The sequence below is a fragment of the Bradyrhizobium sp. LMTR 3 genome (assembly GCF_001693485.1).
GTDB lineage: Bacteria > Pseudomonadota > Alphaproteobacteria > Rhizobiales > Xanthobacteraceae > Bradyrhizobium.
In genome coordinates, this window is the sequence record NZ_MAXC01000033.1 from 110,698 (window position 1) to 164,948 (window position 54,251).

Below are 54,251 nucleotides of genomic sequence, written 5' to 3' on the forward strand. Positions count from 1 at the left end.
GGGGTTTCTGTATCCCTGCATCGATCAACTGGTGAACCACGCCTCCCGAATCCGCAACCGCACCCAGGGACGGCTCACCTGTCCAATGGTTCTGCGGACGCCGCATGGCGCCGGCATTCGCGCGCCGGAGCATCATTCCGAAAGCACCGAGGCGATGCTCGCCCATATCCCCGGCCTGCGCGTTGTCATTCCTTCGTCGCCGGAGCGCGCCTACGGACTGCTGCTCGCCGCGATCCGCGATCCCGATCCGGTGGTGTTTCTGGAGCCGACCCGCATCTACCGCGCGGCGAAAGGCGAGGTGGAAGATAACGGTGAGGCTTTGCCGCTGGATGTCGCCTTTGTCCTGCGGGAGGGCCGCGACGTCACGCTGATTAGCTGGGGTGCGATGCTGAAGGAAACCATGGCGGCGGCCGACGCGCTGGCTGCCGACGGCGTCGCCGCCGAGGTCATCGATCTCGCCACGCTCAAGCCTTACGATGAAGCCACGGTGCTCGGTTCGGTCGCAAAAACCGGACGCTGTGTCATCGTGCACGAGGCGACACGCACCGGCGGATTCGGAGGCGAGATCGCGGCGCTGATCGCCGAGCGCGCTCTGACCTCTCTGCTCGCGCCTGTGGCCCGCGTCACCGGCTACGACACGATCATTCCGATGGCACGGCTCGAGCAACACATGATGCCATCGGTCGATCGTATCGTGACGGCCGCGCGCAAAGCGTGCCAGTTCAGTTGATTGCCAGCGGATTTATCCCATGCGCCAGTTCGTATTGCCGGATCTGGGAGAGGGTCTCGAAGAGGCCGAGATTGTGAACTGGTATGTCAACGAAGGCGATCACGTCGTTACCGATCAGCCACTGGTTTCAGTCGAGACCGACAAAGCCGTCGTCGAGGTGCCGTCGCCCTCGGGCGGACGCATCCTGCACCTGTTTGGCGCCAAGGGAGATGTGGTGAAGGTAGGCGCGCCGCTTGTCGAGTTTGCCGAAGGCCCCGAGCAAGACACCGGCACCATTGTCGGCGAACTTGGCGCTGGCGAGCCGCCGCCGGCAGCAGCGGCGCCCTCCGGGCCAGCGACTGGACAGAAGGCCCAGGTGTTTCCGGCGGTGCGCGCGCTCGCCCGCAAGCTCGATGTCGACCTCGACCTGATCGAAGCCACAGGACCCGGCGGCACCATCACGCGCGCGGATGTGGAACGGGCTGCCAGGGGCTTGTCCCATACCGGACCTCCCGAACCCTTGCGCGGTTTGCGGCGCGCGATGGCTCAGCGCATGACAGCGGCTCATGCCGAGATCGTTCCTGCCGGTGTCACCGACGAGGCCGATATCGACGATTGGCGAACCGGCGAGGATGTGACAATCCGACTGGTGCGCGCGATCGCTGCCGCCTGCAAGACGGAGCCTTCGCTCAATGCCTGGTACAATTCTGGCGTCGGCGAACGGCGTCTGATCGACCGTATCGATCTCGGCATTGCCGTCGATACCGGGGGTGGTCTTATCGTTCCCGTGTTGCGCAATGTCGCCGAGCGGGACGTATCGGACTTGCGAACCGGGCTTGACCGGATGCGGGCGGACGCCGTCGCGCGCTCGATACCTCCGGGAGAACTGCGCGGAGCGACGATTACGCTGTCGAATTTCGGAATGATCGGAGGCCGCTTCGCCAGTCTGATCGTCGTACCGCCACAAGTGGCGATCATAGGCGCCGGCCGGATTACCCAAGGGGTGGTCGCCTATCGAGGCCAGCCGGCGGTGAGGCGCGTGCTGCCATTGTCGCTTACCTTCGACCATCGCGTTGTAACAGGCGGTGAAGCCGCTCGCTTCCTGGTAGCGCTCAAAGCGGACCTTGAGCAGTTTTCGTGAGACAGCCGTGCGCAGGGGTATCCACGAGCGCTGATCGATGGATGGCCACGAGCGATCGGCCGGGAGGTTCGGTTAAACCCGACAATCAGGGAGAGCCACGATGGTAACGTATGTCGTGCTTGCCAACTTTACCGATCAAGGGATCCGAGGCGCGAAGGATTCACCGAAACGGGCAGAGGCTTTCAAGAAAATGGCCGAGACCTTCGGAATTACGGTAAAGGAGCTGTTCTGGACGCAGGGACGCTACGACATTGTGACGATCCTCGATGCGCCGGATGAATTCTCCGCCATGACGCTTAGCTTGAGCCTCGGCGCCTTGGGCAATGTTCGCACCGAGTCGTTGCGAGCCTTCTCGGCGGAGGACATGACCAAGGTCGTCGGCAAGATGCTCTGATCTGCGTCAGGGACTTGGCGACTTCTGCTCGACTTCCTGAGCAGGGGGCTGCTCCGAAAGTGCCGCTTGGCGGTCATGCTCCTCAGGTTCGAACTGTTCCTTGAAGATCGCTCGCAGCAACCGCCAGAGTTCACGGTGGCCCGCGGTTTGACCGCCTTGCGACAGATACTCCGCGATATCCATTACGTCCGTTCGATAGTCCGCCGCCCCGCGAATAAGCGGATCCATGTAGGTCCACTCATGTTCGACGTACAAGCGCTTGGTGTCAGTGTCGAAGACCAGGTTCCAAAGATCCAGCTCGGTGGTTTCCGGGCCTTTGACCTGCCGATGTAACTCCCGTTTTAAAATGGCCATGTTCCGTTCCTTCCGCGTAGGGGTTTCGTGGAACGCATCCGGGCCTGCGGGCTCCCTGCAAGTTGGAGACTTAATAGAAATCTGATCATTCCTTGCCGGTTCAAGGCCGCATAGTTGAGTATCTTCCTTTGAGGGTGGGCAAATTCGGCGTCAGGGATTGCAAGCCCTGCAATTAAGGGACCTCGTCTTCGGGGCAGGCCTTGGGACGCGTGCTGCGCATCCTGCGATAACGAGTCTGGTCGAGAGCGCCGGACCCGGATACGCTTCGGACGAACCATGCACGTCAGGGAGGCGTAAACATGAGCAAGCTCGAAAAACTTCGGCCAAGCGGCCTTCACCACAATCCGGCTTACTCCCACGTCGTCACAGCTTCAGGCGCGCGCACGATCTATATCGCGGGACAGGTATCCACCGATGAAGAGGGACGGGTGGTCGGCGAGGGTGATATAGCCGCGCAGACGACACAGGTGATGCAAAATATCGGCCTGGCGCTGAAAGCCGCCGGTGCGAGTTACGCTGACATCGTGAAGATCACCACTTTCGTCGTCGGCTATAGACCGGAGCTCCGTCCGATCATCGGCAAGGCGCGCTCGGTTTTCTTTGAAGGCATAGAGCCGCCGGCGAGCACGCTCGTCGGAGTCACGGCGCTCGCGGCCCCCGAATGGTTGATCGAGATTGAGGCAGTGGCGGTCGTCGATTGATGTCGTCATTGCTGACGTGGAGGGGCTGGTGTGCTACTCTTCCTCCTCGTCCTCCTCCTTCACCGGCCCCTTGTAGGCGATGCCCCGGATCACGGCGGCATTGCCGAACTTCTTCCGCAAGTCATCCATCGCGCGCTCGGCGTGGGCCGAGCGGCGGTCGAGCATGTCGATGTCGTCTCCTCGCGATCCCTCGCGCAGCGCGCTGACGCCCGTGCCCATCAGGCGGAAGGCGGTGCCGTCGATCTCCTTGGCCAGCATTTCGCGCGACACCGCAAAAATCTTCGCGGCGAGCTGGGTCGGCGCTTGAATCGATTGCGAGCGGGTGCGCTGCTTGAAGTCGGCGGCCTTCAGCTTCAGCGTGATGGTGAGGCCTGCAAGGTTGCCGTTCTTCAGCCGGGACGACACCTTTTCCGACAGCCGCCACAACAGCCGTTCCAGCGTGGCGAAATCGCGGATGTCGTTTTCGAACGTGGTTTCGCTCGATATCGTCTTGGCGCCGCGGTCGGGGACCACGCTGCGATCGTCGATGCCGCGCGCCAGCCGCCACAGCCGACGGCCTTCGCCGCCGAACTGCTTCATCAACTCGACCTCGTCGGCGCGCTGCAGGTCCGCAATGACACGAAACCCCCGCTGCTGCAGCTTTTCCTGGGTCGCGGGACCGACGCCGTAGATGAATCCGACCGGCTTGTCGGCGAGCATCTCGCGGGCCTCAATCTGGTCGAGGGCGGCAAAGCCGCGCGGCTTGTCGAGATCGGAGGCGATCTTGGCCAAAAACTTGTTGCAGGAGAGGCCGACGGAAACCGTAATGCCGATGTTGCGCTCGACCTCGCGGGCAAAGCGCGCCAGCACCTTGGCGGGAATCATGCCGTGAACGCGCTGCGTGCCGGAAAGATCGAGAAACGCCTCGTCGATCGAGAGCGGTTCCACCAACGGCGTCAGCGTCTGCATGGCCTGCCGCACCTCGCGGCCGACGCGGACATATTTGGCCATGTTTGGCGGGATCACGGCTGCCTGGGGGCAGAGCGCCAGCGCTTTAAACATCGGCATCGCCGAGCGCACGCCATAGGTCCGCGAGACATAACAGGCAGCCGACACCACGCCGCGCTTGCCGCCGCCGATGATCACGGGCTTGTCGGCAAGTTCCGGATTGTCGCGCTTCTCCACCGTGGCGTAGAACGCGTCGCAGTCGATGTGCGCCAGCGTCAGCGAGGGTAGGGCATGGTGGCGGACCAGGCGGGGGGAACCGCATTCATTGCATCGCCTTGCCTTGATATCGAGGTCGCCGAGGCAATCCCGGCAGAACGCGCGCGGACCATCTAAGAAGGTTGGCGCTTGCGCGTTCACGGCACGTCGCGCTCCCAATTCGGATCGCCGAGCACCTGGCGGGCGGCGGCAATGTTGGTCGGGTGCAGTTGCGAGGCGCTCGCAAATGCCTTCACCGTTGCGTCATCCCGCATCACAAAATCCAGCACCGAGGCCAGAAATTGCGGGTCGGCGGCGGCGGTGCGCAGCGTCTCCGGACCGATGCCGGTTTCAGCCAGGAACAGGCCGAGCCTCTCAGGATCGCCGGCAATGAAACTCAGCGCCTGAACCGCAACGATTTCAGCCACTTCGCGAGGGTTGTGAACAGGCTTTTTCAATAGATCGTTTGCCTTTCCGTTAACTTATGGTCTCTAATTTGGGAACCATCATGCCCGAGTCTGCGGAGTATGTTCAACAATCGGACCGCTTCGTAAAAGTTGGCGCATCGATTTAACGGCTTAGAGCGAATCTGGCGCTAGTTTGATTTCACTTTTCGACAGGGGGCGGCGTCGGAGCAAGACGTGCCGAAAGGCCGGACTTGTTTCCTGGGATGAGGGAGGGACGGGATGGCGAAAACCGTCCTGATCGTGGAGGACAACGAGCTCAATATGAAGCTCTTTCGCGATCTGTTGGAAGCGCATGGCTATCAAACCTCCGGCACCAGCAATGGTTTCGAGGCGCTCGATCTCGTCCGCAAGCTGCGCCCCGATCTGATCCTGATGGATATCCAGCTTCCGCAGGTGTCGGGCCTCGAAGTGACGCGCTGGATCAAGGACGATCCGGAGTTGCGCGCCATTCCGGTGGTTGCCGTCACCGCGTTTGCGATGAAGGGCGATGAAGAGCGCATCCGCGAAGGCGGCTGCGAGGCGTATCTGTCCAAGCCAATTTCCGTCGGCAAGTTTATTGAAACCGTACGGCGTTTTATCGGGTAGGGGTGAGTTTCGATGTCTGCGCGTATCCTCGTCGTCGATGACGTTCCTGCGAACGTCAAGCTGCTGGAAGCCCGGCTGTCGGCCGAATATTTCGACGTGCTGACTGCTTCCAACGGCGCCGAGGCGCTCGACCTCTGTTCGCGCTCCGAATGCGACATCATCCTGCTCGACGTCATGATGCCGGACATGGACGGTTTCGAGGTCTGTCGCCGGCTGAAATCCAACCCGGCGACCCATTTCATTCCCGTCGTGATCGTCACCGCGCTCGACAGCCCGTCCGATCGCGTCCGCGGGCTGGAAGCCGGGGCCGACGATTTTCTCACCAAGCCGGTATCCGACATTGTTCTGATCGCGCGCGTTCGGTCACTGACACGGCTGAAGATGATGACCGATGAGCTGCGCATGCGCGCCATCACCTCGCTCGAGATCGGCATGGAAGCGCCCGAGCGCAGCGCGATCGCCGACAAGGGCGTCGGCGGACGGATCCTTTTGGTCGATGACCGGCCGTCGTCCTACGAGCGGCTGGCGCCGATCCTTGCCTCCGAGCACACCGTCGACGTCGAAATCAATCCGGCGGAAGCGCTGTTTCACGCCGCTGACGGCAATTACGATTTGCTGATCGTCTCTCTCAGCCTGGAAAATTACGACGGTCTGCGGCTGTGCAGCCAGGCGCGCTCGCTGGAGCGCACCCGCCAGTTGCCCATTCTCGCCATCTCCGACGCCGACAACAATGCGCGTCTGCTGCGCGGGCTCGAAATCGGCGTCAACGATTATCTGCTCCGTCCCGTCGACAAGAACGAGCTGCTGGCGCGGGCGCGCACCCAGATCCGCAAGCGGCGCTATACCGACCATCTGCGCGACAACGTGCAGAACTCGATCGAAATGGCGATCACCGACGCGCTGACCGGCCTACACAATCGCCGCTACATGGAAAGCCATCTCTCGACGCTCGTCGAGCAGGCCTCGAGTCGCGGCAAGCCGCTCGCGCTGATGATCCTCGACATCGACTTCTTCAAATCCATCAACGACACCTACGGCCACGACGCCGGCGACGACGTGCTGCGCGAGTTCGCCGTGCGCATCCGCAAGTCGATCCGCGGCATCGATCTGGCCTGCCGCTATGGCGGCGAGGAATTCGTCATCGTGATGCCGGAAACCGACCTGAGCGTCGCCGGCATGGTTGCCGAGCGTCTGCGCCGCTCGATCGCCAGCGAAACCTTTGCGGTCAACAAGGGCACCAAGCGGATCGACGTCACGATCTCGATCGGCCTGGCGACGCTGGACCACAAGGGCGAGCCGGTCGCCGACGTGCTCAAGCGCGCCGACACTGCGCTCTATCGCGCCAAGCACGACGGACGAAACCGGGTGGTATCAGCGGCGGCCTAGCCGTCATTGCGCGGTTGCGCCGCCTTGCTAAGTCGTCATACCCCGCGAAAGCGGGGTATCCAGTACGCCGCGGCCTCTCAATTCGACGATTAACGTCTCTGGAATACTGGATCACCCGCTTTCGCGGGTGACGACAGCCGTTATGCGGATGCTTACGCGGACGCCCGCATCTCTTCGGCATCCTGCTTCACCGCCTCATACGCCAGTCGTTTGAACTCGAACGAGAACGGATGCACGAACGCCATCTGGCGCTGCGCCATCATCACGCCGGCCATGTTGCGCTTCGGCGAGATCCACCATTGGGTGCCGGCGACGCCGCCCCAATAGAGTTCGCCTGCGGCATCCGGGTGATCGAACGCCGAAGGCGTCAGGATCAATCCGCCGGCCAGGCTAAACGCTTTGCCGGGCTGCTCTCCCATCATGGCAAAGCGGATCCACTGGCCCTCGGGCAATTGGTTGGTCAGCATCAGCGCAATCGTCTCGGGCTTGAGCAGGGTCGACCCGCCGGGCAGCAGGCTTCGGATCAGCGCGACCATGTCGGGCAGGGTTGAAACCAGGCCGCCGCCGCCGCTCAGTCTTGCGATCGGGTGCAGATAAGCGCCGGGGAAGGGCGAGTTGTCGGTTCGGGTCAATCCCGGCTTCATCGGCTCCATCATATCAGCACCGGCGTAATAGGCGACGAGCCGGCCCCGATCCTTTTCCGGCACGACGAAGCCGGTATCGACCATGCCGAGCGGACCCAGAATGCGCGCCTGGATGAACTTGTCGAAACTCTGGCCGCTGATGACTTCGACCAGCCGCCCCAGCACGTCGGTGGCCAGCGAATATTCCCACGACGTGCCTGGCTGATAGATCAGCGGCAAGCCGGCCAGCACGTCCACCATGTCGGCCAGCGTCGTCATGGGATTGTGGACGCCGCGCTCGTTGAGCGCCTTGTAGATGGCGGTACCGGGATCGAAGAAGCCGTAGCTCAGGCCGGAGCTGTGGCTGAGCAACTGACGGATGGTGATCGAGCTCTTCGCAGGCTCGGTATCATCCAGCGAGCTGGCGCCGGGCCGCAGTACTTGGCGGTTTCCGAGCTGCGGAATGAATTTTTCGATTGCGTCGTCGAGCTTGAGTCTGCCTTCCTCGAACAGCAAGAGCACGGCGCAGGAGGTGATCAGCTTGGTGTTGGAGAAGACGCGGAAGATGTGATCGGTGCGGAGCGGCGTCTGCGCTTCCTTGTCGGCCCAGCCGACGCAATTCACGTCGACGAGGTCCCGCCCGACCATGACCGCCCAGGAAATGCCTGACAGCAGGTTGTTGTCGACATAGCGCTGCATGGCTGCGCGTGCCGGTTTGAAGTCATAACCGTTTGCGGTCACTTTCAGGTCTTCCATTTTCGCTCCCTTTACCTTCGTTAGTTTGGCGCGGCTCTATCTTGATGTCGTCCCTGCGAACGCAGGGACCCATAACCACCGGCGCTTTTTGCAGCAAGAAGGTAACCGCCACATCGCCTTATTGAAAGGCCGCAGCGTATGGGTCCCTGCGTTCGCAGGGACGACGGTTGGGAGCGCTTCAAGTTGCCGACCTTGACTGCCGCTTCTTTTCCGCATGCTTCGGCGCAGCCGCACCCACCTTCACCCCCGCATTCCTGAGCAGCACCGTCGCGGCTTCCTTTGCCGCGCGCGCCATCGCGGGGTCGTTGCGGATGAGATCCTGGGCGATCGAGCCGTCGACGAGCAGAGCGAGCTGCGTCGCCAGCGCGTCCGCTTCACGGGCGCCGAGTTGCACCAGCAGGTCGCGAAACCAGAGGCGGCGGCTTTCCTTGAACTCGACCGCAACCTTTCGGACCGACCGATCCTCGCCGAGTTCGGCCACCGCATTGACGAAGGGACAGCCGCGAAAATCTTTCGCCGAAAAGCGTCGCTCCAGCGAATCGAAAGTGCCGAGAATTTGCTCGACCGGCGACTTGTCTGATGGCCGCGGCGCCACGAAGCGCCGCGCCAGATAGGCCGAGATCAGCGCGTCCTTGGATGGAAAATGATTGTACAGCGTGCGCTTGCTGATGCCGATTTCGGCGGCGATGGTGTCGACGCCGACCGCGCGAATTCCCTGCAGATAGAACAGCCTATCCGCGGTTTCCAGAATCCGTTCCTTCATCGCCGGTTTGGCGGGCAGGGTAGCCATGCGAATGCGTGGGTCACCGTTTGCTTGACAGCAGCGCCCCTTATAGCCCAGGTACACAGGTCTGTGTACCTATTTCAGATGCCAATTGCAGGACGCGGCGTTCGAATCGCGCCCCTTAGGGAGAATAAAAACAATGGCCCTGCTGCAAATCCTGCGTCCGACGCTGCCCATTCTGATCGGCGCATCCATCATGCTGACGCTGAGCATGGGGCTGCGGCAGTCGCTCGGCATTTTCATGCAGCCGCTGACGCACGATATCAGAATATCGATTTCCGACTTCACGCTGGCGATCGCGGTGCAAAACCTCGCTTGGGGATTTTTGCAGCCGCTCGCCGGTGCGCTGACGGTGCGCTACGGCTTTCGCGCCATCATGGTGGTCGGCGCGCTGCTCTATGTCGCCGGCCTTGCCTTGATGGCCGGGGCGAACGGCGTTCTCGCCGTCATGATCGGCGGCGGCGTGTTGATCGGCACGTCGCTGGCATGCACCGCGGCGGCGATTGCGATGTCGGTTGCGGCGCGCGCGGTGCCAGCGACGGTGCGCTCCACCGTGCTCGGCCTGGTGTCGGGCGCCGGCTCCCTCGGCGCGCTGTTGTCGGCGCCGATCGGGCAGATGCTCAATGAAGGTTACGGCTGGCGAATCGGGCTCGTCGGCTTCGTGGTGCTGTCGCTCCTGATGATTCCCGCGGCCTGGTATGCGGGCAGGGTGGACAAGATTCCGTTGCCCAAGCCGACGGAAGACGAGATCGGCGATACTTCGGCCACCGCTGCAACGAAGATGGCGTTCGCCAACGCGTCTTTCGTGGTGATGACCGGCGCCTATTTCGTCTGCGGCATGCAGCTCGTCTTTCTCACCACGCACCTGCCGTCGTATCTTGCGATCTGCGGCATGGATCCGATGCTGAGCGCGCAGACGCTCGGCATGATCGGCGGCTTCAACGTGCTCGGCAGCATCTTCTTCGGCTGGGCCGGCCAGCGCTGGAACAAGCTGGCGCTGCTCGGCGGCATCTACATCTTCCGCTCGATCGCGCTCGCCTGGTATTTCACGCTGCCGCCGACGCCGGCGACCACGCTGCTGTTCGGCGCCATCATGGGTTTCCTCTGGATGGGCGTCGGCCCGTTGGTCGCGGGCGCGGTGGCGGAAATGTTCGGCCTGAAATGGCAGGCGATGATCCAGGGGCTCGCCTTCATGAGCCACCAGGTCGGCAGCTTCCTCGGCGCGTTCGGCGGCGGGGTGCTGTACGACGCGCTCGGCTCCTACACCATGGCGTGGCGGATCGGCGTCGCGCTTGGTCTGGCCGGCGGCATTGTCCAGGTCGCGTTCGCGCTGATCCGGCCGAGCGGACCGCCGCTGGTGGCGGCGCGATAGGCAGGCATCACCCAAGGTCAGGTCATTTGGCGGCCGGGATAAAGTGATCGCGGACCGAGGCGGCTTGGCCGGTTGTGACATCTATCGCCCTGAACTCGATATCGATCGCTTCCTTCGGCAAGCCGGCTGCCGCTACCTGCACCGATGCCCTGAGTTCCCGGGTCTGGTCGGGCCCGACCTCGACGATCAGTTTTCCGTCCGCCCCAGGTTCGATCCCCGACGTGCGAATCTCGGCGGCGGGAAGACCGTGCACTTCCAGCGCGAAGGAACGGGACACGCCGGCCTTGTTGAGGAAACGTACGGTATAGTCATTGCGGACGCTGCCATCGCTCAGGGCGACGAATAGCGGGCTGCGTTCGTGCAGCGCGCTGATGGCCATCGAGCTGCGGGTCGCCAGCGTGTACAGCATGATGCAGCCGACGACGACGATGATGGCGGCGTAGAGTACGGTACGCGCGCGGATCAGATGGTAGATCGGCGGCTTGCCGGCAAGCCGGCGCTCGACATTGATGTCGGTATCGTAGGCGATCAGCCCGGTCGGCCGGTTTATCTGCTGCATGATCGCGTCGCAGGCGTCGATGCACAGGCCGCATTGAATGCAGCCGAGTTGGATGCCGTTGCGGATGTCGACGCCGGTTGGACACACATTGATGCACTGATGGCAGTCGACGCAATCGCCGGCCGGTTCCCCGGCGAGGCGCAACTGCTCCGCCTTCTTGATGGAGGTGCGCGGTTCGCCGCGGTCGCGGCGATAGGTTACGTTGAGCGCCCATTCGTCCGTCAACGCCGCCTGGATGCGCGGCCAGGGACACATATAGATGCAGACCTGTTCGCGCGCATGGCCGGCGAACACATAGGTGGTCGCGGTCAGGATGCCGATCCAGAGATAGGCGATGAACGGCGCCTGGAAGGTGGCGAGATCCTTCACCAACGTCGGCGCATCGGCGAAATACAGCACCCAGGCGCCGCCGGTCCACCAGGCGATCATCAGCCACAGGAAGTGCTTGGTCGCGACCTCGCGCATATGGCTGAAGGTCCAGGCGTGCTTGTCCTTCAGGATGCGTTCGCGCCGGTCGCCCTCGACCCAGCGCTCGACGGCATAGAACAGGTCCGTCCAGATCGTTTGCGGGCAGAGGTAGCCGCACCAGATGCGGCCCGCCAGCGCGTTCATCAGGAATAGCGTCATCGCCGCGATGATCAGCAGGCCGGTGAAGTAGTAGACCTCCTGCGGCCATAGCTCGATGAAGAAGAAGTAGAAGCGGCGATGCGGCAGGTCGAGCAGTACCGCTTGGCTGGGTAGGCCGGGGCCGCGATCCCAGCGCACGAAAGGCAGCAGATAATAGACCGCCAGTCCCACCACCAGCAGCGTCCATTTGATCCGGCGAAACCGGCCATGGATGGCCTGCGGATAGACCTTCTTGCGGGGCGCATATAGCGGCCCTTCAATGATGGTTTCGCCCATGGCGGTTGTGCTTTCCTACTGTCGAGCCGGTGAGGTGCCGATCTTCCTGGCGATCAGATAGGAGAGCGGCATGGCGACAGAAAAACCGATCAGCACCGCGAACGGAATATTCTTCATGGCCTGAGCGGCAAGGGAGGGGACGGCGAGGACCGCAATCACGGCGGTGCCTGCAAGTGCCGTTCCCAAGATGATCCATACGAGAAGCGAGATCTTGAGCATGGCTTGTTCTCCGCGGTTGAAGCAGACCGCACTCTCGCAGCGCATTGAGCGCGCGCATTGATCAGCAACAAATTCCGCAGCGCTGAGGTTGTTTTTGCTCGGCGCGGCACCGGTTGATCCAGGTCAATGAGGGCTCGTTCGCGTACCATTATATTATGAAATGCTAATGTAATGATTTGGGGAGATTGCCGATGTCACCTTTCGACAGGGCCTGGTCGCCTTACGCTGCCGGCGTGCTGATCGGCCTGCTGCAGATCCCGGCATTCCTGATCATCGAGAGCGCGCTCGGAGCGTCGTCTTCGTACGTTACGGTCGGCGCGGCGATAGCCGGCTTGGCCGACCCCTCGCTACTGAACATCGACTACGTAGCCAAACATGTTGCGGCGAATGCCAAGAACCTCTGGCAAGTCGCGCTGGTCGCCGGCATTGGCTTCGGGGCATTCGCGTCGATGAAGATGTCGGGCGCGGTCCGTGCGCCGATATCGCCAATCTGGGCGAAGGCGCTGGGCTCGCCGTCGAGTGGCTTGCGATACGCAATTGCGTTTGTTGCCGGCTTCCTGATGCTGCTCGGCGCGCGGATTGCCGACGGCTGCACCAGCGGACACGGACTTTCTGGAATGGCGCAATTATCCGTCGGCTCGACGGTTGCGGTAGCAGCGATGTTCGGGGGTGGCATCGCTACCGCTTTGCTTCTGCTTCGCCGAATATAACCAGGAGGCCGTCATGTCGGTTGCAGTTGGAATCATCAGCGGCCTGCTGATGGGAGTTGTCTTCGGCTTCGCACTGGAGAAGTCGCGGGTATTCGAGCCGGGAATCATCGTCGGCCAGATGCAGTTGAGAAATTGGATCATGCTCAAGGTGTTCCTGAGCGCGGTTGCGACCGGGGCGGTGGTGCTGGCGTTTCTCAATGGATTTGGCTTCGTCAAGCTCCAGCCAAAGGCGGCGCTGTATGCCGCCGACATCGTCGGCGGGCTGATCCTCGGCGCCGGCATCGCGCTGGCGGGTGCCTGTCCCGGCACGACACTGGCACAGATTGGCGTCGGCTATCGCGACGCCATCTTCACGCTGCTCGGTGGATTGTCCGGTGCAGTCGTCTTCTCTTACGCGCAACCCTGGCTAGCCAAGTCGCTGATCGGCACGGGGACCAAACTGATCTTTACGGATCTGGCGGGCATTCCCTATTGGCAGGGCGCGCTCGCCCTGGCCGCGGCCATCGTTGTCATTCTGGTGCTGATCGAGAAGGCGCGGCCCTGGCGCAAGGACCTCGGTTCGGATGTGGACGGAAACGTAGCGCAGAGACTCCCGCGACCGCACCGCCGGCTGGCGCCGGTGGATTAAATGCCGCGCATAGACCAGTCGCAGGATCGAATGAAGGGTGCGTTGAGAATCGGAGCAATTCTCAACGCCGAGGATTGTTTCAGGTCCCGCGGGAGTTGATACCGCCCTTGCGAAACGGGGATTGCGGGACGGGTGGGGCTGCCCTGGGAAGGTCAGCTCTTGCGTCAAAGACGCTCCGCCTGCCGGCTGTGGTGGATTGCGTTGGGGCCGGCGCCGACGGTTCGATGTAGTACCCGAGCTTGGGGAAGCCGTTGTAGCGAACTTCGGCCGAGGCGGACGCTGCAAATGCAATGAGGCTGCCGATCGCGGCGAGACCGATCTTGATGAATGACATGGTAGCTCTCCCTGACATGCCCCGCGGCAAGTTCTGCGGAGCGATGACGGGAGTGTCGCGAATGGCGAGGGCGATCGGAAATATCAATTGGCTTTCGACACAATGCCGGAACGCTATGTAACGGCTGTCACGCCGATGCCGGAAAACGAAACGGGGCCCGAAGGGCCCCGTCGAATCCATCAGCAGTGAGCTGCCAACTATTTAATCTTCGCTTCGCGAAACTCGACGTGCTTGCGCGCGACCGGGTCGTACTTCTTCTTGACCAGCTTGTCGGTCATGGTGCGCGAATTCTTCTTGGCGACGTAATAGAAGCCGGTATCCGCCGAGGAAACGAGCTTGACCTTGATGGTGACCGCTTTGGCCATGTTCAGAACCTCAAAAATGGGGGTGTCAGGCGCCGGCCAAACCGGCCTGCATTTGCCGCGCAACCTAGCTTCTGATCGCCCAAAGTCAAGGTTTTCGGGGCAAAAACCGGCCTGATTGGCGGTAGAATCCATGTTTTGCGGGTACTCTGATCGCAAAACCGGTGCCCACTTTTGCGGAATGTGCGCGTTAACCTTCAAAGAACCGGTTTTTCGGCCTCGGCAGCCCCAAATTCTCCCGCAGCGTCTTGCCTTCATACTCTTTGCGGAAAATCCCGCGCCGCTGCAGTTCCGGCACCACCTTGTCGACGAAATCGTCCAATCCGGCCGGGAGGAACGGGAACATGATGTTAAAACCGTCGCTGCCGCGGCTCATCAGCCACTCCTCCATCTGGTCGGCGATCGTCTGCGGCGTGCCTACAAAGGACAGCCCGCCATAGCCGCCGACGCGCTGGGCGAGCTGGCGCACCGTCAGCTTGTCGCGCGCGGCGGCATCGACGAGGCGCTGGCGGCCGCTCTTGCTGGCGTTGGTCTCGGGGATCGGCGGCAATTGTCCGTCGGGATCGAAGCCGGAGGCGTCGGTGCCGAGCTGCACCGAGAGCGAGGCGATGGCGCTGTCGTAATGCACCATGCTGTCGAGCCTGGCCCTTTTCTCCTTGGCTTCCTCGACGCTGTCGCCGACCACGACGAAGGCGCCGGGCAGGATCTTCAGATGCTCGGGGTTGCGGCCGATCTTCTCCATGCGGCCCTTGATATCGGCATAAAGCTTCTGCCCGTCGGCGAGGCTGCCGCCGCCGGTGAAAACGGCTTCAGCAGTTTCCGCCGCGAGCTGCTTGCCGTCCTCGGACGCGCCGGCCTGCACGATCAGCGGCCAGCCCTGCACGGGGCGGGCGATGTTGAGCGGGCCGCGCACGGACAGATGTTTGCCCTTGTGATTGAGCACGTGCATTTTGGCGGGATCGAAATAGAGGCCTTGTTCGACGTCGCGCACGAAGGCGTCGTCGGCAAAGGAATCCCACAGACCCGTCACCACGTCATAAAACTCGCGCGCCCGCTTGTAGCGCTCGGCGTGCTCCATGTGGTCGTCGAGCCCGAAATTGAGCGCTGCGTCCGGATTGGAGGTGGTGACGATATTCCAGCCCGCGCGTCCACCTGAGATGTGATCGAGCGAGGCAAAGCGCCGGGCCACATGATAGGGCTCGTCGAACGTCGTCGATCCCGTCGCGATCAGGCCGATATGTTCCGTCACGGCTGATAGCGCCGACAACAGCGTGAACGGCTCGAACGAAGTGACCGTGTGGCTGCGCTTGAGCGCATTGATCGGCATGTTCAGCACGGCCAGATGATCGGCCATGAAGAACGCGTCGAACTTGCCGGCCTCCAGCTTCTGGATCAGTTGCTTGATGCGCGGGAAATTGAAATTGGCATCGGGCCAGGCGCCGGGATACCGCCACGCGCCGGTGTGGATGGAGACCGGCCGCATGAACGCGCCGAGCTTGAGTTGCCGCTGTGCCATTGCCCCGTTTCCGTAGCTGTTATTGTTGGGAAAGAGATAGGCACGGGCAAGGGCGACGCCATTAGGGGCGCGCAGAAGAATTTTTTGTTTTTGCGCGGAGTCTCAACACGACTGTCATTCCGGGATGCGCGTAGCGCAGACCCGGAATCTCGAGATTCCGGGTTCATCGCTCCGCGATGCCCCGGAATGACGCGGGGAGAGAGCAGAGCCTTACGTCCCCAGCACGTCCTTCTGCATCTTGCCGCCGTAGAAATGAAAGAACGGCACCGGCGCGTCGTGACGCAGCGGGCCGGTCGCAAGGCGGCGGTCGAGTTCGGCGAGCACGTTCTTGGTCATGGCGTGCGCGTCGGCGAGCGGCTGAGAGCCGATCTCGACCCACACCAGCTCCACCAGTTCGGCATCGGCGTGGATCACGCCTTCGACGCGATGGGCGATGGCCGACGCGTCGGCCGTGAAGAAGCGCGTATCAAAACGGCGGACGCGGCCGGGCGGGGTGATCGCGCGCGCGATCAGGAACAAGCCGGAAGGATCGGGCAAGAGGCCTGCCTCCGCAAACGGTTTCCACGCGCCGTCGAGCTTGACGGGCATGTCAACCTTGCATCCGAGGCAGAGGCCGGTTTCCTCGCAGGCCTCGCGGATCGCTGCAACCGCCAGCGCGCGCGCCCGCGATGGTGCGATCTTCGGACTGCCTTTGAGCAGGTTGGCCTCGAGCTCTGGGGTAATCGGCGCGGCGACCGGAATGCGGTTATCCGACTTGTCGACACGCCCGCCCGGGAAAACATATTTGCCCGGCATGAACACCACCTTGTCGTGGCGCTTGCCGACCAGAACTTTCGGTTTGTCGGCGGAGCGGTCGATCAGAATCAGCGTCGCTGCATCCTTGGGCCGGAAATAGGGATGATGATCGGCTTCTTTTTCTTCCTTTACGGCGGTCGCGACGTCGTTCATTCCATCCCCGTCTTTGGTGCTTCTTGTTACTACCGGTCTAGCTAGACCGGCGGAATGTCGCTATGGGCATTTTCGTCAAAACCGTGCATGCGCAGCGCCCATTGGATGCCGACCACCGCGCCCTTGATCGGCTGCAACAGAACCAGCGATAAGAGGAACGTCACCGGCAAATAGATCGCCAACTGCAGCCATACGGCCGGCGAGAAATTGGTCTCGATCCAGAGCGCCGCCGGTACCACGATGTGGCCGACCACGACGATCACGAGATAGGCCGGCAAATCGTCGGCGCGGTGCGGAGTAAAATCGAGTCCGCACTTCGAGCAATTATCGGCGGTCTTCAGGAAAGCGCGAAACATCTTGCCTTCGCCGCAACGCGGGCAACGGCAACGGAAGCCGCGCTTCATCGCGGTCCAGAGGTCGCGCTTCTCGGCCTGTGCGGTGTCCCGGGTCCATGTCGTCGCGGCGTTCACCGTTTCCATGACTTGCCTTTCTTCGATTTGCCGGGCTTGGCTTTTCCCGACTTGCCCTTGTGAGGCTTGCGAACCTTGTCGCGCGGGCTGCGGCCCGGATGCGATTTCGATGGCTTTGCCGATGCCTTCGAGCCGTCGCGTTTTCTGCCGCGCGGAATGACCTTGCCTTTCACTTGGCCTTCCGACAACAGCTCGAACCGCAACGCGCCGGCTACCGGTGCAGCTTCTACCAGACGCACGTCGACAACGTCACCCAACCGGTGCATGGCACCGCTGCGTGAGCCGACGAGCGCGTGACGCGTCTCGTCATAATTGTAGTACTCGGTGCCGAGCGTGCGGATCGGGATCAGCCCGTCGGCGCCGGTATCCGATAACTTCACGAACAGGCCGGCGCGGGTAACGCCCGAGATACGGCCTTGAAACGTCGCGCCGATACGGTCGGCGAGGAAATGCGCGATCAGCCGGTCGGCGGTTTCGCGCTCGGCCTTCATGGCGCGGCGCTCGGTGAGCGAGATCTGCGCCGCGATCTCGCTCAGTGTCTCCAGCGTCTCGCTCTCCGGCAACGCGCCTTCACCGAGACCGAGCGCGCGGATCAGCGCGCGATGCACGATCAGATCGGCGTATCGCCGGATCGGCGAGGTGAAATGCGCGTAGCGGCGCAGGTTGAGGCCGAAATGGCCGTAATTTTCCGCCGAGTATTCCGCCTGCGCCTGCGAGCGCAGCACCACCTCGTTCACCAGCGGCTCGTAATCCTCGCCGCGGACCTGGCCCAGCACCCGATTGAACAGCGAGGGGCGTAGCGCGCCGGTCTTCGCAAATGGCAGGTCGAGCGTTTTCAGGAATTCCTGGAGATTATGAACCTTCTCCAGGGTCGGTTCGTCATGCACCCGATAGATAAGCGGCAGCGCCTTCTTTTCAAGCATTTCGGCCGCGGCGACGTTGGCGAGGATCATGAATTCCTCGATCAAACGGTGCGCGTCGAGGCGCTCCGGCACGATGACGCGATCGACCGTGCCGTCGGGCTTGAGCAGGATTTTTCGCTCGGGCAGATCGAGATCGAGTGGATCGCGTTCGTCGCGCGCGAGCTTCACCAGCGCGTAGGCCGCGTAGAGCGGCATCAGGATCGGCTCCAGCAGCGGGCCAGTGATATCGTCGAGCCGCCCGTCGATCGCGGCCTGCGCCTGCGCGTAGTGCAGCTTCGCGGCCGAACGCATCAGCACGCGATGAAAGCTGTGCGAGCGCTTGCGGCCGTCGGGGCCGATGACGAGCCGAACCGCGAGGGCGCCACGCGCTTCGCCCGGCACCAGCGAGCAGAGATCGTTGGAGATGCGCTCGGGTAGCATCGGCACCACGCGGTCCGGAAAATACACCGAGTTGCCGCGCGTCACCGCTTCGCGGTCCAGCGCCGAGCCCGGCCGCACATAGAAGGCGACGTCGGCAATCGCGACATGGACCACATAGCCGCCCTTGTTGTTCGGATCGGAATCGGGCGCGGCGTGCACCGCGTCGTCATGGTCCTTCGCATCAGGCGGATCGATGGTGACCAGCGGCAAATCGCGCCAGTCCTCGCGGCCTTTCAAGTCGGCAGGCTGCGCCGCCTCGGCCTCGCGCAAGGCGGATGGTGAAAACGCCTGCGGGATTTCGTGGGCGTGGATCGCGATCAGGCTGATCGCCTTTTCGCTCGACAACGAGCCGAGCCGCTCCTTCACCTTGCCGGAGGCGAGGCCATAGCCGCGCGAGCGCACCAGATCGACGCTAATGAGGTCGCCGTCCTCGGCGTCCGCGGTGTCCGATGGCGCGATGTTCAATTCGCGCCCGGCCTGCTTCTTGTCGACGGGAACGAGCAGGCCGCCGCCGCCAGGCAGTTTGCGGAAGATACCGAGCACGCGCGCGCGGGCCTGATCGATGATCTTGATGATGCGCCCGCGATAGGGGGCGCCTTCGCTATCATCGGCCTTCTCGATCCGCAACAGGGCTCGGTCGCCGACGCCCGCCGCCGTGCCGGGTTGCAGACGGCGCGGGACGTGGATGCGGATCTTCGGCGCGGGGCCGCTCTGTTCAGTGTCCCATTCGGTGGGAGTGGCGAGCAGTTCGCCGTCGGTGTCGCGCCCGGTGATGTCGGCGATCACGGTCGGGGGCAGGAGGGCCGTCTCGTGAATCTTCCGGCCGCGTTTGGCGATAGCGCCTTCGTCGGCGAGCTCGCGCAGGATACGTTTCAGTTCGGCGCGGTCGGCATTCTTCAGGCCGAACTCGCGGGCTATCTCGCGGGTGCCGACCTTGCCCGGATGGGCGCGAATAAAGGCGACGATGGCGTCCCGGGCCGGAAAGCCATGGTCGTGTTTTCTCTTCACTTATCCTCGCGCCTTGCCCGCGCGCTTTTTCGCAGGCGTCTTGGGTGCAGTGGGCTTCGCCGCCGATGTCTTGGCGGCGGAGGCGACCGGCGCGCGCGCCTTGCTCACGGCCTCTGATTTCGGCTTCACAGCCGGCTTCTTCGCCGGCGCCTTCTTGGCGGGCTTCGGCGCATCGGGATCGGCAGCTTTGCTGGCAGTCTTGGTCGCGGTCTTGGCGGCGGCCTTCTTCGGCGCGGCCTTCTTGGCGCCGCGTTTCGGTTTGCCGCCGCCCTTTGCGGCGCGCTCGTCGATCAGCGCGATCGCCTCGGCCAGGGTGATCGTGTCCGGCGTCTTGTCGCTCGGGATCGTGGCATTGACACCGCCTGCGGTGACATAGGCGCCGTAGCGGCCGTTCTTGACAGCTACGCCGCCAAGGCTCGGATGCTCGCCGAGCGGCTTGCCAGGATCGGCGCCGAAGCGGCGGCCGCTCGGGCCTTTTGCGATCTTTTCCGCGATCAGCGTCACCGCGCGGTTGAGGCCGATGTCGAACACCTCGTCGCCGGCTTCAAGACTCGCATAGGTCTTCTCGTGACGCACGAAGGGCCCGAAGCGACCGATGCCGGCAGTGATCGGCTGGCCGGTTTCCGGATGCTTGCCGATCTCACGCGGCAGCGATAGCAGCTTCAGCGCCAGATCGAGCTCCATGTCGCCGGGCGACATGTTCTTCGGGATGCCGGCGCGTTTCGGCTTTTCGCCCTCGGGGTAGTCCTTCTGCTCGCCGAGCTGGATGTAGGGGCCGAAGCGGCCGGCCTTTACCGTCACGTCGAGGCCGGTTTCGGGATCCTTGCCGAGAACGCGGTCGGCGCTCGCCTCGGAGTCGGCGGCGAGCGGACGGGTGTAGCGGCATTCCGGATAGTTCGAGCAGCCGACGAAGGCGCCGAACTTGCCGGCTTTCAGATTGAGCCGGCCGGTACCGCAGGTCGGGCACTGCCTGATGTCGCCGCCATCGGCGCGCGGAGGATAGATGTGCGGCCCCAGCATGTCGTCGAGCGCATCCAGCACCTCGGCGACGCGCAGATCCTTGATGTCGTTGACCGCGCCGATGAAGCCGGTCCAGAAATCCTGCAGCACCTGCTGCCAGGAAATCTCGTTGTTGGAGATGCGGTCGAGCTGTTCTTCCAGCGCGGCGGTGAAGTCATACTCCACATAGCGCGAGAAGAAGTTTTCCAGGAAGGCGACCACGACGCGGCCCTTGTCCTCGCCATGCAGCCGCTTCTTCTCCAGCTTGACGTAACCGCGGTCCTTCAGGACCTGCAGGATCGAGGCGTAGGTCGAGGGACGGCCGATGCCGAGCTCTTCCATCCGCTTGACCAGCGAGGCCTCCGAGAAGCGTGGCGGCGGTTCGGTGAAATGCTGGGTGACGGCAAGCGCCTGCCGCTTCAGGGCTTCGCCTTCGCTCATGGCGGGGAGGCGGCGTGAATCTTCGTCTTCCTCGTCGTCGCGGCCTTCCTGGTAGAGCGCGAGGAAGCCGTCGAACTTGATGACCTGGCCCGAAGCGCGCAGCTCCAACACGCGGGAGCCGGCTTTCGCCGCAATGTCCACGGTGGTGCGTTCGAGTTCGGCCGATTCCATCTGGCTCGCAATGGTGCGGATCCAGATCAGTTCATAGAGTTTCGCCTGATCGGGGTCGAGGCGGCGGCGCATCTCGGCGGGCCGGCGCGACAGATCGGTCGGGCGGATCGCTTCGTGCGCTTCCTGCGCGTTCTTGGCCTTGGTCTGGTACTGGCGCGGCGCGTCGGGGACATAGGCGTTGCCGTAATCCTCACCGATCACCTTGCGGGCTTGGGTGATCGCCGAGCCGTCGATCTGCACGCCGTCGGTTCGCATATAGGTGATGAGACCGGTGGTCTCGCCGCCGATGTCGATACCTTCATAGAGGCGCTGCGCGATCCGCATGGTGTGCGCCGGCGCAAAGCCGAGCTTGCGGCTGGCTTCCTGCTGCAGCGTCGAGGTCGTGAACGGGGCCTGCGGATTGCGGCGCGCGGGTTTTGCTTCGACGGTCGAAACCGTGAAGTTCGCCGCTTCAATGGCCTTCTTGAGATCTTCGGCTTCGGCGCCGGAGCCGATGTCGAGCCGCTGGATCTTCTTGCCGTCGGCGCCGACGAGGCGCGCCTCAAAGCTGTCGCCGCGCGGCGTGGTCAGGGTCGCGACCAGCGACCAGTATTCGCGCGAGACGAATTTTTCGATTTCGAGTTCGCGGTCGCAGACCAGCCGCAGCGCGACCGACTGCACGCGGCCGGCCGAGCGCGCGCCCGGCAGCTTGCGCCAGAGCACCGGCGAGAGCGTGAAGCCGACCAGATAGTCCAGCGCGCGGCGCGCCATATAGGCGTCGACCAGCGCACCGTCGATCTGGCGCGGCGCCTTCATGGCATCGGTCACCGCTTGCTTGGTGATGGCGTTGAACACCACGCGCTCGATCTTCTGATCCTTCAGCGCGCGTTTCTCTTTCATCACCTCCAGCACATGCCAGGAGATCGCCTCGCCCTCGCGATCAGGGTCGGTTGCGAGAATCAGGCGGCTGGCGCCCTTCAAGGCCTTGGCGATGTCGTTGAGCCGGCCGGCCGCCTTGGGATCGACCTCCCAGATCATCTGAAAATTGGCGTCCGGATCGACGGAACCGTTCTTGGCGGGGAGGTCGCGGACATGGCCGAACGAGGCCAAAACCTCGTAGGAGGCGCCCAAATACTTATTGATCGTCTTGGCTTTCGCCGGCGACTCCACGATGACGATATTCATGTCATTCCAATGGCTTACGGGAAAAGATAAAGGCGGGTTCCGCGAGACTCGCGGCCCACCGATTGGACCCGAACATGGGTGGTGAGGCGGCCCCTGTCAAATCGGCAAATGCCGCCAGGGAACCTTTCGCTGTCCACTTATATCTGAGGAGTTGCGAAATGCGCCCTAGAGTTGCGCCTCCAAAGGGGTTATTTTTGGGCAATATTTTGTGCTGTTAGGATGCAAATTTTTTGAGCAAGGCTGCGGGCGGCCGGAAGCGGAAGGCTTCAGGCAAGAAACCGGAATCGCCAACCGAAGAACCAGAACGAGGTGAGGAAGGCGGCCCCGACGAGGCCGTGGCCTTCATTGCGGAGACCGTTGCCGAACTGGTCAAGCTCGCGGAGCGCCATCGGCTCGAGGTACTCAGCCATTTGCTCGGCATGGCGCAGCTTGAGGCGGAAGAGCGGCTGCGCACCCGCAGCAAGCGCAAGCTCTCGTGAGAGCTCGATCCGGACGGCAACCTCTCACGGAGCATTCTCCTTCTCCCCGCAAGAATGTTCAGACCGGGGGAGATGGAGAAGAATCTGCTTACGCCATGACCCGCCGGCTTTGCTTCCCTGTCGCCCGCGGCTTCAGCGCGGTATCGGCCGCACTCAATAACCGCCCATCCTGCGAGTGGAGTTCGAGTTTGCGAACCGGCTTACCCTTTTCCTTGTCGACCAGGATGGTGGCGATCTCTTGCGGGCGCTCGTCGAATTCCTCGCTCCATTGCCTCAGGGCGACCAGGATGGGGAAGACGCCACGGCCTTTCGGCGTCAGCAGATATTCCTGATAGGCGCTGCCGTCGGAAGCGGGCGCGGTTTTCAGAATGCCCTGATCGACCAGCGCGCGCAGCCGCACCGTGAGGATGTTCTTGGCGAGCCCCAGTCTCTTCTGGAATTCGCTGAAGCGGCTGATGCCAAACAGCGCCTCGCGAATGATCAGCATCGACCACCAGTCGCCGATCGCATCCAGCGCGCGCGCGACCGGGCAATCGTCGTGCTCAAAGCTGGTTCGTTTCACCATTTCAGTCTCCGATCGGGTTTGAGACCGATCACGGTCTTGTGTGGTTGCAATATTAAACCATATGCCCTAACTGATCAACACAGTTTAATAATGCAACCATCGGAGATGGCCATGAGGCTCGCGAACAAGACGGCGTTCATCACAGGGGGCAACAGCGGCATCGGGCTCGCGACCGCAAAGCTGTTCGTGGCCGAAGGTGCCCGGGTCGTCATAACCGGACGAAATCAGGCAACGCTCGATGCCGCAGCGAAGGAATTGGGCCCAAACGCGCTGGCGCTCGCGGCTGACGCCACCGACATCGCGGCGACCGAAGCTGCGATCGGGAAGGGGGCCGAAAAGTTCGGCAAATATGACATCCTGTTCGCCAATGCCGGGATCGCCGGTGGCACGCCGCTTGGTGACTCAACCCTCGAGACGTTCGAGAAAGTCATCAGCACCAACCTGACCGGTGTGTTCTTCACCGTGCAATCGGCGCTGCCGCATCTCAACGACAACGCCTCCATCATTCTCAACGGCTCGGTGATCTCGGTGCTCGGAATCCCCGGCTATTCGGCCTATGGCGCGGCCAAGGCCGGCGTGCGCGCGATGGCGCGGATCATGGCGTCGGAATTGTCGCCGCGTGGCATCCGCGTCAACGTGGTAGCGCCCGGCGCGATTCGCACCCCGATCTGGGGGGCGGCGATCGCCACGCCGGAAGCCGAAAAGGTGTTTGAACGGCGCATCGCGTTGTCGACGCCGCTCGGCCGGATCGGCGAACCCGACCATATTTCCAAGACGGTCCTGTTCCTCGCTTCCGACGATTCCGCCCATGTGCAGGGGCAGGAATTGTTCGTGGACGGCGGCGCCACGGCCTCTCCGAGTGGTGCGCCAATCTATCGGGGATAAGCAGGTCCCGGCACGATCCAAGCCGGTAAGCTGTCTAATCTCTGTCGTGCTGGCCGGCTCCGGCGCCCTGCGGCGGATTGGCGCGGAGCCAGAACGCGCATTGAACCCGGGGTGTAACTGCAGGACATTTTGAGGCAGGCGTTCTTGCCAATCAAAGAACCGGAGAGCCGTCATGCCGAAAACCGCTGGCATCTCCTCGTCGGCGTCGCAAAGTTCGGATACCGCTCAACTTGTTTCAGTTGCCCTGTTTTCCGGGGTCGGTCTGCTGATCTCGCTGGTCGTCGTTATCCTCCGCATCAACGGCGTGTTCTGATTGAGCGGCTGCCGTCGCGCCTGGCGGCGGCAACCGCTCTCGCTCCAACTACGCCGCGTGCAGGTCGCTCGCGGCCCTCAGCGCGCCGGCCACGGCTTTTTCGCGGTGCTCCGGGCCGACCTGGATGCCATCGGCGGAAATGAATTCGGGATTCCGGATGCCGATGAAGCCGAACACCCAGCGCAAATAGGTTTCGAGATGTTCGCCGAGCGCGGCCGGTGTGCCCGGGCCGTAATAGCCACCGCGCGAGATCGCGATGATGACGCGCTTGTTGCCGGCCAGCCCCTGGACACCTTGGGCATCGTATTTGAAGGTCTTCCCCGCGACCAGGATACGGTCGATCCAAGCCTTGAGCTGGCTCGGGATCGTGAAATTGTACATGGGCGCGCCGATCACGACGATGTCGGCGGCCAGAAACTCTTCCAGGACGGCCTGACCGGCGGCGATATCCTCCCGCAATGCAGCTTCCGGGGCCGCTCCCTGGCCGGCAGCGAGGTGTGAGCCGGTGAGATGCGCCAGCGGGGTCAGCGTGAGATCACGGTAGCCGACTTCGAGGCCGGGGGTGGATTGACGCAGGCGGTCGACGACGGCGGCGGAAACCTGGCGGCTGACGGAGTGGGGGCCGAGAACGCTGGAATCGAGATGCAGAAGCTTCATGAGGGTCACCCTTGGTATACGTTTGTAACTGGCGCTATATGAGTGACTGTCGTAAGGTCCCGCAAGAACGCACATTTTTTACACCCGAGCACATCCATGAGACCCGAGCACACCCATGTGCCTGCCCTGCCGCCCAGCCCGCATGCCGACGGCAATTGCCGCGCGGTGGCTTCCGTCCTGGCCCGCGTCGGCGACAAGTGGAGCGTGCTCGTGATCATGATGCTGATCGACGGGCCGGTGCGCTTCAACGAGCTCAAGCGCATGATCGGTGGCATTTCGCAGCGGATGTTGACGCTCACCCTGCGCGGGCTTGAGCGCGATGGGCTGGTGACACGCACAATCTTTCCGACCATTCCGCCGCGGGTCGATTACGAGTTGACCGATCTCGGGCGCGGGCTGGCGCAGCCGGTACAGGCGCTTGGCAAATGGGCGTTCGAGCACCTGCCGGAGATTGAGGGCGCGCGCACGAGCTTCGACGCGCGTAACGGTCAGGGCTAGATCAGCGACACCAGCCCGCCGCCGTGACGCTCCAGCCGTCCGGCGAGTTCGAGTTCGAGCAGCACCGTGCGAACGATGGTGGGCGAGAGGCCCGACATCCGGATCAGATCGTCGAGGCTGACCGGGCTCGGTCCCAGCAGCGCGACGATGCGCTCGCGTTCGCCTGGATCGGTATCGAAGTCGAGCGGCTCGTCGTCCTCGCGCGCCTCGAGCATGATCGGCCGTTCGAGGATCGGCTGAATGGCGTTGATGACGTCGTTCGCTTCGGTGACTAGCGCTGCGCCCTGCTTGATGAGATCGTTGGTGCCGGCGGCGCGTGGGTCGAGCGGCGAGCCGGGCACTGCGAACACTTCGCGGCCCTGTTCAGCAGCCATCCGCGCCGTGATCAGCGATCCCGACCGATGCGCGGCCTCGATCACGACGACGCCGAGCGAGGCACCCGAGATCAGGCGGTTGCGGCGTGGAAAGTCGCGGGCGCGCGGCACGTGGCCGAGCGGCATTTCGGAAATCGCGCCGCCGTGCTCGAGCAGGGCGGCGAGCAAATCCCCATGCTCCGGCGGATAGATCCGGTCGTGGCCGCCGGCCAGCGCCGCGACCGTGCCGCTTTCGATCGTCGCGCGATGCGCGGCCTGATCGATGCCGCGCGCCAGCCCGGAGATGACGACGAAGCCGGCGTCGCCAAGATCGCGCGCCAATTGGCCGGCGAATTTCAACCCGGCGCCGGAAGCGTTGCGCGAGCCGACTATCGCGATCATCGGCCGCATCAACGCGTCGGGCGCACCGCGCACGCCGAGTAGCGGCGGCGGATCGTCGAGCGTCGCCAGCCGCGGCGGGTAGGCGGCTTCGCCCGGCGCCACCAGCGAAACGCCGATCTTGCTCGCCGCCGCGATCTCGGCCCGCGCTTGCTCCTCGCTGCAGATGCGCCCCGAACGCGCAGCGCCGCCACGCTGCGCCAGATCGGGCAGCCGCTCCAGCGCCGCGCGCGCATTGCCAAAATGACTGATGAGCGAGTTGAAGGTCCGCGGGCCGACATTGTCGCTGCGGATCAGGCGCAGCCGGTCGATCCGCTCAGCGTCGGTGAGGTGAAGGGCTTGTGGCGTCCGGTCATGCATGCGGACACAGCTTTGACCAACCTGAGATTGCGATCAACCTGTTTGACGTAAAAACGTCCTGAGCTAGTTAGCGGCATGAGGCACCTTTGCCGCTTTCCTGAACGGGAGGACACGGCACGGAGCCGTACGAGCAGAACACGCAGCAGTCGCCCGCCAGCGGTTTCAGCGTCTCGCCGCAGCCTTTACAGACATACAAAAACTGGCAGGCGTCCGTTGGCATTTGCTCATCGGATTGATGGCTGCAGCGCGGACAGGTCAGGATGGATTCAAGCTGCATCAGGACTCACGGACAACTTTGACAGCGGCGGATCAATCATATTCCATCCAGTCGCCACGATCAAAAGCCGCAGGAACACGCCCATGATCTCGGTCGCCCACCTTCAGCGCGGCATCGATGCCGGCGAACTTTCACCCGATGCCGCCGTCGCGCAGTCACTGGAAGCGATCACCGCGCAGGACAAGACCATCGGCGCCTTCGTCTGCCGGACCGAAAATCTGCGCGCGGCAAGCGCCGGACCGCTACGCGGCATTGCGGTGGGCATCAAGGACATCATGGATACGGCGGAGTTTCCGACCGAGATGGGCTCGCCGATCTACCGGGGATATCGATCGCGCGGCGACGCTGCCGTCGTGATGATGCTGAAGCAGGCGGGCGCAAGCATCATCGGCAAGACCACGACGACGGCATTCGCCTCGATGGATCCGACGCCGACGCTCAATCCGCACAACAAGGGTCATACACCCGGCGGATCGTCATCGGGCTCGGCCGCAGCGGTTGCGGCCGGCATGATCCCGCTGGCACTGGGGACGCAGACCGGCGGTTCGGTGATCCGGCCGGCCTCGTTCTGTGGCGTCGCCGCTATCAAGCCGTCCTACCGCTTGCTGCCGACGGTCGGCGTCAAATGCTACTCGTGGACGCTTGATACGGTGGGGCTGTTCGCGGCCGGCATCGATGACGTCGCGCGCGGGTTGTCCGCGATGACCGGCCGGCCCGAATTGCTTCTGCCGCCCACGATTTCAACACCACGAATCGGCCTCGTGACCCAGAACTTCGCCGGTCCGCCGGAAGCGTCGGGCGAGGCGGCGTTGCGGATTGCGAGGCGGGCGGTGGAGAAGGCCGGCGCGTCCGTGCGTGCGCTGAACCTGCCCCAGATTTTTGCCGACGCATGGGCTGCGCAGCCGGTCGTGCAGGAATTCGAGGCACATCGGGCGCTCGCCTGGGAATACCGTGAACATTACGACGCGATGGCGCCGCTCTTGCGGGCCAAGCTGGATGGGAGCAGGGACACAACGCCCGCCGCCTATGACGCGGCGATTGGAACAGCGAACCGCGCCAGACAAGCGCTGGAAAAAGTGTTCGATGAGGTCGATGTGCTGCTGACCTTGTCGGCACCAGGTGCTGCCCCGCGGGGTTTGGCTTCGACCGGCGACGCCCGTTACAATCGGCTATGGACGCTGATGGGCGTACCCTGCATCAACGTTCCGGCTATTGTGGCGGAAGTCAATTTGCCCGTGGGCGTGCAGGTGATTGCGAGATACGGCGCCGATGCCCAAGCACTGGCAGCGGCGCGGTTTGTGGAGGGGGGCTTGCCCGGAAATAAAATGTCAATGGGCTTGTTGCTCCCATAATGGGATCATGATATATTACGGCGAATGAGGGTTATTGCTCGCCGCACATTGCGGGAATTCGTCCAGAGGCTTTCCGGCAGGAAGGATCAGCCGGCAGTAAAAGCGGCGCTGGATGCATGGTTCGACGAAGTGAGCAAGGCTTCGTGGAAGAGCACGGCGGAGGTCAAGCGTCGCTATGCCACGGCAAGTATCGTCAGCGCGGAGCGGATCGTCTTCAACATCAAGGGTAATGACTATCGACTTGTGGTGGCTGTCGATTTCGAAAAGGGCATCGTCTGGATCAAATGGATCGGCACTCACAAGGCCTATGACAGGATCGACGTGACAGAGGTGCGATATGGCGACTGAACTGAAACCGATCCGCACCAAGGCGGACTACAAGAACGCACTTGCCGAGGTGGAGCGCCTTTGGGGTGCAAAAAGCGGGACAGTGAAGGGCGACCGGCTCGATGTGCTGGCGACCCTGATCGACGCCTATGAAGCGAAGCACTATCCCATGGATCCGCCGGATCCAATCGAGGCGATCCAATTCCGAATGGAACAGCAAGGCCTTAGCCGCAAGGATCTCGAACCGTTGATTGGCACTCGCGCGCGGGTCGCAGAGGTGATGAATCGCAGGCGTAGCCTGTCAATCGATATGATCCGGCGTCTGCATGAGCAACTCGGAATTTCTGCCGAGATACTGATCCGTCCGACGCGGGAGGAAGAGGCAGCGTGATCGGCGGTTTGCTCCTCCACAACAAGCCGCGGCTACCTCGCCCCGATCCGGCCCTCAGTCCCGGCCTGCAGCCGCTTGATATTCTCGCTGTGCTTCCAGAACAGCAGCAGCGTCAGCACGACGAACAATGACGCCAGCGCGGGGTGGCCGAACCACCACAGGAAAAGCGGGGTGACGAACGCGGCAACCAGCGCCGACAGTGACGAATAGCGCGTGGTTAAGGCGGTGGCTAACCAGATCAGGCAGAACATCACGGCCCCCGGCCAGAACAGGCCGATCAGCACGCCGATATAGGTGGCGACGCCTTTGCCGCCGTTGAATTTGAGCCAGACCGGGAAGAGATGACCGAGGAATGCGCCGAGCGCAGCCAGCATCGCCGCATCGGCGCCGCCGAAATAGCCTGCGATCATCACCGCAACCGTGCCCTTGAGCATGTCGCCGATCAGCGTCGCAGCGGCGAGGCCCTTGCGCCCGGTGCGCAATACGTTGGTGGCGCCGATGTTGCCGGAGCCGATCGAGCGCAGGTCCTGCGTGCCCGCGACTGTGGTCAGCACCACCCCGAAGGGAATCGAGCCCAGCAGATAGCCGAGAACGAATGCCAACGGCAGCCATACTTCAGGTGACATCGCCGTTACTCCACGCGGGCTGGTTCGGACGAATCAGACGTGTTCATAAACTGTCCGCCCGCCCACGATAGTACGCACGACGCGCCCCGAGAAGCGGGCTTCGTCGAACGGTGTGTTCTTGCACTGCGATTTGAGGTCGGCGGGATCGAGCACCCAGGGCGTATCGGGATCGATGACGATCACGTCGGCCGGGGAACCCGCCCGCAGCGAGCCGCCGGGCAGGCCGAGAAGCTCCGCAGGGCGGGTCGACATCGCCCGGATCAGCGTCCTGAAGTCCATTTCGCCATTGTGGATCAGCCGCAGCGCCGCCGGCAGCATGGTCTGCAGCCCGACCGCGCCGGAAGCCGCTTCCGCGAACGGCAGCCGCTTCACCTCGACGTCCTGCGGATTGTGATCGGACATCACGACGTCGACCAGGCCGGCGGCGACCGCTGCGACAAGGGCGAGGCGGTCCTCCTCGGTGCGTAGCGGCGGCGAAAGCTTCAGGAAGGTGCGATAGGGGCCGATGTCGTTTTCGTTCAGCGTGACGTGGTTGATCGATACGGAAGCGCTGACGTCGAGGCCGGCGTCGCGCGCGCGTTTCAGGATTTCCAGCGACTCGATCGACGACAGCGAGGCCGCGTGATAGCGCCCGCCGGTCAACGCCACGAGACGCATGTCGCGTTCCAGCATCACCGCCTCGGCGGCGTTGGGAATGCCGGCGAGCCCAAGCCGGGCGGCGAACTCGCCCTCGTTCATCACGCCTTCGCCGACGAGATCAGGGTCCTCGGTGTGGTGCACGATCAGCGCGTCGAAATCGCGCGCATAGGTCAGCGCCCGGCGCATCACCTGCGCGTTGGTGACGCTCTTGTCGCCATCGGTAAAGGCGACCGCGCCGGCGGCCTTCAAGAGGCCGATCTCGGTCATTTCCGCACCACCTAGCCCCTTGGTCAGCGCCGCCATCGGGTGGATGTTGACAATCGCGGTGTCGCGGGCCCGGCGCAGCACGAAGTCGACGGTGGCCGAATTGTCGATGACGGGCGAAGTGTCCGGCTGGCAGATGATGGTGGTGATGCCGCCGGCGGCCGCCGCCTGGCTCGCTGAGGCAAAGGTTTCGCGATGGCTGGCGCCGGGTTCGCCGACAAAGGCGCGCATGTCGATCAGCCCCGGAGCGACGATCTTGCCGGCGCAATTGATGATGTCGGTACCTTCAGGCACGCCGGCGGCGCCGATGCCGCGCCGGGAGTCACGGACCGTTCCGTCGGCAATCAGGACGTCGCCGGGGCCGTCAAGGTCCCTGGAGGGATCGACGACGCGGGCATTGGCGAGCAGGATCGGGCGGCGGTCGGTCAGCATGATTTAAGCGTTCGGCAGGTTGCGGGCGAGCGCTTCAAGCACCGCCATCCGCACTGCCACTCCCATTTCCACCTGTTCACGGATCAGCGATTGCGCGCCGTCGGCCACGATCGAGTCGATCTCGACGCCGCGGTTCATCGGGCCCGGATGCATCACCAGCGCGTCCGGCTTGGCGTAAGCAAGCTTCTTCTGGTCGAGGCCGAAATAGTGGAAGTATTCGCCCGACGACGGCACGAAGGAGCCGTTCATGCGCTCGCGCTGCAGCCGCAGCATCATCACGATATCGGCGCCGTTGAGGCCTTCGCGCATGTCGCGCGCGACCTCGACACCCATCCGCTCGATACCGCGCGGCAGCAGCGTGGAGGGGGCGACGACGCGGACGCGCGCGCCCATGGTGTTGAGCAGGAGGATATTGGAGCGCGCTACGCGGGAATGCATGACGTCGCCGCAGATCGCGATCACGAGGCCTTCCAGCCGGCCTTTATTCCGGCGGATGGTCAGTGCGTCCAACAGCGCCTGGGTCGGATGTTCGTGCGCGCCGTCGCCGGCATTGATCACGGAACCGTCAACCTTGCGCGCCAGAAGTTCCACCGCACCGGAGGCGTGGTGCCGCACCACCAGGATATCCGGGTGCATGGCGTTGAGCGTCACGGCGGTGTCCATCAGCGTCTCGCCCTTGCGGATCGAGGACGAGGACACCGACATGTTCATAACGTCGGCGCCAAGCCGTTTTCCCGCCAGTTCGAACGAGGATTGGGTTCGGGTCGATGCCTCGAAAAACAGGTTCACCTGGGTGCGACCGCGCAAGGAGGTGCGCTTTTTGTCCACCTGGCGGTTGAGCTCGACATATTCCTCGGAAAGGTCGAGCAGGCCGGTAATATCGGCAGCGGAAAGCCCCTCGATTCCCAGCAGATGCCGGTGGCCGAGGACGAAGGTCGATTTCGATGCAGGGGTCATTAAAGCGAGAGCTATAGGCAGAGATGCCATGCAGGGCAAGCTTCAAATCCGAGGTGCCGACTTATCCACTAGCGCTTCGGCGACAGGGTAAATGGGCCCCCAGCGTTCCGCGCCAGGGGAATTCCACTAGAATGGCCGGGATCGGCACGCGGTATATCGGGCCATCGAAAACGTGCGGCATTTCATTCATGCATTCGGATCATGTGGGCGCTGGCGTGATCGTCGGCAGGGGTGCTGGAAGGCGGGTGGCACTCGTGGCGATATTCGCGGCGGGTTGCATCGCGAGCGCCGCTGCGCAGGCGCCAAAACTGCCGGCCGGTTTCGTCTATTTGCGCGACATAGATCCGACCATCATCCAGGATATCCGCTACGCCGGTCCGAACAATTTTGTCGGCCGTCCGCTGCGGGGCTATCAGGCTGCCGAATGCGTGGTGAAGCGCGAGGTCGGCATGCGCTTGAAGAGCGTTCAGGAAGAACTCGCGCTGCAGAACCTGTCGCTAAAGATGCTCGATTGTTACCGCCCGGTGCGCGCGGTGGCCGACATGGTGGCGTGGTCGCGCGATGGCCGCGAAACATCGGCGCAGAAGCGCTACAATCCATCGTTCAGGAAAGCCGACCTGTTTCGCCTGGGCTATATTGCTAAACGTTCGGGGCATTCGACCGGTGCGGCGCTCGATCTCACATTGGTTGACCTGAAGGTCGACAATTCGGCAACCTTCGATCCCGCCAAGGATTATGCCGACTGCATCGCCAACGTGAACCTGCGCGCGCCGGAAGGCAGCGTCGACATGGGCACCGGCTATGATTGTTCCGACGCCAAGTCGCATACGGCGGCAAAATCCATCACCGCGGCGCAACGCCGCTGGCGCGAGAAGCTGGTTCAGGTGATGGCGCGGCGAGGATTTGTAAACTATTCGAAGGAGTGGTGGCACTTTTCGCTGCCGGGCGCGGGCGGGCAGGCCTATGATTTCCCGATCACGCCGCGGAAGTGATTTTAACCGTTCCAGGATCAGCCATGAGCCAGGCAACATTTTCGACCCACGAGGTCTTCAACCAGTCGCCGCCATTTTGGGATGTCGATCTATACGTGGCCGACCGGCCGCTGCTCGATGCCGTCGCCGCCAATGGCGGCGCTGCGGCAGAGGTGGAGCTGTCTGATTTCGGCAAGCATTGGGGTTCTGCGGCGATGGCGGAGCGCGGCCACATCGCGAACGAGAATACGCCCAAGCTGCGTGCCTTCGATTCACGCGGCAATCGCCGCGACGAGGTCGAGTTTCACCCGGCCTATCACGATCTGATGGCGCACTCTGCGCATGCCGGCGTGCACAATTCGACGTGGACCGCCGACGGCAAGCCGGCCGGCGGTGCGTCCGAAGTGGTGCGCGCGGCAAAGTTCTACATGGCAGCACAGGTCGAGACCGGGCATCTCTGCCCGATCACTATGACGCGCGCGTCAGTGGCGGCGCTTGCGGAACAGCCTGACCTATTGGCGAAGGTGATGCCGGTCGTCGCGACGCGTTCCTATGACCCGAGCTTTGCGCCGTGGCTGACAAAACGCGGCATGACGCTCGGCATGGGCATGACCGAGAAGCAGGGTGGCACCGACGTCCGTTCCAACATGACGCGGGCGGAACGTGACGGGGACGTCTACCGCATCACGGGGCACAAATGGTTCATGTCGGCGCCGATGTGCGACGCTTTTCTGGTGCTGGCGCAGGCCGAGCAGGGATTGACCTGCTTCTTCATGCCGCGCTTTGCCCCGGACGGTTCGGTCAATTCGATCCGGTTCCAGCGGCTGAAAGACAAGCTCGGCAACCGCTCGAACGCCTCCTCGGAAGTTGAGTTTCACAGCGCCTACGCCGAGCGCGTCGGCGCCGAGGGCAAGGGCATCCGCACCATCATCCAGATGGTGCAGTTGACGCGGCAGGATTGCGCGATCGCGTCTGCCGGCCTGATGCGATCGGGGCTGGCGCATGCGCTGCACCACGCACGGCACCGCAGCGTGTTCCAGAAACATCTCGCCGACCAGCCGCTGATGCAGGCGGTGCTGTCGGACATGGCGCTGCATGTCGAGGCCACCGTCGCGCTTGTGATGCGGCTATGCCGTTCGTTCGATCGCGCTCCCCTGGACGCCAAGCAAGCCGCCTATATGCGGCTGCTGACGCCCGCCATCAAATACTGGGTCTGCAAGAGTGCCCCTGGCTTTCTCTATGAGGCGATGGAGTGCCTCGGCGGCAACGGCTACGTGGAGGAGGGCATTCTGGCGCGGCATTACCGGGAGTCGCCGGTCAATGCGATCTGGGAAGGCTCCGGCAATGTGATGTGCCTCGACGTGCTGCGCGCGCTGTCGCGCGAGCCGGAAGCGGCCTCCGGCATCGTGCATGAACTGACCGGCGAGACGCTCGGATTGCCGGGTGCAGGTGAAGCAACCGCGTTCATCGGCAAGGCGTTCCACCGGCCGGACAGCGAGCGTGTGGCGCGGCTGGCGGTCGAAAAGCTGGCGCTGCTGGCGGCTGCTGCGGCGCTCAATGCCGTGTCGCCGCGGCATGCCGAGCTGTTCGCAGCCACGCGCCTTGCCGGCAACCACGCCGGCATGTATGGCGCGGTCGACCTGGCTCCTGAAGATATCCGCAACCTTTTGGAGCGCGCGTTGCCGTGAATAGGTCTTTCATCGTCATGGCCGGGCTTGACCCGCACAAGGCCGGGCATGACGTCGACGAGAAAGTCACTTGATGGACTCCCTCACCACCGCTAGTCCCGCGGCCGTACCGCCCGCGATCCCCGATCAGCGGCCACGATGCGCCTGGAAATTCTGGCGCACGACGCTGTGGGGCCTGTTCATCTTTGCCGCGATGTTCCTCGGCCAACTCTCGGTCATCATCTATTTTGTGCTGCGGCAGGGCGGATCGTTCGACATCGCTGAGGCGATCCGTGTCATCGGCGGCGGCCTGACCATCTCGCTCTCGGTCATCCTGGGATTGCCCGCAGTGCTGCTGGCGACGTGGATTGCAATCCGACCGACGCGCATACCGTTTGCCGATTATCTAGCGCTGCGCTGGCCCTCATGGCGCGATTTCTTCATCGGCCTCGCTACGCTAGTCATTCTCGTCGGCGGCTGGGACCTGCTGTCGCGCGCGCTCGGGCGCGAGGTGACACCGGGCTTCATGGGCGAGGTCCTGAAAACAGCGCAGGCCGACGGCGCGCTGTGGCTATTGGTGATCGCGTTTGCCGTCGCCGCGCCGATGTGGGAGGAGATCTTCGCGCGCGGGTTTCTCTATCGCGGCTGGTCGGAGTCGCGGCTCGGCGTCGCCGGGGCCATCTTCCTGTCCTCGCTGGCCTGGACTTCGCTGCATCTGCAATACGACTGGTTCTTTTTCGGCGAGGTGTTTTCGATCGGCCTGCTGCTGGGCTATCTGCGCTACCGCGCCAATTCGACCTGGCTGACCGTCGTCCTGCACGGCATCAACAATCTGGCGGCGACCATCCAGACTTTCTGGCTGGCGGGGCAGGGGTAAGGCTCTCTCCCCGTCATTGCGCGCGAAGCGAAGCAATCCATCGCTCCGCAAGCGGAGGAATGGATTGCTTCGTCGCTACGCTCCTCGCAATGACGATCTACGCAACTAAAGCGATCGCAATTGGCATTGTGATGGCCGCCAGAATGGTCTGCAGCGTGATGATCTGGGCCAGCAGCGGTGCGTCGCCGCCCATTTGTCGCGCCAGCACATAGGCCGAGGAAGAGGTGGGCACGGCCGAGCAGACAGCCACGATCACCAGGCTTGAGCCCGATATGCCGAACCACAGCGCCAGCGCGACGCCAAGAACCGGCATCAGGATCAGCTTGAGGAACACCGCAATCGAAGCGGCCAGGCTCGGGCGGAACATACCTGCAAGCTGCAGGCCCGCGCCGGTGACGAGCAGGCCGATGCCGAGGGAGGAGCGGCCGAGCGCCTCGGCGACGTCGTGCCAGACCTGTGGCAGCGGCAGATGCGTGACATTCACCGCAAGCCCGACCGCGCAGGCCCAGATCAAAGGATTCGTCAGCACTGTCATCACGATCGCGCGGAGCGACTGCTTTTCCGGCGTAGCGTAGTGAGCCAGCACCGACACGCTGAAGACATTCACAAGCGGAATGATCGCGACCATGGCGACGGAGGCCAGCGCCAGCCCGGTGTGGCCAAAGAGATTGCTGGAGATGGCGAGCGCGACAAAAGTCTGCCAGCGCGTTGCGCCCTGGAAGATCGAGGTGAAGGCCGGGCCATCGATGTTCCAGCGGGAGAAGAGGGGCCGCAGCGCCAGGCACAAGAGCGACATCACTAGCGCCGAGAGCATCAGCGCGCCGCCGACCCCGGCCACCGGAACGCTGGACAGATCGGCCTTCACCAGCGTCTGGATCAGTAGCGTCGGGAACAGGACGTAATAGGTGAGCCTCTCCAGCCCGTGCCATTGCGTGTCAAGCCGCATCAGGCTGCGCTTGAGGACGAAGCCGAGCACGATCAACAGAAACACCGGCAGCAGCGCCGAGATCACCACCGCCATGCTCAGCGATCCCTGCGCAGTTTTGCGAGCCGGTCCAGCGCGCCCTGCAGGATGAAGATCGCGGCGTGCTCATCGATCACCTCGGCGCGGCGGGCGCGGGAAACGTCCATTCCGATTAGCTCACGCTCGACCGCCGCGGTTGAGAGCCGCTCGTCCCATAAGGCAATGGCAAGCCCGGTGAGATTGGAGAAATTGCGGGCAAAGGCGCGTGTCGATTGCGCGCGCGGCCCCTCGCTGCCGTCCATGTTGATGGGCAGCCCAAGCACGAAGCCGACCGCGTTGCGCTCGCCTGATATCGCGAGCAGCCGCGCCGCGTCGGCCTTGAAGGCCTTGCGCTGGATGGTCTCGACACCGGTCGCTAGCCGGCGATCGGGATCGGACACGGCGACGCCGATGGTCTTGGTGCCAAGATCGAGGCCGATCAGGGCGCCGCGCTCGGGCCAATGGGTGACGGCGTCGATCAACGGAAGAATAGGGGCGGGCATCGCCCCGCTTAACACGCGCCGCGGCGCGCACGCAAAGCCGATGGTGGCGTGGCATCCATGCGAGAAGGCCACGCCACGCTTGATCTTACCGGATCGCGACCGGGTTGATCATGCTCTGCACGCCGCCCTTGAAGCGCGGCTGTCCGAGCACGAACAGGAACTCATAGGCCTTGTCCTTGGCGAGTTCGGCCGTGTCCATGTTCTCCAGAATGTAGGTGCCGTTCATCGGCAACAGGACCTGGTGCACCTCGAAGACGTTCTTGGTCTCGAACGGCACCGCCTCGAGGCCCCAGGTATCGGCACCGACGGCGACGACGCCCTTGCCGGCGAGGTACTTGGCGCCTTCGACGCCGAGACCGGGTTCGCCGGCGCCAAAGCGCTTGTCGTCCTTGCCGATCAGGCTGAGCCAGCCGGTATGGAAGATCACGACGTCGCCCTGCCGGATCTCGACGCCCTGTTTCTTCGCGACTTCCTCGATCTCCTTGGTGTTGAAGGCGGTGCCCTCCTTGACCACGTCGGTATTGTAGTGGGCTGCCATGTCGAGCAGTACGCCACGGGTCACCATCGGCGGAATCTTTTCGACGCCGAGCTTCTTCAGCCCGGTCGGATCGGCGAAATCGGCGAGCTTGTTGCCGTTGTAATAGACATGCTCGACGCCAATGTGGCCGAGGCCGTCGAGCTGGCTGCCGACGCCGGCCCAGCCCTCGATGATGTCGTCATTGTAGGTGGTCTTGGTCGGCCCCAAGCCGGGAATGCCGGCCTGGCCGGGCTGCACGATCGTGACCTTGAAGGCCCGCGGCGGGTACGCTGGGGTCTTGGAGTCGACGGGGATGCCAAGCGCGTAGGTCTTGCCGGTCTTCACCAAGCCCGCTGCCTTCACGACAAGTTCGGGCTTCATGTAGTTGGCGGCGCCGATCTCGTCGTTCGGTCCCCATTTCGATTTCGTCCAGTCTTGAGCGCTTGCCGTTCCGGCCGTACCCAACAGGGCAACAGAACAGCACAATACGTACGCAACGTGCATCGCAAGTCCCTCCCAGATTGACGTTATGGTTTTTGGTAGCTAGCGGCTCATACTAACGTAGCGGTGCGCGGCGGCTAGAAATTTTTCGAGCCGATGCGTGTGTTGCAATTGAAGGCCGCGAGTGCTGCGGCGCTGGCATTCAGGCGGCGATGACCTCGCCGCTATTTTCCAGGCAGGCGACAAAACCCTGCAGGGCGCTGTATTGATGGGCCGTGCGACGGGTGATGAAAAGCGTCTCGACGCGTGCCTGCGCCGGGTTCAGCGTGTGGACGTTGACGGTTTCGTTCCGCCCGACGACGGCGCGCGGCAGCAGCGTCACGCCCATATCGGCGGCGACGCAGCCGATCATGCCGTCGAGCGTGCCGAGTTCGAACCGCGCCGAAGACGGCCAGCCGAATTCCGAGAACACCTGTTCGAGCCGCTGCCGGTACGTGCAGCCGATGCGGAAGACCAAGGCGGTCGGACCCGAGCCCGGCGTGCCTGCGCGTAAAGCACTGAGGCTCTGCCAGCGCCGTGCCGTGACCAGCACCAGTTCTTCGCGGAAGGCGAGCGTCGTGTCGAGTTCGGCATGCTCGATCGGACCGGCAACGAATGCGCCGTCAAATTTGCCGTTGAGCACGCCGGCCACGAGGTCAGCCGTTGTCGAGGTCCGCAGGCTCAATTGAACAGCGGGGAAGCGGCGATGGAATTCGGCGAGCAAAGAGGGCAGGCGTACCGCGGCCGTCGTTTCCATCGAGCCAATCGAAAGCGGCCCCTTCGGCTCGCCATCGTCGCGCGCGGCCAGCACAGCCTCGCGCGACAGCGCCGCCATCCGGTCGGCATAGGGAAGCAGGCGGCGGCCGGCGCCGGTCAGCGTCATGCCGCGGCTATGCCGTTCGAACAGCGCGGTGCCGATCTCGGCTTCGAGCGCCTTCACGCGCTGGGTGACGTTGGATTGCACGGTGTTGAGTTCGTCGGCGGCGCGGGTGATGCCGCCGAGCCGGGCCACGGCCGAGAAGGTGACGAGATCGCTCAGCTCCATGGCGAGCTCCGTTTCTTTCTAGAGATGGTAGGGTTCTATAGTATTCATTTTTAGAGAAGGATAGTTCGATCTAAATTGCCTGTCCAGTTTGCAGGGAATGGACATGCCGATCTCCACGCCGTTGACCGCCCGTCTGGGCATCCAGCATCCGATCCTGTCGGCGCCTATGGATGTGATTGCGGGCGCGCGTCTCACCTCGGCCGTCAGTGCTGCCGGAGGGTTCGGCATTCTCGGCGGCGGCTATGGCGACCGGGCATGGCTCGAGCAGGAGACGGCCAAGCTTGCCGATCTATCCGATCCCTTCGGCATTGGCTTCATTACCTGGAGCCTTGCCAAGCAGCCGGCACTCCTGGATGTCGCGCTTGAAGCCGGTCCACGCGCGATCATGCTCTCGTTCGGCGATCCCACACCTTTCGCACCGCGCGTCAAATCATCGGGCGCGTTGTTGATCTGCCAGGTTCAGGACGAGGACATGGCGCGACAGGCGCTCGATGCGGGCGCCGAGATTCTGATCGCGCAGGGAACGGAAGCCGGCGGCCATGGTGCGTCGCGCAGCACGATCGACATTGTGCCGGCGATAGTTGATCTGGCGGCCGGCCGGGTGCCAGTCGCAGCAGCAGGCGGGATAGGCGACGGCCGCGGGCTTGCGGCGATGATGATGCTGGGCGCTTCCGGCGTGCTGCTCGGCACCCGCTTTTATGCCAGCCAGGAATGCGACGGCGCGGACGAAGCCAAGCGGCGCATCTGTGCCGCAACCAGCGGCAACAGCGTCCGCGGTATCATTTTCGATCTGTCGCGCAACAATGTCTGGCCGGCGCCGTTTACCGGCCGCTGCCTGATCAACGATCATGCGCGGCGCTGGATGGGACGCGAGGTCGAACTGATGCAGAACATCAAGGCGGTCGCCGCCGAATATGCGGCAGCGAGAGCGGCAGGCAATTTCGATATCGCTGCCGTCATCGCGGGCGAAGCCGTCGGGCTGATTCACGATATCCCGCCGGCCGGCGAGATCGTTGACAGGATCGTTACCGAGGCGGAGCAGATATTGGGCGGACGGCGGAATTCCGTCGCCGCTTCTTCTTTCCCTTCTCCCCTTGTGGGAGAAGGTGGCGCGGACATAGTCCGCGCCGGATGAGGGGTATGTCTCCGCGGATAAAACCCCTCACCCGTCTCGAATGAGCTTCCGCTCATTCGATCCACCCTCTCCCACAAGGGGAGAGGGTACAGCGGCCGAGCAACCTAACTAGCGAGCACAATCATGTGGCCAGACCGCCGGATCATCGACCTCTTCAAGACCGAATTTCCGATCGTGCTGGCGCCGATGGCCGGCGTCATGGACGCCGAACTCGTGATCGCCGCAGCCCAGGGCGGTGCGCTGGGTTCGCTGCCATGCGCGATGATTTCGGTCGAGAAAGCGCGCGAGCAGGTCAACATCATCCGCCAGCGCGTCACCGCGCCGGTCAACATGAACTTCTTCTGTCACAAGCCGGTCGATGCCAATCCCGCGCGCGAGGCCGGTTGGAAGGCGCGGCTTGGCTCCTATTACAAGGAATTGGGTATCGATCCTGCCACGCCCATCAGCGCCGCCAACCGCGCACCGTTCGACGAGGCGATGTGTGCGGTGGTGGAAGAACTGAAGCCGGAAATCGTCAGCTTCCACTTCGGCCTGCCGGATCCGGCGCTGGTCAAGCGCGTCAGGGCGGCGGGTTGCCTCGTGATGTCCTCGGCAACCATCGTGAAGGAAGCGATCTGGCTGGAGGAGAACGGCGCCGACGTCATCATCGCGCAAGGCGCCGAAGCCGGCGGCCATCGCGGCATGTTCCTGACCGACAATATCGCCCAGCAGCCCGGCACGTTTGCGCTGGTGCCGCAGGTGGTCGACGCAGTGAAAGTGCCTGTGATCGCGGCCGGCGGCATCGCCGATGGGCGCGGCATTGCGGCGGCGTTCGCGCTCGGCGCATCCGGCGTGCAGATCGGCAGCGCCTATCTGCGCTGCCCGGAATCCAAAGTGATCGGACCGGTTCGCACTGCGCTAGCCCAGTCGCATGATGATTCCACCGTCATCACCAATGTCATGACCGGCCGTCCTGCGCGTGGCGTTGCCAACCGTGTCATGCGCGAGGTCGGACCGATCTCGCCGGACGCGCCCGCATTCCCCCATGCCGCAACCGCGCTTGGGCCGCTGAAGGCAGCAGCCGAAAAGCTCGGCAGGGTCGATTTCACCAGTCTGTGGGCCGGGCAGGCGGTGCGGATGGGGCGCGAGATGCCGGCGGCGGAATTGACCCGCTCGCTCGCAGGCGCTGCGCTAGCGCGGTTCAGTGCGTTGAGCGGCTAGTACCGCTGCACAGTGATTTTGACCGGCTGAATCTGCGATCAGGCTAGCTCCGGCACTTGTTTGGGATCAACGAGCAGCTCGATGTTGCGTCTCCGTGTTGAAGTCAAAACGTCCCAGCAATGGGTGCCGGACCGAACCGGTAGTTCAAGCCGAATGTGAAGGAATTAACCTTCAGGTCGACATCGAAGGGCGTCGGCGGTTGGCCCGCGGCCGTGATGCTGCGCGTCTCCGTTCCGAAATCCATGAAGCTGTATTCGAGCCGAGCCGTCCAGCGGCCGGCGATTGCCCACTCCACGCCGGCGCCAATTACCCATCCGGAGCGTGTGTCGTTGGCATCCGAGATCGGTATCGACGCCCCCAGCAAGGTAGAGTCGGTCGCGTAGCGCTCACCGGCCAGCGCCCAGCCGCCCTTGACGTAGGGGAGCGAGCTGCCGAGCGGGAGGCCGACACGGCCCGTGACCGTCGCAAGCCAATCGATGTCACTGCTGAGCCGGATGGTCGCGTTGAAGGGCGGAGGCGCACTGATCGGCAGAATGCTTCCCGTTGTATTGGCCCACGCTCCCTGAGCCTCAATGCCGAGCGCCCAACCGCCAGCTTGATAATTGAAGCCCACCTGACCGCCGGCAATGAAGCCGGCAGCATCCACACGAAACACACTGCCGGGGAGATTGGGCGGACCCAGATTGGCCGTGGGATCGAATAATTCCGTGCTGGTCCAAGCGCCGCCGATATGGGGACCGAGATAGAAGCCGGTCCAGTTGTACCCGAGAGCCGGCCTAAGATCTGGCGCCCGGGTTGCGGCGCGATCGGGCGTGCTTGCGGCCGCACCCGCCGGGAAGAGGTAGGACAAGCCGAGATAGGCCGTGTGCGTCTGCTGGTCCACCGAGAACCTGAACTGCTCGGCATTTACGCCGGTTGTGCCGAAGAAGGTGAAATCGGTGCTCTCATACTTGGAATAGCGGTACTCTCCGCGCAGCATCCAGTTGTCGGCCACCCTCCATTCCAAGCCGCCGCCTACCGTCCAGCCAACGAGGATATCCGACGCCGATTGGGTGCGGTTCCCGATGACCCCGAGACCGGGAACCAAGAGGGATGGACACAAGCTCACAGGCGCCAGCGGACCGGCACACGACGCGCTCACCTTCCTGCTGGTCCACGACGGGCCGCCGGTGGCGTAAAGCAGAAGATCAGGCGCGGCGAGATAGCCGAGGCGGGCGCGCACACTGGTATCCCACTCGTCCTTCACGGAGGCGGTGTCGGCGAGCCCTGGAGCGAAGACAGCAAGGCTGCCCGGTATGCCGATGCGGCGCCTGCCGTTGTCGCCCCAGCCGAGGTCGGCCTCGACGCCGAGCACCCAATGCGCGATCTGCCAGTTGTAGCCGAGATAGGCGCTGATTCTCGCATCGTTCAGGTCGAAGCCCGCCGGATTGCTGGTCGCGAACGGCGCGCGGGCGGTCTCGTCTTCTCCCAGTGCCGTCGTTATCCAATTGGCGTCGGTCCAGCGGCCGCCAAGTCCGACGCCGAGGTAGAAGCCGGACCAAGTAGGGAGAGATGCGGGAGGAGGCACACCGCCGTCAAGGTCTGCCGCGGCTGCCGAACGCCCGGCCAAGCCCCCTGCGAGTACAAGCCCCGCCAGCAAGATACGCATCATCGCCGAGCCTCCTCGGAGGATCGCTGCTTATTCTCACCTTGGCGCAACTAGAATGGGGGCCGGAGCTTCGCGCTAGTGTGCCGGAAGCACACCGATACAGAAAAACTGATGTACGGCATATGCTAGGCCAGGACGTCCTGCACACGCTGCAGGCGGCGCATCGCAGATTCAACCGGTCAATTACTGTGCAGCGCTACTAGCTGGCGGCTTGGAGCGGGTTTTGTGCTGTCCTAGTGTGCCGGTTCGTCGCGGTGGACCTCAAGATGCTCAACCGCCAGCGACCTGTAATGCGCCGCCATCTCCTTGTAATGCTGCTTTGAGATGGGGTCGGTCGCATTTTCGGCACGGCGCTCGAACATTTCCGCCTTTTCCCGCAGGATTTTAGCCTGGGACATGGCTCTTCTCCCGATTGGGTCAGGTTAGGCAGGCGAGGTAGATGATGGCGACGCCGAGAACGGTCCCGATGGACCAGAGGGCCGGATCCCAGCTTTCCGATCCGGCGCGGTCATTTTCGATGGTCGACACGACGCGGCCTCCCGATGTTCCGGCCGCGACTTTCATCCCCCGACTGTTTCAGGATGACTACGTCAATCGATAAAAATGGTTTCGTCGGGGCGCTTTTGCGCAGGAAATCTGCGCTTCGCACACAAAATCTTGTGCATCAGGGCAGGGCGACCGAAAGGGCGTGTGGCCGCCTGTTCCCGCGGTTGCGGCGCAAAAGCGGCCTCTGCTATACGGCGGGTGCGAATTCCCCGTTTGAGGCCTATATTTATGTCCGTTGATGCCGCCACCGTTCGCCGCATCGCGCATCTGGCGCGGATTGCGGTCACCGAGGCCGAGGTTCCCCATCTGCAGGGCGAGCTGAACACCATGCTGGCTTTCGTGGAGCAGCTTTCGGAAGTGAACATCGACGGCGTCGAGCCGATGACCTCGGTGACTCCGATGGAAATGAAGAAGCGGCAGGATGTGGTCAATGACGGCGAGATTCCCGACGACATCGTCAGGAATGCGCCGGAGACGCAAAACCATTTCTTCCTGGTGCCAAAGGTGGTCGAATAAGGCCATAGCGTTTTCGAGCGAAGTGGGTACCGGTTCGCGTTAAGAAAACGCATCAAACAAAGAAGCTCTGTTTTGAGATCGGAAGTCCGATGTGTCTGCTCTGCGACGATGAAAAGGCCTATCAGTCGTATATGGATTATCTTGACGCGATGGCGCGGCAGGGCAAGGCCGCCGATCCCGACAAGGCGATGGATGCCGTGCTGGATCAGCTCGAGGCCGCCGACAAGGCGCGCGCCCAGGAATCGAATAGCCCCGCCAACGACAAGACGCTTTCTCCGTTCTTCTGCAGCCCGATCAATAAATGACCGACCTGACATCTCTGACGATCGCGGAGGCCCGCGAGGGCCTCGCGAGCAAGTCTTTCACCTCGCTCGAACTGACGGACGCGCATCTCGCCGCGATCGAAGCGGCGCGCTCGCTCAATGCCTTCGTGCTGGAAACGCCGGACCAGGCCCGCGCCATGGCGCGCGCGGTCGATGCGAAGATTGCCAAGGGCGAGGGCGGGCCGCTTGCCGGCATTCCGCTCGGCATCAAGGACCTGTTCGCAACGAGAGACGTGCGCACCACCGCGTGCTCGAAAATCCTCGGCAACTTCGTGCCGCCGTATGAATCCACCGTGACCTCGCAGCTCTGGCGCGACGGCGCGGTGATGCTCGGCAAGCTCAACAACGACGAATTCGCGATGGGCTCGTCGAACGAGACCTCATGCTTCGGCCCCGTGGTCAATCCGTGGCGACGCGAGGGTTCCAACACCACGCTGGTGCCGGGCGGCTCGTCCGGCGGATCGGCATCCGCCGTGGCAGCGCTGCTCTGCATGGGCGCGACTGCGACCGACACCGGCGGTTCAATCCGCCAGCCGGCCGCCTTCACCGCAACCGTCGGCGTCAAGCCGACCTACGGCCGCTGCTCGCGCTGGGGCATCGTGGCGTTCGCATCCTCGCTCGACCAGGCCGGTCCGATCGCGCGCACGGTGCGCGATTCCGCGATCCTGATGCGCTCGATGGCGGGCCACGACCCGAAGGACACGACCTCCGTCGACATCGGCGTGCCCGACTACGAAGCCGCGATCGGCAAGTCGGTGAAGGGTATGAAGATCGGTATCCCGAAAGAGTATCGCCTCGACGGCATGCCGGCTGAGATCGAAAAGCTCTGGAGCGAAGGCGCGGCATGGCTGAAGGCGGCCGGCGCCGAACTGGTCGAGGTGTCGCTGCCGCATACCAAATACGCGCTGCCGGCCTATTACATTGTGGCGCCGGCGGAAGCCTCGTCGAACCTCGCGCGCTACGATGGCGTGCGGTACGGCCTGCGCGTGCCGGCACGCAGCATCGGCGAGTTGTACGAGAACACCCGCGCGGAAGGGTTTGGCGATGAAGTGCGCCGCCGCGTCATGATCGGCACTTATGTGCTCTCGGCCGGCTATTACGATGCCTATTATCTGCGCGCGCAGAAAGTGCGCACCCTGATCAAGAAAGATTTTGAAGATTGCTTCGCCAAGGGCATCAGCGCGATCCTGACGCCCGCGACGCCCTCGGCCGCCTTCGGCGTCGGCGAAAAGGGCGGCGCCGATCCCGTCGAGATGTATCTCAACGACATCTTCACGGTGACGGTGAACATGGCGGGGCTGCCGGGCATCGCCGTGCCGGCCGGCAAGGATGCGCAGGGACTGCCGCTTGGCCTGCAGTTGATCGGCCGTCCGTTCGATGAGGAGACGCTGTTCTCGCTTGGCGAAGTCGTGGAGCAGGCGGCCGGCCGCTTCACCCCGCCGCGCTGGTGGTGACATGCCGGATTTCCGCGCCAGCCTGACGGATGCAGCGCCCGCGCCGGGCCTCGAGCCGCCGCTGGCCGCGTTGTGGTGGGCTGCCAAGGGCGACTGGGATCGGGCGCACAAGATCGTGCAGGATGAAGGCACCGCCGAGGCCGCCTGGGTGCATGCCTATCTGCACCGGGTCGAAGGCGATCTCGGCAACGCCGGCTACTGGTATCGCCAGGCCGGCCAGCCGGTGGCGAAGGATTCTCTGGAAGCCGAATGGGAGCGGATCGTGTCCGCGCTGCTCGGAGGTGGAAAAGCATGACCGTGTCAGTCAAACCGGGAAAATTGATCAAGGGCCAGACCGGCGACTGGGAAGTCGTGATTGGGATGGAGGTGCACGCCCAGGTCACCTCGAAGTCAAAGCTGTTCTCCGGCGCTTCGACCGAATTCGGCGGCGAGCCCAACAGCCATGTGTCGCTGGTCGATGCCGCGATGCCGGGCATGCTGCCGGTCATCAACGAGGAATGCGTCAAGCAGGCTGTCCGAACCGGGCTCGGCCTCAACGCCAAGATCAACCTGCGTTCGGTGTTCGACCGAAAAAACTATTTCTATGCGGACTCGCCGCAGGGCTACCAGATCAGCCAGTACAAATCGCCTGTTGTGGGCGAGGGCGAGATCGTCGTCGAGCTCGACGGCGGCAGGACTGCCACCATCGGTATCGAGCGGCTGCATCTGGAACAGGATGCAGGCAAATTGCTGCATGACCAGTCACCGACGATGTCCTATGTCGACCTCAACCGCTGCGGCGTGGCGCTGATGGAGATCGTCTCCAAGCCCGACATCCGCGACGCCGAGCAGGCCAAGGCCTATGTGACCAAGCTGCGCTCGATCCTGCGCTATCTCGGCACTTGCGACGGCGACATGGAGAAGGGGTCCTTGCGCGCCGACGTCAACGTGTCCGTGCGAAAGCCCGGCGGGCCGCTCGGTACCCGCTGCGAGATCAAGAACATGAACTCGATCAACTTCATCGGCCAGGCGATCGAGTACGAGGCCCGGCGTCAGATCGAGATCATCGAGGATGGCGGCACGATCGACCAGGAGACGCGCCTGTTCGACCCCAACAAGGGCGAGACGCGATCGATGCGCTCCAAGGAAGAGGCGCACGACTATCGTTATTTCCCCGATCCCGACCTGCTGCCGCTCGAGTTCACGCAAAGCTATGTCGATGAGCTCAAGGCGAAGCTGCCGGAATTGCCGGACCAGAAGAAGGCACGCTTCATCGAGAGCCTCGGCCTGTCGCCCTATGATGCCGGCGTGCTGGTCGCCGAGCGGGAGAGCGCAGTGTTCTATGAGACCGTGCTCGCGGGGCTCGCCGACAAGGCGCGCGACGGCAAGCTCGCCGCCAATTGGGTGATCAACGAGCTGTTCGGACGCCTCAACAAGGAAGGCCATGGCATTGGAGATTCGCCAGTGTCGGCGGCGCAGTTGGCCGCGATCGTCGGCCTGATCGGCGAGGGCACGATCTCCGGCAAGATCGCAAAGGACCTGTTCGAGATCGTCTGGACCGAAGGCGGCGACCCGCGCGAGCTGGTCGAAGCGCGCGGCATGAAGCAGGTCACCGATCTCGGTGCGATCGAGAAGGTCGTCGACGACATCATCGCCGCCAATCCGGACAAGGTCGCGCAGGCGAAAGCCAAGCCGCAGCTCGCCGGCTGGTTCGTCGGCCAGGTGATGAAGCAGTCCGGCGGCAAGGCCAATCCGCAAGCAGTCAACGATCTCCTGAAGGCGAAGCTCGGCATCTGAAGCGTCCCGTAACGGGACGACTCCGTCGTTGACGGCGCCGCGACTGATGCGTGCGAGCGCGTTTCGATCGTCGATCGCGATCTGAAATTCACCTGCGCGCCCGATAGCGCAGTTGCGAATCGGTGTTCGCGATTCGCAAAAAAGTTCGGTTTTGGCGAGCGGCGATGAGACGCCAGCGCTGTGTCCACGAAAATTTTTTTATTGCCAAAATTTGCGACTCAGAGTCCGTGCACACGATGTTTTCGCGGCATCAGTGAGTCGCGACGACATCGAGTGCGCATCGAACGTGGTTGGCGCGAATTCAAGAAAGCGCTGCGGCACAGGCGATTCTTGCAATCTTGACAAACGCCGATGTCGGTCGTTGCGGCACTTTTTGCATCGACGCGCGAGCATGTCGTTGCGTCGCCGACTGCAGCGCTGTGCGCGCTCTCACATTGCCGCGTCAACACTTCCTTAAGCGGGACGCTGTTTTTTTGAATGTGTTGGTGTATTCGGGATGTAGTGCATCTCGATTCCCGAGTGCACGCAGCGACTAAGCCATCTCACTACATTAGGAGGGCAACATGGCCAAGAAAGCTAAGAAGGCGAAGAAAGCGAAGAGCGCAGTGAAGAAGACTGCGAAGAAGACCCGCAAGGTCGCCAAGAAGAAGAAGTAAGTTCGCTTCTTTGAAAATTGCCGGCGGCTCGATGCCGGCACGTCACCCGAGCCCCAAGACGAAACGCTGAAGGCTCTGGTCGACGAAAGAGGGTGTCGGCGAGACATCAGGTCAAACGGCTGGATCGTATTTCGGAAGAGCTTGCTCTTTCAAACCGGTCCGGCAGAAGAAACAGGTTTTCTTCGTTCGGTGCGGGCATCCTTAACTGCCCGCAATTTCATCGGGCCAAAAGCCCGGTTTGAAATCTGGTCCTGACGTGTTCGCCGACGCCCTCGTTCCCTTGGGGCGTCGTACCCGCGCTCGGGAACGCCCGCTCTCGCTGGAGCGCTCCGACAGCCCGCGCATCAGGCGTCCGGCGCTGAAGTTTCCCAAATTCACTTCATCGTTCACAGGCGCCGACGGTTCGGTTCCGCCTGTCGCGCCGATTCAGGCGCGTTTCGGTGGCCGGCGCGCCTTGAACTCCTGCATGGCTGCAGAGCTGCGCGACACCGGGTCATCTGGGAACCGTCAACGCTTCGGTCGGGTGACGGGTGATGATGACACCGACATTGGCCGCAATGGTTATCGTTCCGCGAAACCGCAGGGTAAACCGACTTTCACGATTGGCCACTTCTCCTTGTGCCGCAGATACTTCTGCGATTTTCGTGTCAACGGCGCAAGGTGCGCGTTTACACCCCGTTCATCGCGAACCTTAAACTGCTCTTCAAATTTGTTCGGCCATGATCATCCCAACAACAGACCGGAAAACGGTACGCGCATGATCCGCCAAAGTGTGGGTGGTTTGGCGATCAGATCATGCGCTCTTCTAATAATGGGCGCGCGATCGGACGCAAAACCGGTTTCCACTTTTGCTGATCGCGCGCTGGGGAAGTCAACAGTGGACAGGGGCCGCGCTCGGGGGAGGGCGGCAACGATAAGAAGGGGAGCTACATATGTTTCAGGGGCAGATCGATCTCGACACCGCAATTCCGGTGGAGGCGACCGCGATTCCGGACGTGCTGTTCGAGCGCGGCCTTTACTGGGCGAGCGGCCGTTCCGGCGTGGTCAATCTCGTCGCGGCCCACAAATGGTTCAATCTCGCCGCGCTGAAGGGACGCGCGGATGCAATCTCCATGCGCCGCGAGGTCGCCGCCATGATGTCGGATGCCGAAATCGCCACCGCACAGCGCGAGGCGCGTGCGTGGATGACGGCGCATTGAAAGTCGCCGGCGTCACGCCGGCGGCTCTCCGTTGGCAAAGGCAGCATTTCTTCGCTTTCTTGCCGCTCCCGCAGGGACATGGATCGTTACGTCCGACGTGGCGCCAGGGATTTCTGACCGGCTCGTTCGGATACACGAAATCGGCCCAGGACGATTTCTCGTCGCCTGCTTCGAACACATCGTCTTCGGACCGGCGCGCCCAATCCATCGATACCAGCACGTCCTCGATGTATCCCAGATTGATCTGCGCGAACCGGCCGATGTCGTCGGGCGCACTTTCGGCGTCGGCAAGATCCTCATCGAACTGAGGGCGATCGATCCACTCGGGGATACGGTCTTTGCGGAAGGTCTTGTCAACCAGCGGCACCAGATCACGCAGGCCGAGCAGGGCGATCGCCCGCAGCCAGCCGACCCAGGCCTGATCGCCGTCTTCTGCCGGCCGTTCCTCATGGAACCGGACAAGAAATCCCTTCAGCCGATCGCGCTCGATGCGGCGCTCCCATGCCAGGAAGGTCGCTGCACCAAACAATGCTTCACGGATGAATCCGTCGACCGAGCTGTCGGCGATCAAGGCTAACAAGCCGTCGGTATCGCCGTCGATACGCCAGCGACGATTTTAGCCAGGCTCTCGGTGACGGTGTCGCCGAGCAGCAGGTCGACTTCTTCATAGGGACGGCGCAGCAGACGCAGCGGCGGCTGGCACGCTTCGCGGTTGCGAGCTCCGCCCAGGATATGAAGCCCGCGGAACAGCAGCAGGCTGTCATCGTCTGACAAGACCTCGCCATCCGCAGCTCTCTCGAGGACGGCGAGCAATTTCGGCGCGGCTTCTCGCCGTACAAACTGCGATGGCGAAATCAGGAAGGTCCGGTTCGGTCGTCGCGACGGTGGTCCAGGCAACGTCGCCCTGGCGTATGTCTCCCGCAAAACCAATGCCGCTCACAGCGGCAGCAAAGGATGTAATAACGACCTTTCGTAACGGCCTTGCTTCGCTTCTTCGTCCAGAAGACTCGGTACTCGTTCTGATCGACCACCAGCCTTACCAACTCGCGAACGTGAACAGCCACGAACCCCAGATGGTGATCAACAATACGGCGGGTCTGGCGAAGGCCGCCAAGGCCTTCGGCGTCCCCACCATCCTAACCACCGTGATTGCTGAGCGGGGCGGTCTCCTCTTCCCTCAGATCACGGATGTTTTCCCAGGCCAGGAAGTGATCGACCGGACGTTCATCAACACCTGGGAGGATCAGAAGGTGGTGGACGCGGTCAGGTCGCCATCAAGCGCATGATCGCCGCCGGCGCGAACATGATGACCTGGCTGGCGCTGGCGGCCGAATGGCAGCGCGACTGGGCTCGGACAGATCAAAGCCGTCGCGTTGACGGAAGTGATCACGCAGCATGCCGGCGGTAGCGGCATCGCGTTCCTGTGGGAGCAGCAGTTGCTCAACACGCCGGTGCCGAGCGCCGCTGGTTGATTTGAGCGGCGATGCAGAGATTCTCGAGCGGCGCGTTGCGAGAAAGCTGATTGCTTATCGAGCCTCGTCATCCCCTCTCAATAGGAAGGCCGTCCATGCCCTAATGCACGCGGTCGGCATGATCAACGACCACCAGCCGCGCTGCTTTCTTCGCGGAGGTTCAGGGCCAGGCGGACGCGCGTGGTCGGGCACTCGGTCCAACCATTTCCCGCGACTGCAGCGGACACCGCTGCCTAGCGGTCAGTTTCTGCGAATGACCGGGACGTTTGCGATTGCTCGACCCGCTGATCGTGCCTTCGATGATCGTCCCCAGCGCAATAAGGCGCTGGTGATCGAGGCGATGACCTCACTGTTTGTCACGATGCGTCGGCAGTGGAACGCCTCGACGCTCCAAATTACATCCAGCACAATCCCAACATTCCCCAAGGTCGCGAGGCGTTGCAGGCGCTCGTCGCTGACCTGTCGCAGGCCGTCTACTCCGAGCCCGGCCTAATCGTCGCTGAAGGCGATTTCGTCGCCATCCACGGCCGCATCCGCGGCTGGGCAGACGAATCGCAGGTGGTGATCGATCTCTTTCGGGTTGAGGGCGGCAAGCTAGCCGAGCATTGGGACGTCGACTGAGCGACCCGAGACATAGGTGACATTTCGTACCGGACACATGGGACACTTTCCGCTTTTTGGTCGGGAGGTGTTGATGCCGTGGAAAGCGAGTTCGGTCATGGAAGAATGCCTTCGCTTTGTCGCTCGGCTTCTCGACGGAGAGGCCATGACGGATGTGTGCCGGGATTTCGGGGTATCTCGCAAGATCGGCTACAAGATCTATGGCCGCTACAAGGAGCAGGGGCTGGAGGCCCTGACGGACCGGTCGCGGCGACCGGTGCGCTACGCCAACCAATTACCGCACCAGGTCGAAAGCCTGATTGTCCGCCTCAAGGCCGAGAAACCACACTTGGGCGCCCGCAAGATCCGCGAGCTGCTGGTGCGTCGGCTCGACGGCGATGTCAGGGTTCCGGCCAAAAGTACCATCCATACGGTTCTCGACCGCCATGGCCTTGGTCAAGCGCGCCGGCGGGCCGCGCCACCGCGCGCGGCACGCCTCCCGCCAAGGGCGTGGCGCCCAATGATCTGTGGTGTGCCGACTTCAAAGGCGAGTTCAAGCTCGGCAATGGCCGGTATTGCTACCTGCTGACCGTGACAGACCATGCGTCCCGCTATCTGCTTCTCTGCGAAGCCCTCGGTTCGACCCGCGAGGACACGGCCTGCATCGCCTTTGAGCGGCTGTTCTGCGAGCACGGCTTGCCCTTGGCCATTCGCTCCGACAACGGCGTGCCCTTTGCCAGTCCCAATGCCCTGTTCAATTTGTCAAAGCTGTCGGTCTGGTGGCTTCGGCTCGCATCGCCATCGAACGCATCAAGCCGGGTCATCCGCAGCAGAACGGCCGCCACGAGCGCATGCACCTCACCCTCAAAAAAGAAGCAACACGGCCGCCGGGCTTCAACAGCCTGCAGCAGCAGGATCGCTTCGACGCCTTCGTAGGTGAGTTCAACACTGAACGGCCGCACGAGGCGCTCGACATGAAGTGCCCCGCCGAACTCTACACCGCCTCACCACGCCGCTACGACGGATTGCCCGAACTGTCTTATCCGTTCCACGATCGCGACGTGCTCGTCACCGCCTGCGGCCGCCTCTGCTTGCACCGAAAAAGGATCAACATCTCCACCGTGCTGGCAGGTCAGAGACTGGGCATCAAGGAGGTCGACGAGGGCATTTGGCTCGCCAGCTTCATGCACCATGATTTGCGATACTTCGACCAGGAGCAGAAAACCTTGCAGCCCCTCGACAACCCGTTCGGCACGAGGTTGTCACCCATGTCTTAGGTACGTTTCTTAGGTACGTTCCGTTACCCATGTCTCCGGGCCGGACAGATGGCAAATGGCGGAGCCGGAGGGATTCGAACCCTCGATAGGGCTTTACAACCCTATAACGGTTTAGCAAACCGCCGCCTTCAGCCACTCGGCCACAGCTCCATGAGGGCGGATATGCCCGACGCGAGGGCGAGCCGCAAGCGGCAGATTCAGGTTACGCCGGGGCTATTTGGTGGCGGTGCCGCCACAGGCGTTCCTGCCGTGTCGATCCCGCATCCCGCGGAGCAGATCACACCGCTTCTTTTCCTCTGACCATGACGGCGGGGGCGTCGGCTCCAGCCTTTATACTTGTCATGAATCGCCCAAACCGGCTGCCGCACGTCGCCTTTTCTTATGCGTTTGTTCAATGCGGATTCGGCGAATCCCACCATTCGATTCGACGCGATGACATCGTTCGGAGGGCAGAACCGCTTGCTGCGCTGCCCACGCAGCAACTCACGTGTCAAATAGAACTAATCAAAAATGTCTATTGGATACAAAGGCTTGCAGAAAAACTTCGATCACAAACACGTGTTATTTGTGCAACACCCTTCGGAAAAGGGGCGGAGTCGGGCCGCTCGAAGCGGTTCCTTTGTTGCTTGTGCAGGAGTCCTCGGTAATTGTGATCGGGCGACGGAGGGGGGCATCCCGAGGTCGTCCCGTTTTAGGTGGTTCGCTTAAGTCCCTCGCGTTCATGCGGGAGTGTCCGAAGGCGCGAAGCGACTAAGCGGGTTCAGGGGACAAGGGAACCAACCTTAGGGTGTTTCACCCAGCGGATCCGGAACCTTCCCTACAGAGCAACTTTTGGAGGTTTAGCATGAAGATGGTTAAGAGCCTTATTCTCGGCTCAGCGGCGGGTCTGGTCGCCATGAGCGGAGCACAGGCGGCCGATCTTCCCGTCAAGGCCAAAGCGGTCGAGTACGTGAGGATCTGCTCCCTTTATGGTGCGGGTTTCTTCTATATCCCCGGCACCGACACCTGCATGAAGATCGGTGGTTACCTACGCATTGACACCACGTTCAACGGCAACGTCTACGGTGGTCCGGCCTGGAGCGGCGATCTCGGTCAGGGTAACCGCTACCGCGATTACTTCGCTAGCCGTTCTCGTTTGGCGCTCACAGTTGATACGCGTACCGCCACTGAATACGGTGTTGTCCGCACCTTCGGCCAGGGTAACTTCCAGTTCAACAACTTCGGCACGGCCAACCCGAGCGCACTTGCCTCGTTCCCGGGCGGTGCTTCCAACGCGCTCAACACCGCGGGTGGCGGCTACGTCGCGGTCGACCAGATCTTCCTGCAGTTCGCCGGCTTCACCTTCGGTAAGTCGGTGTCGGCTTTTGCGACGCCCTGGAACGG

The 54,251-nt window shown here is 63.0% G+C and carries 57 protein-coding genes, 1 tRNA gene and 3 pseudogenes (2 of these 61 only partly in view); 32 read left to right on the forward strand and 29 right to left on the reverse strand.

Features of this window, described 5'->3' with window-relative positions:
• From LMTR3_RS21275 to LMTR3_RS21285, 3 genes are all read left to right on the forward strand, one after another.
• Nucleotides 1-730, forward strand: partial view of an alpha-ketoacid dehydrogenase subunit beta gene (locus tag LMTR3_RS21275; RefSeq protein ID WP_065747348.1) — the 3' portion only. The gene continues 251 nt to the left of window position 1, outside the view; only the last 730 of its 981 coding nucleotides appear in the window; the start codon falls outside the window, past its left edge; its stop codon occupies nt 728-730.
• Between the two features lie 19 nt (nt 731-749).
• Nucleotides 750-1,850 (forward strand): dihydrolipoamide acetyltransferase family protein, encoded by a 1,101-nt coding sequence (locus LMTR3_RS21280; protein ID WP_065746977.1) that lies wholly within the window; start codon nt 750-752, stop codon nt 1,848-1,850.
• A 100-nt stretch (nt 1,851-1,950) separates the two neighbouring features.
• Nucleotides 1,951-2,244 carry a GYD domain-containing protein gene (locus LMTR3_RS21285; protein WP_065746978.1) on the forward strand — a complete coding sequence of 98 codons (294 nt, stop codon included), beginning with the start codon at nt 1,951-1,953 and terminating at the stop codon, nt 2,242-2,244.
• Between the two features lie 6 nt (nt 2,245-2,250).
• On the opposite strand, the gene LMTR3_RS21290 is transcribed toward LMTR3_RS21285, so the two are convergent.
• Nucleotides 2,251-2,598 carry a hypothetical protein gene (locus LMTR3_RS21290; protein WP_065746979.1) on the reverse strand — a complete coding sequence of 116 codons (348 nt, stop codon included), beginning with the start codon at nt 2,596-2,598 and terminating at the stop codon, nt 2,251-2,253.
• A gap of 299 nt (nt 2,599-2,897) precedes the next feature.
• On the opposite strand from LMTR3_RS21290, the gene LMTR3_RS21295 reads away from it, so the two are divergent.
• Nucleotides 2,898-3,299 (forward strand): RidA family protein, encoded by a 402-nt coding sequence (locus tag LMTR3_RS21295; protein WP_065746980.1) that lies wholly within the window; start codon nt 2,898-2,900, stop codon nt 3,297-3,299.
• A gap of 33 nt (nt 3,300-3,332) precedes the next feature.
• Here LMTR3_RS21295 and LMTR3_RS21300 read toward each other — a convergent pair whose 3' ends face one another.
• Nucleotides 3,333-4,643: a DNA polymerase IV gene (locus tag LMTR3_RS21300; protein ID WP_065746981.1), complete on the reverse strand. Its 1,311-nt coding sequence runs from the start codon at nt 4,641-4,643 to the stop codon at nt 3,333-3,335.
• Nucleotides 4,640-4,939: a DUF3572 domain-containing protein gene (locus LMTR3_RS21305; protein ID WP_065746982.1), complete on the reverse strand. Its 300-nt coding sequence runs from the start codon at nt 4,937-4,939 to the stop codon at nt 4,640-4,642. The genes LMTR3_RS21300 and LMTR3_RS21305 overlap by 4 nt, the downstream gene beginning before the upstream one ends.
• A gap of 228 nt (nt 4,940-5,167) precedes the next feature.
• Between LMTR3_RS21305 and LMTR3_RS21310 the strand changes: the two genes are divergently transcribed.
• A complete protein-coding gene (locus LMTR3_RS21310) occupies nt 5,168-5,533 on the forward strand; it encodes a response regulator (protein ID WP_027538546.1) in 366 nt (121 codons plus the stop codon).
• 12 nt (nt 5,534-5,545) lie between these two features.
• Entirely contained in the window at nt 5,546-6,919 is a 1,374-nt protein-coding gene (locus LMTR3_RS21315) for a PleD family two-component system response regulator (protein ID WP_065746983.1), read from the forward strand.
• Nucleotides 6,920-7,071: 152 nt separating this feature from the next.
• On the opposite strand, the gene LMTR3_RS21320 is transcribed toward LMTR3_RS21315, so the two are convergent.
• Nucleotides 7,072-8,298, reverse strand: a complete 1,227-nt coding sequence (locus LMTR3_RS21320; RefSeq protein ID WP_245319966.1) for a serine hydrolase domain-containing protein — start codon at nt 8,296-8,298, stop codon at nt 7,072-7,074.
• Nucleotides 8,299-8,476: 178 nt separating this feature from the next.
• The gene (locus LMTR3_RS21325) at nt 8,477-9,088 is read right to left on the reverse strand and encodes a TetR/AcrR family transcriptional regulator (protein WP_065746984.1); all 612 of its coding nucleotides are present in this window, start codon (nt 9,086-9,088) and stop codon (nt 8,477-8,479) included.
• A 133-nt stretch (nt 9,089-9,221) separates the two neighbouring features.
• Between LMTR3_RS21325 and LMTR3_RS21330 the strand changes: the two genes are divergently transcribed.
• Nucleotides 9,222-10,454 carry an MFS transporter gene (locus LMTR3_RS21330; RefSeq protein ID WP_065746985.1) on the forward strand — a complete coding sequence of 411 codons (1,233 nt, stop codon included), beginning with the start codon at nt 9,222-9,224 and terminating at the stop codon, nt 10,452-10,454.
• 22 nt (nt 10,455-10,476) lie between these two features.
• Here LMTR3_RS21330 and ccoG read toward each other — a convergent pair whose 3' ends face one another.
• Both ccoG and LMTR3_RS21340 read right to left on the reverse strand, forming a co-directional pair.
• Nucleotides 10,477-11,916 (reverse strand): cytochrome c oxidase accessory protein CcoG, encoded by a 1,440-nt coding sequence (gene ccoG, locus LMTR3_RS21335; RefSeq protein ID WP_065746986.1) that lies wholly within the window; start codon nt 11,914-11,916, stop codon nt 10,477-10,479.
• Nucleotides 11,917-11,931: 15 nt separating this feature from the next.
• On the reverse strand, nt 11,932-12,135 hold the full coding sequence (locus LMTR3_RS21340; RefSeq protein ID WP_065747351.1) for a hypothetical protein: 204 nt from the start codon (nt 12,133-12,135) through the stop codon (nt 11,932-11,934).
• Nucleotides 12,136-12,326: 191 nt separating this feature from the next.
• Between LMTR3_RS21340 and LMTR3_RS21345 the strand changes: the two genes are divergently transcribed.
• Both LMTR3_RS21345 and LMTR3_RS21350 read left to right on the forward strand, forming a co-directional pair.
• On the forward strand, nt 12,327-12,845 hold the full coding sequence (locus tag LMTR3_RS21345) for a YeeE/YedE thiosulfate transporter family protein (protein WP_065746987.1): 519 nt from the start codon (nt 12,327-12,329) through the stop codon (nt 12,843-12,845).
• 13 nt (nt 12,846-12,858) lie between these two features.
• Complete coding sequence (locus LMTR3_RS21350) at nt 12,859-13,473, forward strand: YeeE/YedE thiosulfate transporter family protein (RefSeq protein WP_065746988.1); 615 nt, start codon at nt 12,859-12,861, stop codon at nt 13,471-13,473.
• 79 nt (nt 13,474-13,552) lie between these two features.
• Here LMTR3_RS21350 and LMTR3_RS37855 read toward each other — a convergent pair whose 3' ends face one another.
• The 7 genes from LMTR3_RS37855 to topA all read right to left on the reverse strand — a co-directional run bounded on the left by LMTR3_RS37855 (nt 13,553) and on the right by topA (nt 22,229).
• Entirely contained in the window at nt 13,553-13,807 is a 255-nt protein-coding gene (locus tag LMTR3_RS37855) for a hypothetical protein (RefSeq protein ID WP_141686732.1), read from the reverse strand.
• A 197-nt stretch (nt 13,808-14,004) separates the two neighbouring features.
• Entirely contained in the window at nt 14,005-14,172 is a 168-nt protein-coding gene (rpmG, locus tag LMTR3_RS21360; protein ID WP_007603295.1) for a 50S ribosomal protein L33, read from the reverse strand.
• 187 nt (nt 14,173-14,359) lie between these two features.
• Nucleotides 14,360-15,685, reverse strand: a complete 1,326-nt coding sequence (locus tag LMTR3_RS21365; RefSeq protein WP_065746990.1) for an LLM class flavin-dependent oxidoreductase — start codon at nt 15,683-15,685, stop codon at nt 14,360-14,362.
• A gap of 210 nt (nt 15,686-15,895) precedes the next feature.
• Nucleotides 15,896-16,633, reverse strand: coding sequence for an NUDIX hydrolase (locus tag LMTR3_RS21370; RefSeq protein ID WP_065746991.1), 738 nt, complete (start codon nt 16,631-16,633; stop codon nt 15,896-15,898).
• A gap of 41 nt (nt 16,634-16,674) precedes the next feature.
• Nucleotides 16,675-17,112, reverse strand: a complete 438-nt coding sequence (locus LMTR3_RS21375) for a DUF983 domain-containing protein (protein WP_065746992.1) — start codon at nt 17,110-17,112, stop codon at nt 16,675-16,677.
• The gene (rnr, locus tag LMTR3_RS21380) at nt 17,100-19,454 is read right to left on the reverse strand and encodes a ribonuclease R (protein ID WP_065746993.1); all 2,355 of its coding nucleotides are present in this window, start codon (nt 19,452-19,454) and stop codon (nt 17,100-17,102) included. The genes LMTR3_RS21375 and rnr overlap by 13 nt, the downstream gene beginning before the upstream one ends.
• Nucleotides 19,455-22,229, reverse strand: coding sequence for a type I DNA topoisomerase (gene topA / locus LMTR3_RS21385; protein ID WP_065746994.1), 2,775 nt, complete (start codon nt 22,227-22,229; stop codon nt 19,455-19,457).
• Nucleotides 22,230-22,459: 230 nt separating this feature from the next.
• Between topA and LMTR3_RS21390 the strand changes: the two genes are divergently transcribed.
• Complete coding sequence (locus LMTR3_RS21390; RefSeq protein WP_028345614.1) at nt 22,460-22,708, forward strand: hypothetical protein; 249 nt, start codon at nt 22,460-22,462, stop codon at nt 22,706-22,708.
• Between the two features lie 88 nt (nt 22,709-22,796).
• Here LMTR3_RS21390 and LMTR3_RS21395 read toward each other — a convergent pair whose 3' ends face one another.
• On the reverse strand, nt 22,797-23,273 hold the full coding sequence (locus LMTR3_RS21395; RefSeq protein WP_065746995.1) for a winged helix-turn-helix transcriptional regulator: 477 nt from the start codon (nt 23,271-23,273) through the stop codon (nt 22,797-22,799).
• 111 nt (nt 23,274-23,384) lie between these two features.
• Here LMTR3_RS21395 and LMTR3_RS21400 point away from each other — a divergent pair, with 111 nt between their 5' ends.
• Together LMTR3_RS21400 and LMTR3_RS38635 are read left to right on the forward strand one after the other, a co-directional pair.
• The gene (locus tag LMTR3_RS21400; RefSeq protein ID WP_065747352.1) at nt 23,385-24,158 is read left to right on the forward strand and encodes a glucose 1-dehydrogenase; all 774 of its coding nucleotides are present in this window, start codon (nt 23,385-23,387) and stop codon (nt 24,156-24,158) included.
• Nucleotides 24,159-24,330: 172 nt separating this feature from the next.
• On the forward strand, nt 24,331-24,471 hold the full coding sequence (locus LMTR3_RS38635) for a hypothetical protein (RefSeq protein WP_176721964.1): 141 nt from the start codon (nt 24,331-24,333) through the stop codon (nt 24,469-24,471).
• A 48-nt stretch (nt 24,472-24,519) separates the two neighbouring features.
• Here the strand turns inward: LMTR3_RS38635 and LMTR3_RS21405 are convergent, their stop codons facing one another.
• Nucleotides 24,520-25,128: an FMN-dependent NADH-azoreductase gene (locus LMTR3_RS21405; protein WP_065746996.1), complete on the reverse strand. Its 609-nt coding sequence runs from the start codon at nt 25,126-25,128 to the stop codon at nt 24,520-24,522.
• 96 nt (nt 25,129-25,224) lie between these two features.
• On the opposite strand from LMTR3_RS21405, the gene LMTR3_RS21410 reads away from it, so the two are divergent.
• Nucleotides 25,225-25,626, forward strand: coding sequence for a winged helix-turn-helix transcriptional regulator (locus LMTR3_RS21410; RefSeq protein ID WP_065746997.1), 402 nt, complete (start codon nt 25,225-25,227; stop codon nt 25,624-25,626).
• Here LMTR3_RS21410 and dprA read toward each other — a convergent pair.
• Nucleotides 25,623-26,738 carry a DNA-processing protein DprA gene (gene dprA / locus LMTR3_RS21415; RefSeq protein ID WP_065746998.1) on the reverse strand — a complete coding sequence of 372 codons (1,116 nt, stop codon included), beginning with the start codon at nt 26,736-26,738 and terminating at the stop codon, nt 25,623-25,625. The genes LMTR3_RS21410 and dprA overlap by 4 nt on opposite strands.
• A gap of 67 nt (nt 26,739-26,805) precedes the next feature.
• Nucleotides 26,806-27,015 (reverse strand): GDCCVxC domain-containing (seleno)protein, encoded by a 210-nt coding sequence (locus tag LMTR3_RS39435; protein WP_084029748.1) that lies wholly within the window; start codon nt 27,013-27,015, stop codon nt 26,806-26,808.
• Nucleotides 27,016-27,098: 83 nt separating this feature from the next.
• Between LMTR3_RS39435 and LMTR3_RS21420 the strand changes: the two genes are divergently transcribed.
• Genes LMTR3_RS21420 through LMTR3_RS21430 form a run of 3 tightly spaced genes read left to right on the forward strand, consistent with a single transcriptional unit; the run spans nt 27,099 to nt 29,085 of the window.
• Complete coding sequence (locus LMTR3_RS21420; protein ID WP_065746999.1) at nt 27,099-28,367, forward strand: amidase; 1,269 nt, start codon at nt 27,099-27,101, stop codon at nt 28,365-28,367.
• A gap of 24 nt (nt 28,368-28,391) precedes the next feature.
• Nucleotides 28,392-28,715, forward strand: a complete 324-nt coding sequence (locus LMTR3_RS21425; RefSeq protein ID WP_065747000.1) for a type II toxin-antitoxin system HigB family toxin — start codon at nt 28,392-28,394, stop codon at nt 28,713-28,715.
• Nucleotides 28,705-29,085, forward strand: coding sequence for a helix-turn-helix domain-containing protein (locus LMTR3_RS21430; protein WP_065747001.1), 381 nt, complete (start codon nt 28,705-28,707; stop codon nt 29,083-29,085). The genes LMTR3_RS21425 and LMTR3_RS21430 overlap by 11 nt, the downstream gene beginning before the upstream one ends.
• A 32-nt stretch (nt 29,086-29,117) precedes the next feature.
• On the opposite strand, the gene plsY is transcribed toward LMTR3_RS21430, so the two are convergent.
• Genes plsY through LMTR3_RS21445 form a run of 3 tightly spaced genes read right to left on the reverse strand, consistent with a single transcriptional unit; the run spans nt 29,118 to nt 32,003 of the window.
• On the reverse strand, nt 29,118-29,711 hold the full coding sequence (gene plsY / locus LMTR3_RS21435) for a glycerol-3-phosphate 1-O-acyltransferase PlsY (RefSeq protein ID WP_057845685.1): 594 nt from the start codon (nt 29,709-29,711) through the stop codon (nt 29,118-29,120).
• 33 nt (nt 29,712-29,744) lie between these two features.
• Nucleotides 29,745-31,046, reverse strand: coding sequence for a dihydroorotase (locus LMTR3_RS21440; RefSeq protein WP_065747002.1), 1,302 nt, complete (start codon nt 31,044-31,046; stop codon nt 29,745-29,747).
• Nucleotides 31,047-31,049: 3 nt separating this feature from the next.
• Nucleotides 31,050-32,003 (reverse strand): aspartate carbamoyltransferase catalytic subunit, encoded by a 954-nt coding sequence (locus LMTR3_RS21445; RefSeq protein WP_028345624.1) that lies wholly within the window; start codon nt 32,001-32,003, stop codon nt 31,050-31,052.
• A 188-nt stretch (nt 32,004-32,191) separates the two neighbouring features.
• Between LMTR3_RS21445 and LMTR3_RS21450 the strand changes: the two genes are divergently transcribed.
• The 3 genes from LMTR3_RS21450 (at nt 32,192) to LMTR3_RS21460 (ending at nt 35,518) form a co-directional block, all read left to right on the forward strand.
• Nucleotides 32,192-32,995 carry a M15 family metallopeptidase gene (locus tag LMTR3_RS21450; protein ID WP_084029776.1) on the forward strand — a complete coding sequence of 268 codons (804 nt, stop codon included), beginning with the start codon at nt 32,192-32,194 and terminating at the stop codon, nt 32,993-32,995.
• 23 nt (nt 32,996-33,018) lie between these two features.
• Nucleotides 33,019-34,662, forward strand: a complete 1,644-nt coding sequence (locus LMTR3_RS21455; protein ID WP_065747003.1) for an acyl-CoA dehydrogenase family protein — start codon at nt 33,019-33,021, stop codon at nt 34,660-34,662.
• A 73-nt stretch (nt 34,663-34,735) separates the two neighbouring features.
• Complete coding sequence (locus LMTR3_RS21460) at nt 34,736-35,518, forward strand: CPBP family intramembrane glutamic endopeptidase (protein WP_065747004.1); 783 nt, start codon at nt 34,736-34,738, stop codon at nt 35,516-35,518.
• Between the two features lie 97 nt (nt 35,519-35,615).
• Here LMTR3_RS21460 and LMTR3_RS21465 read toward each other — a convergent pair whose 3' ends face one another.
• From LMTR3_RS21465 to LMTR3_RS21480, 4 genes are all read right to left on the reverse strand, one after another.
• Complete coding sequence (locus tag LMTR3_RS21465) at nt 35,616-36,539, reverse strand: AEC family transporter (protein ID WP_065747005.1); 924 nt, start codon at nt 36,537-36,539, stop codon at nt 35,616-35,618.
• 2 nt (nt 36,540-36,541) lie between these two features.
• Nucleotides 36,542-37,024, reverse strand: coding sequence for a Holliday junction resolvase RuvX (gene ruvX / locus LMTR3_RS21470; RefSeq protein ID WP_057845848.1), 483 nt, complete (start codon nt 37,022-37,024; stop codon nt 36,542-36,544).
• A gap of 85 nt (nt 37,025-37,109) precedes the next feature.
• Nucleotides 37,110-38,045 carry a cyclase family protein gene (locus LMTR3_RS21475; RefSeq protein WP_065747006.1) on the reverse strand — a complete coding sequence of 312 codons (936 nt, stop codon included), beginning with the start codon at nt 38,043-38,045 and terminating at the stop codon, nt 37,110-37,112.
• Nucleotides 38,046-38,184: 139 nt separating this feature from the next.
• Nucleotides 38,185-39,066 (reverse strand): LysR family transcriptional regulator, encoded by an 882-nt coding sequence (locus tag LMTR3_RS21480; protein ID WP_065747007.1) that lies wholly within the window; start codon nt 39,064-39,066, stop codon nt 38,185-38,187.
• Between the two features lie 103 nt (nt 39,067-39,169).
• On the opposite strand from LMTR3_RS21480, the gene LMTR3_RS21485 reads away from it, so the two are divergent.
• Both LMTR3_RS21485 and LMTR3_RS21490 read left to right on the forward strand, forming a co-directional pair.
• Complete coding sequence (locus LMTR3_RS21485) at nt 39,170-40,201, forward strand: NAD(P)H-dependent flavin oxidoreductase (RefSeq protein ID WP_065747354.1); 1,032 nt, start codon at nt 39,170-39,172, stop codon at nt 40,199-40,201.
• A gap of 123 nt (nt 40,202-40,324) precedes the next feature.
• Nucleotides 40,325-41,401: an NAD(P)H-dependent flavin oxidoreductase gene (locus LMTR3_RS21490; RefSeq protein WP_065747008.1), complete on the forward strand. Its 1,077-nt coding sequence runs from the start codon at nt 40,325-40,327 to the stop codon at nt 41,399-41,401.
• A gap of 103 nt (nt 41,402-41,504) precedes the next feature.
• Here LMTR3_RS21490 and LMTR3_RS21495 read toward each other — a convergent pair whose 3' ends face one another.
• Both LMTR3_RS21495 and LMTR3_RS38640 read right to left on the reverse strand, forming a co-directional pair.
• Entirely contained in the window at nt 41,505-43,052 is a 1,548-nt protein-coding gene (locus tag LMTR3_RS21495) for an outer membrane protein (protein WP_065747009.1), read from the reverse strand.
• 230 nt (nt 43,053-43,282) lie between these two features.
• Nucleotides 43,283-43,447, reverse strand: coding sequence for a hypothetical protein (locus tag LMTR3_RS38640; RefSeq protein WP_176721965.1), 165 nt, complete (start codon nt 43,445-43,447; stop codon nt 43,283-43,285).
• Between the two features lie 376 nt (nt 43,448-43,823).
• Between LMTR3_RS38640 and gatC the strand changes: the two genes are divergently transcribed.
• From gatC to LMTR3_RS40360, 7 genes are all read left to right on the forward strand, one after another.
• Nucleotides 43,824-44,111, forward strand: coding sequence for an Asp-tRNA(Asn)/Glu-tRNA(Gln) amidotransferase subunit GatC (gene gatC / locus LMTR3_RS21500; protein ID WP_065747010.1), 288 nt, complete (start codon nt 43,824-43,826; stop codon nt 44,109-44,111).
• An 89-nt stretch (nt 44,112-44,200) separates the two neighbouring features.
• Nucleotides 44,201-44,416, forward strand: coding sequence for a hypothetical protein (locus LMTR3_RS21505; protein ID WP_065747011.1), 216 nt, complete (start codon nt 44,201-44,203; stop codon nt 44,414-44,416).
• Entirely contained in the window at nt 44,413-45,888 is a 1,476-nt protein-coding gene (gene gatA, locus LMTR3_RS21510) for an Asp-tRNA(Asn)/Glu-tRNA(Gln) amidotransferase subunit GatA (RefSeq protein ID WP_065747012.1), read from the forward strand. Before LMTR3_RS21505 ends, gatA begins: the two co-directional genes overlap by 4 nt.
• Before the next feature lies 1 nt (nt 45,889).
• A complete protein-coding gene (locus LMTR3_RS21515; RefSeq protein WP_065747013.1) occupies nt 45,890-46,183 on the forward strand; it encodes a hypothetical protein in 294 nt (97 codons plus the stop codon).
• Nucleotides 46,180-47,664 carry an Asp-tRNA(Asn)/Glu-tRNA(Gln) amidotransferase subunit GatB gene (gene gatB, locus LMTR3_RS21520; protein ID WP_065747014.1) on the forward strand — a complete coding sequence of 495 codons (1,485 nt, stop codon included), beginning with the start codon at nt 46,180-46,182 and terminating at the stop codon, nt 47,662-47,664. The genes LMTR3_RS21515 and gatB overlap by 4 nt, the downstream gene beginning before the upstream one ends.
• Nucleotides 47,665-49,252: 1,588 nt before the next feature.
• Nucleotides 49,253-49,519: a hypothetical protein gene (locus LMTR3_RS37860; RefSeq protein WP_065747015.1), complete on the forward strand. Its 267-nt coding sequence runs from the start codon at nt 49,253-49,255 to the stop codon at nt 49,517-49,519.
• A 31-nt stretch (nt 49,520-49,550) separates the two neighbouring features.
• Nucleotides 49,551-50,096, forward strand: coding sequence for a hypothetical protein (locus LMTR3_RS40360; protein ID WP_210184727.1), 546 nt, complete (start codon nt 49,551-49,553; stop codon nt 50,094-50,096).
• Here LMTR3_RS40360 and LMTR3_RS40075 read toward each other — a convergent pair.
• On the reverse strand, nt 50,093-50,293 hold the full coding sequence (locus tag LMTR3_RS40075) for a hypothetical protein (protein WP_245319967.1): 201 nt from the start codon (nt 50,291-50,293) through the stop codon (nt 50,093-50,095). The two genes, LMTR3_RS40360 and LMTR3_RS40075, sit on opposite strands and share 4 nt — an antisense overlap.
• A gap of 155 nt (nt 50,294-50,448) precedes the next feature.
• Here LMTR3_RS40075 and LMTR3_RS21540 point away from each other — a divergent pair.
• The 3 pseudogenes from LMTR3_RS21540 to LMTR3_RS21550 all read left to right on the forward strand — a co-directional run bounded on the left by LMTR3_RS21540 (nt 50,449) and on the right by LMTR3_RS21550 (nt 52,868).
• Nucleotides 50,449-50,991, forward strand: a pseudogene (locus tag LMTR3_RS21540) (isochorismatase family protein).
• A 369-nt stretch (nt 50,992-51,360) separates the two neighbouring features.
• A pseudogene (locus tag LMTR3_RS21545) lies at nt 51,361-51,612 on the forward strand (nuclear transport factor 2 family protein); the annotation flags it as partial.
• Between the two features lie 73 nt (nt 51,613-51,685).
• A pseudogene (locus LMTR3_RS21550) lies at nt 51,686-52,868 on the forward strand (integrase core domain-containing protein).
• A gap of 56 nt (nt 52,869-52,924) precedes the next feature.
• On the opposite strand, the gene LMTR3_RS21555 reads toward LMTR3_RS21550, so the two are convergent.
• Nucleotides 52,925-53,018, reverse strand: a tRNA-Ser gene (locus tag LMTR3_RS21555).
• Nucleotides 53,019-53,712: 694 nt separating this feature from the next.
• On the opposite strand from LMTR3_RS21555, the gene LMTR3_RS21560 reads away from it, so the two are divergent.
• Nucleotides 53,713-54,251, forward strand: the 5' portion of a protein-coding gene (locus tag LMTR3_RS21560) for a porin (protein ID WP_065747018.1). It continues 1,054 nt past the right edge of the window; the window shows 539 of its 1,593 coding nt (coding positions 1-539); it begins with the start codon at nt 53,713-53,715; the stop codon falls past the right edge of the window.

Excerpts from the sequence above, each read along its gene's own strand:
- LMTR3_RS21405 (WP_065746996.1), bottom strand. The coding sequence starts at position 25,128 with ATGAAGCTTCTGCATCTCGATTCCAGCGTTCTCGGCCCCCACTCCGTC.
- LMTR3_RS21295 (WP_065746980.1), top strand. The coding sequence starts at position 2,898 with ATGAGCAAGCTCGAAAAACTTCGGCCAAGCGGCCTTCACCACAATCCG.
- LMTR3_RS21495 (WP_065747009.1), bottom strand. The coding sequence starts at position 43,052 with ATGATGCGTATCTTGCTGGCGGGGCTTGTACTCGCAGGGGGCTTGGCC.
- LMTR3_RS21420 (WP_065746999.1), top strand. The coding sequence starts at position 27,099 with ATGATCTCGGTCGCCCACCTTCAGCGCGGCATCGATGCCGGCGAACTT.
- LMTR3_RS21320 (WP_245319966.1), bottom strand. The coding sequence starts at position 8,298 with ATGGAAGACCTGAAAGTGACCGCAAACGGTTATGACTTCAAACCGGCA.
- LMTR3_RS21285 (WP_065746978.1), top strand. The coding sequence starts at position 1,951 with ATGGTAACGTATGTCGTGCTTGCCAACTTTACCGATCAAGGGATCCGA.
- LMTR3_RS21345 (WP_065746987.1), top strand. The coding sequence starts at position 12,327 with ATGTCACCTTTCGACAGGGCCTGGTCGCCTTACGCTGCCGGCGTGCTG.
- LMTR3_RS21515 (WP_065747013.1), top strand. The coding sequence starts at position 45,890 with ATGCCGGATTTCCGCGCCAGCCTGACGGATGCAGCGCCCGCGCCGGGC.
- LMTR3_RS21395 (WP_065746995.1), bottom strand. The coding sequence starts at position 23,273 with ATGGTGAAACGAACCAGCTTTGAGCACGACGATTGCCCGGTCGCGCGC.
- LMTR3_RS21455 (WP_065747003.1), top strand. The coding sequence starts at position 33,019 with ATGAGCCAGGCAACATTTTCGACCCACGAGGTCTTCAACCAGTCGCCG.
- LMTR3_RS21290 (WP_065746979.1), bottom strand. The coding sequence starts at position 2,598 with ATGGCCATTTTAAAACGGGAGTTACATCGGCAGGTCAAAGGCCCGGAA.
- LMTR3_RS21485 (WP_065747354.1), top strand. The coding sequence starts at position 39,170 with ATGCCGATCTCCACGCCGTTGACCGCCCGTCTGGGCATCCAGCATCCG.
- dprA (WP_065746998.1), bottom strand. The coding sequence starts at position 26,738 with ATGCATGACCGGACGCCACAAGCCCTTCACCTCACCGACGCTGAGCGG.
- LMTR3_RS38635 (WP_176721964.1), top strand. The coding sequence starts at position 24,331 with ATGCCGAAAACCGCTGGCATCTCCTCGTCGGCGTCGCAAAGTTCGGAT.
- LMTR3_RS21450 (WP_084029776.1), top strand. The coding sequence starts at position 32,192 with ATGCATTCGGATCATGTGGGCGCTGGCGTGATCGTCGGCAGGGGTGCT.
- LMTR3_RS21480 (WP_065747007.1), bottom strand. The coding sequence starts at position 39,066 with ATGGAGCTGAGCGATCTCGTCACCTTCTCGGCCGTGGCCCGGCTCGGC.
- LMTR3_RS21350 (WP_065746988.1), top strand. The coding sequence starts at position 12,859 with ATGTCGGTTGCAGTTGGAATCATCAGCGGCCTGCTGATGGGAGTTGTC.
- LMTR3_RS21280 (WP_065746977.1), top strand. The coding sequence starts at position 750 with ATGCGCCAGTTCGTATTGCCGGATCTGGGAGAGGGTCTCGAAGAGGCC.
- LMTR3_RS21310 (WP_027538546.1), top strand. The coding sequence starts at position 5,168 with ATGGCGAAAACCGTCCTGATCGTGGAGGACAACGAGCTCAATATGAAG.
- LMTR3_RS21505 (WP_065747011.1), top strand. The coding sequence starts at position 44,201 with ATGTGTCTGCTCTGCGACGATGAAAAGGCCTATCAGTCGTATATGGAT.
- LMTR3_RS21440 (WP_065747002.1), bottom strand. The coding sequence starts at position 31,046 with ATGCTGACCGACCGCCGCCCGATCCTGCTCGCCAATGCCCGCGTCGTC.
- LMTR3_RS21430 (WP_065747001.1), top strand. The coding sequence starts at position 28,705 with ATGGCGACTGAACTGAAACCGATCCGCACCAAGGCGGACTACAAGAAC.
- gatA (WP_065747012.1), top strand. The coding sequence starts at position 44,413 with ATGACCGACCTGACATCTCTGACGATCGCGGAGGCCCGCGAGGGCCTC.
- LMTR3_RS21315 (WP_065746983.1), top strand. The coding sequence starts at position 5,546 with ATGTCTGCGCGTATCCTCGTCGTCGATGACGTTCCTGCGAACGTCAAG.
- LMTR3_RS21445 (WP_028345624.1), bottom strand. The coding sequence starts at position 32,003 with ATGACCCCTGCATCGAAATCGACCTTCGTCCTCGGCCACCGGCATCTG.
- gatB (WP_065747014.1), top strand. The coding sequence starts at position 46,180 with ATGACCGTGTCAGTCAAACCGGGAAAATTGATCAAGGGCCAGACCGGC.
- LMTR3_RS38640 (WP_176721965.1), bottom strand. The coding sequence starts at position 43,447 with ATGTCCCAGGCTAAAATCCTGCGGGAAAAGGCGGAAATGTTCGAGCGC.
- ruvX (WP_057845848.1), bottom strand. The coding sequence starts at position 37,024 with ATGCCCGCCCCTATTCTTCCGTTGATCGACGCCGTCACCCATTGGCCC.
- ccoG (WP_065746986.1), bottom strand. The coding sequence starts at position 11,916 with ATGGGCGAAACCATCATTGAAGGGCCGCTATATGCGCCCCGCAAGAAG.
- LMTR3_RS21375 (WP_065746992.1), bottom strand. The coding sequence starts at position 17,112 with ATGGAAACGGTGAACGCCGCGACGACATGGACCCGGGACACCGCACAG.
- plsY (WP_057845685.1), bottom strand. The coding sequence starts at position 29,711 with ATGTCACCTGAAGTATGGCTGCCGTTGGCATTCGTTCTCGGCTATCTG.
- rpmG (WP_007603295.1), bottom strand. The coding sequence starts at position 14,172 with ATGGCCAAAGCGGTCACCATCAAGGTCAAGCTCGTTTCCTCGGCGGAT.
- LMTR3_RS21475 (WP_065747006.1), bottom strand. The coding sequence starts at position 38,045 with ATGCACGTTGCGTACGTATTGTGCTGTTCTGTTGCCCTGTTGGGTACG.
- LMTR3_RS37855 (WP_141686732.1), bottom strand. The coding sequence starts at position 13,807 with ATGTCATTCATCAAGATCGGTCTCGCCGCGATCGGCAGCCTCATTGCA.
- LMTR3_RS21325 (WP_065746984.1), bottom strand. The coding sequence starts at position 9,088 with ATGGCTACCCTGCCCGCCAAACCGGCGATGAAGGAACGGATTCTGGAA.
- LMTR3_RS21465 (WP_065747005.1), bottom strand. The coding sequence starts at position 36,539 with ATGGCGGTGGTGATCTCGGCGCTGCTGCCGGTGTTTCTGTTGATCGTG.
- LMTR3_RS21330 (WP_065746985.1), top strand. The coding sequence starts at position 9,222 with ATGGCCCTGCTGCAAATCCTGCGTCCGACGCTGCCCATTCTGATCGGC.
- LMTR3_RS21365 (WP_065746990.1), bottom strand. The coding sequence starts at position 15,685 with ATGGCACAGCGGCAACTCAAGCTCGGCGCGTTCATGCGGCCGGTCTCC.
- LMTR3_RS21370 (WP_065746991.1), bottom strand. The coding sequence starts at position 16,633 with ATGAACGACGTCGCGACCGCCGTAAAGGAAGAAAAAGAAGCCGATCAT.
- LMTR3_RS21490 (WP_065747008.1), top strand. The coding sequence starts at position 40,325 with ATGTGGCCAGACCGCCGGATCATCGACCTCTTCAAGACCGAATTTCCG.
- LMTR3_RS21340 (WP_065747351.1), bottom strand. The coding sequence starts at position 12,135 with ATGCTCAAGATCTCGCTTCTCGTATGGATCATCTTGGGAACGGCACTT.
- LMTR3_RS21400 (WP_065747352.1), top strand. The coding sequence starts at position 23,385 with ATGAGGCTCGCGAACAAGACGGCGTTCATCACAGGGGGCAACAGCGGC.
- topA (WP_065746994.1), bottom strand. The coding sequence starts at position 22,229 with ATGAATATCGTCATCGTGGAGTCGCCGGCGAAAGCCAAGACGATCAAT.
- gatC (WP_065747010.1), top strand. The coding sequence starts at position 43,824 with ATGTCCGTTGATGCCGCCACCGTTCGCCGCATCGCGCATCTGGCGCGG.
- LMTR3_RS21410 (WP_065746997.1), top strand. The coding sequence starts at position 25,225 with ATGAGACCCGAGCACACCCATGTGCCTGCCCTGCCGCCCAGCCCGCAT.
- LMTR3_RS21425 (WP_065747000.1), top strand. The coding sequence starts at position 28,392 with ATGAGGGTTATTGCTCGCCGCACATTGCGGGAATTCGTCCAGAGGCTT.
- LMTR3_RS39435 (WP_084029748.1), bottom strand. The coding sequence starts at position 27,015 with ATGCAGCTTGAATCCATCCTGACCTGTCCGCGCTGCAGCCATCAATCC.
- LMTR3_RS21460 (WP_065747004.1), top strand. The coding sequence starts at position 34,736 with ATGGACTCCCTCACCACCGCTAGTCCCGCGGCCGTACCGCCCGCGATC.
- LMTR3_RS37860 (WP_065747015.1), top strand. The coding sequence starts at position 49,253 with ATGTTTCAGGGGCAGATCGATCTCGACACCGCAATTCCGGTGGAGGCG.